Source organism: Orrella sp. JC864, assembly GCF_037026685.1.
In the GTDB taxonomy this organism is placed as follows: Bacteria; Pseudomonadota; Gammaproteobacteria; order Burkholderiales; family Burkholderiaceae_B; genus Orrella.
This window is the reverse complement of the sequence record NZ_JBANET010000019.1, coordinates 1-55,924: the sequence shown is the minus strand read 5'-3', so window position 1 is coordinate 55,924 and position 55,924 is coordinate 1. Positions and strand designations below refer to the sequence as shown.

Here is a 55,924-nt window from a genome sequence, read left to right as displayed (position 1 = left end):
AGTCCCAGCGCGCGCGCCTTCAGGCGCATGTTGATGTCCTTGGACACCAGCACGACGTCGCGGGTTTTTTCCAGGTCCTGCAGGGCGCGCACCACTCCCAGGATCTGGTTGTCGGCCTTGCCCATGGGCAGGTCGGCGGGCAGGTTGCCATGCAGCGCCGTGGTCTGGAAATGCAGCCGGCCGCTGGCGTCCTTGTTGCCCAGCGCCGCCAGCGACAGCCCTTCGTCGATGCCCGAGGGCGAGGCGCTCATGAGCTGGTCCAGCGAGCGGCTGACCTGGCGCGCGTTGCGGGCGACCTCGGACATGCCCTTCTTGTGCAGGTCCAGCTCTTCGAGCGTGACCATGGGCAGGTAGACGTCGTGCTCCTCGAAGCGAAACAGCGAGGTCGGATCGTGCATGAGCACGTTGGTGTCCAGCACGAAGAGCTTCTTGGCGGTGTTCTTGCCGGCATTGTGGGCGCGGCTGCGCGGCTTGCGCGCCGCGGCGGGGGCCGGGGCGGGCGCCGGGGTGGCCGGCGCCTTGGCGCGCGCTGTACGGGCGGCCGGGGTGGCGATGCCTTCGAGCTGGGGCTGCACGGCCGCCTGGCTTTCCTGGGCGGGCTGCGTGGCCGCCGGGCTTTCCAGCAGCGCCGCCTGTGCCGGTGCGCGGCCGGCCGCAGCGCGTGCCGGCGTGGTCTTGGCTGGCGCGCGGGGGCGCGCTGCGGCGACCGGGGGCGTCTCGGGCGGCACGGAAATCAGCGTGGCGGGGCGGGTGGGCAGCTTGGGCAGCGGCATGGGCATCACTCTCCGAGAGGGCCGGCTAACAAGGGAAGGAAGAGGTCGTCAACAAGAGCGGAAAAAGGGACGGGTTGGCCGGCAAGGCAGGGGAGCGCGGGCCCGGCTCGCATGCGCGCTAGCCGATGCTGCGCGCGGCCTGCAGGACCTCGCGCGCATGGTTGGGAACCTTGACCCCGCGCCATTCCTGCACGAGCTTGCCTTGCGCGTCGATCAGGAAGGTGCTGCGCTCGATGCCGCGCACCTGCTTGCCATACATGTTCTTCTGCTTGATGACCCCATAGAGATTGCAGACCGTTTCGTCGGGATCGGCAATCAGGGGGAATTTCAGCGCGTGCTTGTTACAGAAGTTCTCGTGCGACTTGAGGCTGTCGCGCGAGACGCCGATCACCAGGCAGCCGGCGTCCAGGAATTCCTGGTACAGGTCGCGGAAGTCCTGGCTTTCGGTGGTGCAGCCCGGCGTGTTGTCCTTGGGGTAGAAGTACAGCACGACCGCGCGGCCCTGGCACTGCGCCAGGCTGAGCGGGCCGATGGTGCTCTGGGCGGTGAAGCCGGGGGCGGGTTTGCCGATGCAGGCGGTGGTCATGGTTGTGTCTCTTCGGGGATGAGGGCCGTGCGCACGCGCCGGCCCTCGGCCATCAGGATGTTGTAGGTGCGGGCGGCAGCCTGCGTATCCATGGTTTCGATGCCCAGGCCGGCCGAGAGCAGCGGCTGCAGCACGGCGTGGGCCAGGAACACCTGGCGCGAGCCCGTCCCCACCAGCAGCACCTCGGGGGCGTCGGGCGGCAGCCGGGGCGCTGCGGCCTCCGGCGCGTCCAGGAAAGCCAGCGGATCGAGGGACGGTTCGGGGATGCCCGCGGCCTGGCGCAGCAGGGTGGTGGTGATGTCGGCGGCGCTGGCGACCGGCCAAGGGTCGATGGCGCCCTGCGGGCCGAACGCGATGGCGTGGGTGTGGGACACCCGGTTGACCTCGATGTAGCCGTTGCCATAGGCGGTAACGGTATTGAGCGCCGAAGTCGTGTCGTTATGCAGCTTCAATAAAAATGCTCCGACTGGATGTGATCGATCATAGCGCACTCGTCCGGCGCCGGCGCGTCATGTCGCATCGCGGCAAACCCGCAGGCGCCGATTTGCCGCCCCGGTCCGCTTGCGCTAGATTATTGGGTTTTCCTTGCGGCGCCAGCCGCCTTCGCCTTCGAAGGATTTTCCCATGAGGAAGTTCTCCCGCATCGAGCGCCTGCCGCCCTATGTCTTTAATATCACCGGCGAGCTCAAGATGGCGGCGCGCCGGCGCGGCGAGGACATCATCGACATGTCCATGGGCAATCCGGACGGCCCCACTCCCGCGCACATCGTGCAAAAGCTGGTCGAGGCCGCCAGCCGGCCCGACACCCACGGCTATTCGGTCTCCAAGGGCATCCCGCGCCTGCGCCGCGCCATCTGCGGCTGGTACGAGCGGCGCTACGGGGTCGGGCTCGATCCCGATTCCGAGGCCATCGTCACCATCGGCTCGAAGGAGGGCCTGGCACACCTGATGCTGGCCACGCTGGACCAGGGCGACACGGTGCTGGTGCCCAACCCCAGCTATCCCATCCACATCTACGGCGCGGTCATCGCCGGGGCCAACATCCGTTCGGTGCGCATGACGCCGGGCGTGGACTTCTTCGAGGAGCTCGAGCGCGCGGTGCGCGAGTCCATCCCCAAGCCCAAGATGATGATCCTGGGCTTTCCCAGCAACCCCACCGCCCAGTGCGTCGAGCTGCCCTTCTTCGAGCGCGTGGTGGCGCTGGCGCGCGAGCACGACATCCTGGTGGTGCACGACCTGGCCTATGCCGACATCTGCTTCGACGGCTACCGCGCGCCCTCGATCATGCAGGTGCCCGGCGCGCGGGACGTGGCGGTCGAGTTCTTCACCCTGAGCAAGAGCTACAACATGGCCGGCTGGCGCATCGGCTTCATGGTGGGCAACCGCGAGCTGGTGGGCGCGCTGGCGCGCATCAAGAGCTATCACGACTACGGCACCTTCACGCCCATCCAGGTCGCCTCCATCGCCGCCCTGGAAGGGCCGCAGGACTGCGTGGACGAGGTGGTGCAGATGTACCGCAGCCGGCGCGACGTGCTGGCGCGCGGCCTGCACGAGGCCGGCTGGATGGTCGAGGTGCCGCGCGCCTCGATGTACATCTGGGCGCGCATTCCCGAGCCCTATCGCGCGCAGGGTTCGCTGGAGTTCGCCAAGCGCCTGCTGGCCGAGGCCAAGGTGGCGGTCTCGCCCGGGGTCGGGTTCGGCGAGTATGGCGACGACTACGTGCGTTTCGCGCTGATCGAGAACGAGCAGCGCACCCGCCAGGCGGTGCGCGGCATCAAGGAAATGTTCCGCAAGGACGGTTTGTTGAATATGAGCGGGGAGCGTAAATGAATCCCATCAAGGTGGGCCTGCTGGGCCTGGGCGTGGTCGGCGGCGGCACCTGGAAGGTGCTGGCGCGCAATGCGGAAGAAATCGCCCGGCGCGCGGGACGGCGCATCGAGGTCAGCCGGATCGCGGTGCGCGACGTGGCCAAGGCGCGGCTGCGCGTGGGCAACGACGTGGCCTTGTCCAACGATCCCTACGAGGTGGTGCGCGACCCGGCCATCGACATCGTGGTCGAGCTGATCGGCGGCACGGACACGGCGCGCGAGCTGGTGCTCGAGGCCATCGCGCAAGGCAAGCACGTGGTCACGGCCAACAAGGCGCTGCTGGCCAAGCACGGCAACGAGATCTTCGCCGCGGCCTCGGCGCGCGGCGTGATGGTGGCCTTCGAGGCCGCCGTGGCCGGTGGGGTGCCCATCATCAAGGCCATCCGCGAAGGCCTGACCGCCAACCGCATCGAATGGGTGGCCGGCATCATCAACGGCACCACCAACTTCATCCTGTCCGAGATGCGCAGCCGCGGCCTGCCGTTCGACCAGGTGCTGGCCGAGGCGCAGCGCCTGGGCTATGCCGAGGCGGACCCGACCTTCGACATCGAAGGCGTGGACGCCGCGCACAAGCTCACCTTGCTGGCCTCGCTGGCCTTCGGCGTGCCGGTGCAGTTCGACAAGGCCCACATCGAAGGCATCTCCACGCTGGCGCAGGAAGACATCGCCCACGCCGAGCGGCTGGGCTACCGCATCAAGCTGCTGGGCATCACGCGCCGGCGCAGCGACGGCATCGAGCTGCGCGTGCATCCGGCGCTGGTGCCGGCGCAGGTGCTGCTGGCCAACGTCGAGGGCGCCATGAACGCCGTGCTGGTGCGCGGCGACGCGGTCGGGCCCACGCTGTACTACGGCCAGGGCGCCGGCGAGGAGCCGACCGCCTCGGCCGTGGTGGCCGACCTGGTCGACGTCACCCGCCTGCACACCGCCGATCCGGGCCACCGCGTGCCGCACCTGGCGTTCCAGCCCGACGCCATGTCCGATACGCCCATCCTGCCCATCGAGGACACGCATACCTCGTTCTACCTGCGCCTGCGGGTCGAGGACCGCCCCGGCGTGCTGGCCGACATCGCCCGCATCCTGGCCGATGCCGGCATCTCGATCGGCTCGATGATCCAGCAGCCCAGCGCCGACGAGGACGGCGCGGACATCATCTTCCTGACCCACCTGGCCATCGAGCGCAACGTCGCGCGCGCCATCGCCAGCATCGAGGCGCTGCCCTTCGTGCGCTCCTCGGTCACCCGCCTGCGCATGGAAACCCTGGTATGAAATACGTCTCGACCCGCGGCCGGATGGCGCCGCAGCCCTTTTGCGACATCCTGCTCGAAGGCCTGGCGCCCGATGGCGGGCTGGCCGTTCCCGAACAGATCCCGCAGGTCTCGGCCCAGACCCTGGAATCCTGGCGCGGCCTGCCGTATCCCGAGCTGGCGCATCGCGTGCTGTCGCTGTTCATCACCGACATCCCCGGCGAGGACCTGCGCGCCTTGACGCATGCGGCCTACCGTACCGATGTCTTCGGCAGCGAGGACATCGTGCCCTTGCGCCCGCTGCACGACGGCATGTCGCTGCTGGGCCTGTCCGAGGGGCCGACGCTGGCCTTCAAGGACATCGCCATGCAGTTCCTCGGGCAGGTGTTCGAATACGTGCTCACCCGGCGCGGCACCACGCTGAACATCCTGGGCGCGACCTCCGGCGACACCGGCTCGGCCGCCGAATACGCGCTGCGCGGCAAGCGCGGCGTGCAGGTCTTCATGCTCTCGCCGCATGGCCGCATGAGCGCCTTCCAGCGCGCGCAGATGTATTCGCTGCAGGACGCCAACATCCACAACATCGCCGTGCGCGGGGTCTTCGACGATTGCCAGGACATCGTCAAGGCGCTGGCCGGCGACCTGGACTTCAAGAGCCGCTACCGCCTGGGCGCGGTCAATTCGATCAACTGGGCGCGCATCGCGGCCCAGGTCGTCTACTACTTCCACGGCTGGCTGCGCGCCACCACCGCGCCCGGCCAGCAGGTGTCCTTCGCCGTGCCTTCGGGCAACTTCGGCAACATCCTGTCGGGCCACATCGCGCGCCAGATGGGACTGCCGGTGCGCCGGCTGGTGCTGGCCACCAACGAGAACAACGTGCTGGAGGAGTTCTTCCGCACCGGCATCTACCGGCCGCGCCCGGCCGCGCAGACCTACGCGACCTCCAGCCCGTCCATGGACATCTCGCGCGCCTCGAATTTCGAGCGCTTCGTCTACGACCTGCTCTCGCGCGACGGGCAGCAGGTCGATGCGCTGTGGAAATCCCTGGCCGGGCAGGGGCAGTTCGACCTGTCGGCGCACCTGCCGCATTTTGCCCAGCGCTACGGCTTTGCCGCGGGCGCCAGCTCGCATGCCGACCGGGTGGCCACCATCCGCGCGGTCTGGGACCAGTGCGGCATGCTGATCGACCCGCATACGGCCGACGGCGTGAAGGTGGCGCGCGGCTTCGTCGAGCCCGGCGTGCCCATGCTGGTGCTCGAGACGGCGCTGCCGGCCAAGTTCTCCGACACCATCGAAGAGGCGCTGGGCAGGCCCGCCCCCTTGCCGCCGGGCCTGGAAGACCTGCTTACGCGCGAGCAGAAGGTGGACGTGCTCGATAACGACGCCGCCCAGGTGCGCGCCTACATCGCCGAGCGGGCGCAGCTGGGCGCCTGAGCCCGGGCCTGCCCGGCGCGCGCCGCCGGGCAGGCGCTAGAATCGCGGCATGTCCGATTCCGCATCCTTTTCGCCGGCCGCCACGGCCCTGAGGGCCGAAGGCCTGGTCAAGCGCTATGGCCAGCGCAGCGTGGTCGACGGCCTGTCCTTTTCCATCGGGCGCGGCGAGTGCTATGGCCTGCTCGGACCCAACGGCGCGGGCAAGACCACCACCTTGCGCGCCTTGATCGGCCTGTCGCCGCTGCAGGCCGGGCGCGTGGACATCCTGGGCTTTTCGCTGCCGGCGCAGGCGCGCCAGGCGCGGGCGCGCATCGGCATCGTGCCGCAGTCGGACAATCTCGATCCGGATTTCACGGTGGCCGAGAACCTGCTGGTGTTCGGCCGCTACTTCGGCCTGCGCGATGCGCAGATCCGCCAGCGCATTCCCGAACTGCTCGATTTCGCGGCCCTGGCGCCCAAGGCCCATGCCCGCATCACCGAGCTCTCGGGTGGCATGAAGCGCCGCCTGACGCTGGCGCGCGCCCTGGTGAACGATCCGGACCTGATCATCATGGACGAGCCGACCACCGGCCTGGACCCGCAGGCGCGGCATCTGATCTGGGAGCGCCTGAAGGCGCTGCTGGCGCGCGGCAAGACCATCCTGCTGACCACGCATTTCATGGACGAGGCCGAGCGCCTGTGCCACCGCCTGGGCGTGCTGGACCACGGCCGGCTGATCGCGCAGGGCACGCCGCGCGCGCTGATCGCCGAGCACGTCGAGCCGCAGGTGCTGGAGGTCTACGGCGAGGGCCTGCAGGACTGGCTCGATGCCCAGGCCGGGCAACTGCCCGGCCGGCTGGAGGTCAGCGGCGAGACGGCCTTTTGCTATACCGACGCGCCCGAACCCATCCTGGCGTCGCTGCGCGGGCGCGACGGCCTGCGCTACCTGCACCGGCCGGCCAATCTCGAGGACCTGTTCCTGCGGCTGACCGGCCGCGGCATGCGGGAGGAAACCTGATGGCGCAGGACCGCAGCTTCCCGCGTCCCGGCTCGCGCAGCCTGGCGATCTTTCGCCGCAACCTGCTGGTCTGGCGCAAGACCGCATGGACGACCATCATGGGCGACGTGCTCGAGCCCATGATCGTGCTGCTGGCCCTGGGCTACGGCCTGGGCGCGCTGGTCCCGGACATAGGCGGGGTGCCCTACATCCTGTTCCTGTCGGCCGGTTCGATCTGCATGGGCGCGCTGTACGGCGCCACCTTCGAGGCCACCTACAGCGCGTTCTCGCGCCTGCAGATCCAGCGCACCTGGGACGCCATGCTCAATACGCCCGTCTCGCTGGACGACGTGGTGTGGGCCGAGGTGCTGTGGGCCGGGGCCAAGGCGCTCAAGAGCGGGCTGGCCATCCTGCTGGTGGTGGCGGCGCTGGACATATCGCGCGCGCCCACGCTGCTGTGGGTGCCGCCGGTGCTGGCGGTGGCCGGCTTCACCTTCGCGGCCATGGGGCTGGCGGTCAGCGCGCTGGCGCGCAGCTACGATTTCTTCATGTACTACTTCACGCTGTTCATCACGCCCACGGTGTTCCTGTCCGGCGTGTTCTTCCCGGTGGAGACGCTGCCGCGGGCGCTGGTGGCCGTGATGCAGGCCCTGCCCATGGCCGCGGCCATCGAACTGGTGCGCCCCCTGGTGCTGGGCGGCGTGCCCGAGCAGGCCGGCTGGCGGCTGGCGCAGCTGGCCGCCACCGGCCTGGCCGCCCTGTGGCTGACGGCGCTGCTGATGCGCCGGCGCTTTCTCAAGTAGCGCCGGGCCTGTGCCCGCGCCGTAAGCAACAAGGAGATGGCCATGTCCCCGCTCAGTCCCATCCATTTCCTGGCCGTCGGGCTGGGCGCGGCGGCCGGCGCCTGGCTGCGCTGGCTGCTGGGGCTGTGGCTGAACGTCTCGGCCCGGCATTTCCCCTGGGGCACGCTGGCGGCCAACCTGGCCGGCGGGTATGCGGTCGGCGTGGCGCTGGCGCTGGTGGCCGCGCATCCGCAGTGGCCGGCATGGGTGCGGCTGGCGGCGGTCACCGGGTTCCTGGGCGGCTTGACGACCTTCTCGACCTTCTCGGCCGAGACGGTGGCCTTCGTCGAGCAGGGGCGCTGGGGCACGGCCCTGGCCTATGTCGCCTTGAGCCTGGGCGGCTCGCTGGCGATGACCGCCCTGGGCCTGTTGACGGTGCGCGCCCTGTAGGCGATCAAGCCGCGCGCAGCTTGAGCACCGCCGCGCAGGCCTGCCGGCCGCTGCGTACCGCCCCTTCGAGCACGCCGGGGTAGCCGGTGTCGGTCCAGTCGCCGGCCAGCACGATCCGGCGCCAGGGGCTTTGCACGCGCGGCCGCTGCAGGCCTGGCACGGCCGAGAAGGTGGCGCGCTTTTCGGTCACCATGGCCCGGGCCGCGACCGGCGGCAGCGGCGTGGCGCGGCGGCGGCGGGCAAGCTGGGTGCGCAGCTGTTCCAGCACGGCATCGCCCAGCGCCTCGCGGTCCTGCTGCAGCGCGGCCGAGGCGGCGCTGGCCACCACGGCCAGCTCTCCATGCGCGGCCCCGGCCAGGGCGCCGCGGTCCACCACCCATTGGCCGATGTGCCCGTGCCGGGGATCTTCCTCCAGCATCATGATGGGATGGGGCAGGCGCCACGGTTCGGCCAGCCTGAAGCTGACCGTCACGATGGGCTGGTATGCGAAGGCGCTCAAGGTGTGCTGCAGCCGTGGCGAGCCCGGCGCGGCCGGCAAGGGCGCGAGCAGGCGGCCGGCCGAGACCGGCGGCACGGCCAGCACCAGCGCGTCGTAGCGTTCGCCGTCGACCTGCACGCCGGACTTGTCGTGCGACAGGTGGCGCACCGCATGGCCGGGGCGCCAGTCCACCAGTTCGATGGCCGCATCGGGCCACAGGGCGGAGAGGTCGGTGCGAGGCAGCAGCATGTCGCTGGCCTGCCGCTGGCCGGCCAGGCTGTCCTGCAGCACGCGCACGAAGAGCCGGGCGCAGGCCTGCGAGGGCGGCGTGTTCAGCGCGGCCAGGCACAGCGGCTCCCAGAGTCTGTCGCGCAGCCGGCGGGTCTGGCCGTGGCGCGCCAGCAGGTCCGCGACCGTGTAGCCAGGCGGGCACTGCCAGCCGGGCCTGCGCAGGCGGGCGGCCATGCGCAGCGCCGCCAGCCGCGAGCCGGCGCCCAGGCCGCGGGCCAGCGCCAGGGCGGCCGCGCCGTGCAGGGGCGCGGGCAGGGCGGGCACGCGCAGCCGGAAGCGTCCGTCCAGGCTTTCGATGCGCAGGGGCAGGCGCAGCATGCCGTCCAGGTGGCCGTGCAGCCGCTCGATCAAGGCCAGCGTCTGGTCGTAGGCGCCCAGCAGGATGTGCTGGCCGTTGTCCAGCCCTTGCGGAAAACCGTCGTGCTCGATGCGCCGCGCCCGGCCGCCCGGCGTATGCGCGGCATCGAACACCGTGACCGCGCAGCCCGCGTCGTGCAGGCCCACCGCCGCCGCCAGGCCGGCCCAGCCGGCGCCCACCACGGCCACCTTCATTGCGAGAGCCGCCGTACCAGCCCGCGGCCGCCGCCCACCCAGACCCTCCAGGCCAGCATCAGCTTGCGCAGCGGAGTCAGCGAGATGCGCTGCTCCAGCACTTGCCAGTTCTCGCGCTCGATCTCCTGGAGCAGCGCGTGATAGATCGCGGCCATCATCAGGCCGGGCCGCTGGGCGCGCCGGTCGCGCTCGGGCAGGTGGCGCATGGCCTGGCGATACAGGTCGCGCGCGCGTTCGGCCTGAAAGCGCATCAGCGCCTCGAAGCGCTCGGAGTGGCGGCTGTTCAGGATGTCGGCCGCCTTGACGTCGAAGCGCTGCAGGTCTTCGATGGGCAGGTAGATGCGGCCGCGCCGCGCATCGTCGCCCACGTCGCGGATGATGTTGGTCATCTGGAAGGCCAGCCCCAGGCGCTCGGCATAGACCAGCGTCTGCGGGTCTTCGTAGCCGAAGATGCCCGCCGAGAGCTCGCCCACCACGCCCGCGGCATGCCAGCAATACTTGCGCAGCCCGGCCCAGTCCAGGTAGCGGCTCTGGTCCAGGTCCATCTCCATGCCGTCGATGACGGCCAGCAGGCGCTCGGCGGTGATGCCGCAGGATTGCAGATGCGGCGCCAGGGCCAGCGCGACCGGATGCTCGGGCTTGCCGGCATACATGTCCTGGACCTGCTTGCGCCACCAGGCGAGCTTGATGCGCGCCACCGAGGGGTCGGACACCTCGTCCACCACGTCGTCGACCTCGCGGCAGAACGCATAAAGCGCCGTGATGGCCCGCCGGCGCTGCGGCGGCAGGAAGAGAAAGGCGTAGTAGAAGCTCGAGCCGCTGCGCGCGGCCTTGTCCTGGCAGTATTCGTCGGGTGTCATGGTTGTTTCCGCGCGCGCCACAGCATCAGGATCCAGTCGCGGGGGCGCAGCACGGGGCGATGCACAAAGACATCGCCCCGGACCGCGTCGATGCGTTCCAGGATACGCAGCCCGCCCTGGATCACCAGGCGCAGCTCCAGGCCGATGCGGCCCGGCAGGCGGTGCGCCAGCGGCGCGCCGAAGTGTAGCAGCGTCCGGGTGCGCTGGGTCTGCTGGCGCATCATTTCGGTCCAGGCCGGATCGACGCGCTGCAGGGCGATGGCGTTCTCGTCCAGTTCGAAGCGCTGCAGCTCCTGCTGCGGGATGTAGACGCGGCCCTTGTGCCAGTCCAGGCGCACGTCCTGCCAGAAGTTGGCCAGCTGCAGCCCGGTACAGATGGCGTCCGATTCGCGCAGGTCCTGCTCGCCCGTGTGTCCGTACAGGTGCAGCAGGATGCGCCCGACCGGATTGGCCGAGCGGCTGCAGTAGTCCAGCAGGCCGTCGTAATCGACATAGCGGTGCACCGACACGTCCTGCTCGAAGGCCGAGAGCAGGTCGTAGAAAGGGGCGATGGGCAGCTGGTGGCGCGCGATGGTCTCGGCCAGCGGCGCGAACACCGGCGCCAGCGTCTCGCTGTACGAGGCCGGGCCGTGGGTGGGTTCCAGGCCGATCTGGTGCAGCGCCGCGCGGTATTCGGCCAGCTGGGCCAGGCGGGTGTGCGGATGGGCGTTGCCCTCGTCGGCGATGTCGTCGGCGCTGCGCGCATAACGATAAATATCGGTGACGGCGCGCCGCAGCCGGGCTGGCAGCAGCAGCGAGGCGACCGGAAAATTTTCGTAGTGGTTAACGCCCATGCGCTGGCAGAGTCCGCAATCTTCGTTCTGGAGTAGGGCCATTTTATTAGCACTGCGCCGCGCCGCGCGCCGCTGGCGCGGCGGCGCGCTTGCGCGTGCGCCGGCGGGGCGGTTGCGGGGCGCTGGGGTAGACTAGCGGGCTCCAGGACCGCTGCCATGCCACGCCCCATTTCCGCCGCCATTTCCGCCGCCGCGCTCGCGCACAACCTGCAGGCCGTGCAGGCCCTGCTGGCCGCGGCCGCCGCCCAGACCGGCGCGCCGGCCCCGCCCAACGTCTGGGCCGTGATCAAGGCCAATGCCTACGGGCATGGGGTGCGCACGGCGGTGCGCGGTTTTTCGGCCGCGCAAGGCCTGGCCATGCTGGACCTGGACGAAGCGGTGCGCTGCCGCGAGGCGGGCTGGGTCGGCCCCATCCTGCTGCTCGAAGGCATTTTCGAGCCGGCCGACATCGAGCTGCTGGACCGCTATCACCTGACCAGTTGCATCCATCACGACGAACAGCTGGCCATGCTCGGCCATGCGCGCCCGCGGCGGCGCCTGGACGCCTATGTCAAGCTCAATGCCGGCATGAACCGCCTGGGCTTCTCGCCCATGCATTACCGGCAGGCGCACGCCCGCGCCCGGGCGCTGCGCGAGCAGGGGGTGCTGGGCACGGTCGGCAAGATGGCCCATTTCTCCTTTGCCGACGGGCCCGAGGGCATCGCCGAGCAGCACGAGCTTTTCCTGCGCACCACCGCCGGGCTGAGCGGGCCGGTCAGCGTGTGCAACTCGGCGGCGCTGCTGCGCTTTGCGCAGGTGGCCGCGCGCGCCGACGGCCAATCGCACTGGGTCCGTCCGGGCATCTGCCTGTACGGGGCTTCGCCTTTCGCCGGCACGCCCGCTTCGGTGTATAACCTCAAGCCAGCCATGACGCTGCGCTCGCGCCTGATCGCCGTGCAGCGGCTGCAGGCGGGCGACCGGGTCGGCTATGCCGGCCTGTTCACGGCGTCCGGGCCCATGCGGGTCGGCGTGGTGGCATGCGGCTATGCCGACGGCTATCCGCGCCACGCCTGCACCGGCACGCCCGTGACGGTCGGCGGGGTGCGCACCCGCGTGCTGGGCAGGGTCTCGATGGACATGCTGGTGGTCGACCTGGAGCCCGTGCCCACCGCCGGCGTGGGCACCCAGGTGGTGCTGTGGGGCGAAGGCGGCCCCACGGTCGACGAGGTCGCCGAGTCCGCCGGCACCATCGGCTACGAATTGCTTTGCGCGCTGGCGCCCCGCGTGCCGCTCGTGTTTCCCGATTGACGCCTCCTCGCAAGGAAAGTCCCGCCATGAAAGACATGTGCATACTGGTGACCGGCGCAACCAAGGGCATAGGCTGGGCCATCTCGCGCCGGCTGGCCGACCTGGGCTGCCATGTCGTGGGCATCGCGCGCGAGACCGACGACGTCGACTTTCCCGGCTACCTGTACGGCTGCGACCTGGCCGACGCGGGCCGCACCGAGGACGTGCTGCGCGCGATCCGCGATCGCTTTCCCGTGGACGGCATCGTCAACAACGTCGGCCTGGACGGGCCGCAGCCCCTGGGCCAGATCGACCTGGCTACGCTTTACAACGTCTACGACCTGAACGTGCGCACCGCCGTGCAGGTCACCCAGGCCTTCGTCGAATCCATGAAGGTGCGCCGCGCCGGGCGCATCGTCAACCTGTGCAGCCGCGCCATGTGGGGCGCGGCCGAGCGCACCAGCTACGCGGCCGCCAAGAGCGCGCTGGCCAGCTGCACCCGCACCTGGGCGCTGGAGCTGGCCGAGTACGGCATCACCGTCAACGCGGTGGCGCCCGGGCCGGTCGAGACCGAGCTGTTCCGGCAAGCCCATCCGGTGGGCAGCGAGGCCGAAAGGCAGGCCCTGGGCGCGGTGCCCATGAACCGGCTGGGCACGGCCGACGAAGTGGCCGCGCTGATCGTTTTCCTGCTGGGCGAGCAGGCGGGCTTCATCACCGGCCAGATCATCGGCATCGATGGCGGCAGCGCGCTGGGCAGTCCTTTCTAGCCCGGCGGCTGCCGCGCCGTACAATGGCGGCAATCATGGTCAAGACCAAAACGCAGTATGTCTGCGCCGAGTGCGGCGGCGCCACGCCCAAGTGGCAAGGCAAGTGTCCCCATTGCGGGGCCTGGAATTCCCTCAGTGAAACCGTGCAGGCGCCGGCCGGCGCGCATCGCTATGCGCCGCTGGCTGCGTCCACGCCGGTGCGCAGCCTGGCCGAGATCGAGGCCAGGGAGCTGCCGCGCCTGCCCACCGGGCTGGACGAGTTCGACCGCGTGCTGGGCGGCGGGCTGGTGGCCGGCGGCGTGGTGCTGATCGGCGGCGATCCGGGCATCGGCAAATCCACCTTGCTGCTGCAGGCGCTGGCCAGCATGTCGGCCCGCGCGCGGGTGCTCTACGTTACCGGCGAAGAGTCGGCCGAGCAGGTCGCCTTGCGCGCCCGCCGCCTGGGCGTGGCGGGCGAAGGCGTGGACCTGCTGGCCGAAATCCGCCTGGAGGCCATCCAGGCCGCGCTGGCCGAACAGCAGCCGGCCGTGGCCGTGGTCGATTCCATCCAGACCGTCTATTCCAGCGAGCTGACGGCCGCGCCGGGCTCGGTCTCGCAGGTGCGCGAATGCGCCGCCCAGCTCACGCGCCTGGCCAAGCAGACGGGCGTGCCCATCGTCATGATCGGCCACGTCACCAAGGACGGCGCGCTGGCCGGCCCGCGCGTGCTCGAGCACATCGTCGACACGGTGCTGTACTTCGAAGGCGATACGCACTCCTCGTTCCGGCTGGTGCGCGCCTTCAAGAACCGTTATGGCGCGGTCAACGAACTGGGCGTGTTCGCCATGACCGACCGCGGGCTGCGGGGCGTGGCCAATCCCTCCGCGCTGTTTCTCTCGCAGCACAGCGAGCAGGTGGCCGGCTCCTGCGTGATGGCCACGCAGGAGGGCACGCGGCCGCTGCTGGTCGAGATCCAGGCCTTGGTCGATACCGCGCACGTGCCCAATCCCCGCCGCCTGACCGTGGGCCTGGAGGGCAACCGCCTGGCCATGCTGCTGGCGGTGCTGCACCGGCATGCCGGCGTATCCACCTTCGACCAGGACGTGTTCGTCAACGCGGTCGGCGGCGTGCGCATCGGCGAGCCGGCGGCCGATTTGCCGGTGCTGCTGGCCATCATGTCCTCGCTGCGCGACCGGCCCTTGCCGCGCGGGCTGGTCGCCTTCGGCGAAGTGGGGCTGGCCGGCGAGATCCGGCCCGCGCCGCGCGGCCAGGAGCGCCTGCGCGAAGCGGCCAAGCTGGGCTTCGGCACGGCCATCATCCCCAAGGCCAACGCCCCGCGCCAGGCCATCGAGGGGCTGGAGATCTGGGCGGTCGACCGGCTCGAGGACGCGTTGGAGAAACTGCGTTGATGCGCGCCATCCCGGCCTGGCAGGTCTTGCGATGAGCCTGGTCCTGCTTGTCGCCGCCTGCCTGTTGAGCGGCGCGGCCATCGGATTGCTGGGCGGCATCCTGGGCATAGGCGGAGGGCTGATCGCCATTCCCGCGCTGGGGCTGGTGCTGGGCATGGACCAGCAGATGGCGCAGGGCACGGCGCTGGTCATGGTGCTGCCGACCATCCTGATGGCGGTGCGCAAATACAACCAGCATGCGCGCATCGACCTGCGCGTGGCCGCCTGCGGCGCGCTGGGCGCGGTGGTGTGCACCTGGTTCGGCGCGCACCTGGCCCTGGGGCTGGATCCGGCCGTGCTGCGCCGCGGCTTCGCGCTGTTCCTGCTGGGCATCGCGGTGTTCTACGTGTGGCAGACCTGGTCCCGGCCCCGCCCGCGGGCCGGCGCCCAGCCGCCCCCGCGCGGCGGCATCGGCCGCGCGCAGGCCGGCGGCATCGGGGCGCTGGCGGGCCTGCTGGGCGGATTTTTCGGCGTGGGCGGGGCGGTATTGGCCGTGCCCATCATGACGGCGGTGTTTCGCCTGAGCCAGACGGCCGCCCAGGCCTTGGCGCTGGCCATGATCATCCCGGGCTCCTGCGTGGCCCTGCTCGCCTATGCCCTGGGCGGCCAGACCGACTGGGTCGTGGGCCTGTCGCTGGCGGCCGGCAGCCTGGCCTTGGTGCCCGTGGGCGTGCGGATCGCCTATGGCCTGCCCGAACGCGCCTTGCGCGGGGCGTTTGCGGCCATGCTGGCGGTGACAGTGGTATTGCTGTTCGTGGAAAGCTAGGGCGGCGGGCCCGGCCGCACGGGGCGTGCCGACGCGTTCGGTTACGCAATAGCCGGCCGCGGCGCAGGAACCTTTTGCAGGTCCGGACTGCCTGTAGGCAGGGGCGCGGCATGCATGCCGCGCCGCCTTCCTGCCCCGGCCCCGCGGCCGGCGGCCCAGTCCTTCCAGCCGTACAGGAGTTCCTTCATGACCACGCCCGAGCGTATCGCCGCCTTCCTCAGCACTTCGGCCCTGTGCCTGGGCTTGTCCGCCGGCGCCGTCTACGCCACGCCGCTTGTCCAGGCGTGGCAGGCGCAGGCCTTAGCGATAGACGAGGTCGCGCAGCCAGAGCGAAAGCCCGGGCAGGTAGGTGATCAGCATCAGGCAGGCGACGATCACGCCGACAAAGGGCAATAGCGGGCGCACCAGCCGCTCCAGCGGCACCTTGGCGATGGCGCAGGCCGCAAACAGGTTCACGCCGAAGGGCGGGGTGATCATGCCCAGCGCCAGGTTCACGATCATGATCATGCCGAAGTGCACCGGATCCAGGCCGAACTGCATGGCCACCGGCAGCAGCAGCGGGGCCAGCACCACGATCGAGGCCGAGGTCTCGATGAACATGCCGATCAGGAACAGCGCCAGGTTCATGGCCAGCAGGAACGTGTACTTTTCGGTGAAAACGGTGGCCAGCCAGTTGCCCAGCGCCGCCGGCACGCCCGCGCGGTTCAGCAGGAAGCTGAACACGCCGGCGTTGGCGATGATGAACATGATGACGGCGGTCGAGAGCACCGAGCGGTGCAGCACCCTGGACAGCGAGGCCAGCCGGATGCGCCGGTACACGAAGACGCCGATGACGGCGGCGTAGACCACCGCCACCACCGAGGCTTCGGTGGGCGTGAAGACGCCGCCGTAGATGCCGCCCAGGATGATCACCGGCATCATCAGCGCCAGCCAGGCGCGCTTGAAGGCGGGCCACAGCGCCAGCCGGTCCTGGCCGTCCTGCAGGCCCAGGCCGTTGCGCCTGGCGTACAGCCATACGTACAGCATCAGCGCGCCGCAGATGAGCAGGCCCGGCACCACGCCCGCGATGAACAGCTCGCCGGTGGAGGTGTCGGTCGAGACCGCATACAGGATCATCGGAATGGACGGCGGGATGATCACGCCCAGTTCGGCGGCCGAGGCCTGCAGCGATGCGGCGAAGGGCGCCGGATAGCCGTGCCGCACCATGGCCGGGATCAGGATGGCGCCCACTGCGAAGGTGGTCGCCACGCTGGAGCCGGCCACCGCGGCGAAGATCATGCAGGTCAGCACGCAGCTGCAGGCCAGTGCGCCCTGCATGCCGCCGACCAGGCTCTTGGCGAACTCGACCATGCGCTCGGAGATGCCGCCCGCTTCCATCAGGTTGCCCGCCAGGATGAAGAAGGGCACCGCCACCAGCGGATACTTGTCCATGGCGGCAAACAGCTGCTGCGCCACCACCAGCCAGGTCAGGTTGCCCGCGGCCACGCCGGCCATGCTGGCGATGCCGATGGAGATGGCCACCGGCACCGTCAGGCCGAAGAACACCAGCATGGTGACGATCATCAATTGGGACATGCTGCGCTCCTTGGCTAGCCCTGGGCGTCGTTGCGCACCGGCGCCGGCTGGTCCGGGCCGGCCAGCCAGCGGGCCAGCACCGCGATCGCGCCCAGCGCGGCGCCGATGGGGATGGCCACGTAGATCCAGGAGATGGGGATGTCCAGGCTGGGCACGTTCTGAAAGCGCACGCGCCAGGTCATCTGCCCGCCGATCCAGGCCAGAAAGCCCAGAAAGCCCGCGCACACCAGCGCGACCAGCAGTTCGAGCACGCGCTGGCCCCGCGCGCGCAGCACGCTGCGCAGCACGTCCACGGCGATCATCGCCCCTTCGCGCAGGGCCAGCGAGATGCCCAGCATCACCGTCCAGATCAGCAGCGCCCGGGTCAGCACCTCGGTCCAGTCGGCGGGCGATTGCAGGACGAAGCGCGCCAGCACCTGGAAAAAGCCGGCGGCCACGGCGGCCACCAGCAGCAGCTGGGCCAGGATGGAGACGCCGCGGAACAGGCCGCGGTCCAGCAGGCGAAGGACGGACATGGCTACTCTGCCTGGATGGCCTCGATCAGCTTGCGGTCGTAGCGCTTGTAGTATTGCGGATACACCGGCGCGACCGCTTCCTGGAAGGCCTTGCGGTCGACTTCGGTGACCTGCATGCCTTCGGCCTTGAGCTGTTCCACGCCGGTCTTCTCGATGTCGTCCACGAAGGCGCGCATGGCCTGGGCCGCCTGCTCGCCGGCTTGCCGGAAGGCCGCCTTGTCGGCATCGGACAGGCGCTCGTAGACCGAGGCCGACACCAGCACCAGCGCGGGCGCGTAGACGTGGGCCGACAGCGACAGGTGTTTCTGCACCTGCGAGAGCTTGGCCGAGGTGATGACCGACAGGGGGTTTTCCTGGCCGTCGATGGTGCCTTGCTGCAAGGCCGTGGCCACTTCCGGCCAGGCCATGGGGGTGGGCAGGATGCCGATCTGGCGGAACGCGGTGATGTGCACCGGATTCTCGGTGGTGCGGATCTTCAGGCCCTTGGCGTCGGCCGGGGTGGCCACCGGGCGCACGTTGTTGGTCAGGTGGCGAAAGCCCTGCTCGCCCCAGGCCAGCGCGACCAGCCCGCGGCCGTCGAACTTGGCCAGCATGTCCTGGCCGATCCGGCTGTCCAGCACCTTGCGGGCGTGATCCAGGTCGCGCAGCAGGAACGGGATGTCGAACACGCCGGTCTCGGGCACGAAATTGAGGGTCGCGCCGGTCGAGACGATGGCCAGGTCGATGGTGCCGATCTGCAGGCCCTCGATCACCTCGCGCTCGCCGCCCAGGGCGCTGTTGGGAAATTGCTCTACCTTGTACTTGCCCTGGCTGGCCTGCTCCAGCGATTGGGCAAACGCATTGCCGCCGGCGCCGTAGTGCGAGTTGGCCGACAGCGCATAGGCCATCTTGTAGGTCTGGGCCGAGGCGGCCGGGGCGGCGAGCGCCGCGGTAGCGACCGCCGCGGCGGTCAACAGAGGGGCGAACCAGCGCTTACGCATTGTCTTCTCCGGATTCGTGGTGTTTTCGGAAACCTGTGGGCGGCAGCCGGGTCAGACCCTGTTACCCCCCGGGGCAGCCCGCAATGATATAACGGGCGCGCCCCTTGCCTGGACCGCAGCCGCCGACCGACATGCCTGACTCCCGAGATTTCCGCCCCGGCCCGCCTGCCGCCCCCCGCCTGCCGGCCAGCCTGGCCATGGCCTGGCGCGCCGCCTTGCGCGACTTGCGCGCCGGCGAGCTGACGTTGCTGATCCTGTCGCTGGTGGTGGCCGTGGCCGCCGTCACCGGCGTGAGCTTCCTGGCCGACCGCGTGGGCAAGGCCCTGGCGCGCGATGCCGCCCAGATGCTGGGCGGCGACCTGGTGCTGGAGGCCGACGCCGCGCCCGCGCCCGAGCTCTTGCAGCAGGCGCAGCGCCTGGGCCTGGAAACGACCCGGACCTGGCAGTTCCCCTCCATGGTGGGCAACGAACAGTCCATGCAGCTGGCTGCGGTCAAGGTGGTCCAAGGCAACTACCCGCTGCGCGGCCAGCTGCGCATCGCCCCGGATGCCGTCGATCCGGGCCGTCCGGTGCAGGGCGCGCCCGAGCCCGGCACGGTCTGGATAGATCCCCAGCTGCTGGGCATGCTGGGCATGGCCGTGGGCCAGGACCTTGCGGTGGGCGATACCTTCCTGCGCATCGCCGGGGTGATCCGCTACGAGCCCGACCGCGGCATGCAGTTCGTCAACGTCGCACCCCGGGTGCTCATGCGCGCCGAGGACCTGCCGGCCACGGGGCTGGACGGCCCATACAGCCGCATCGGCCACGCCTTGCTGCTGGCCGGCGAGGCGTCCGCCGTACAGGCCTACCAGCAGTGGCTGGCCCCGCGCATGCAGCGCGGCCAGCGGCTGGCCACGCTCGAATCCGGCCGCCCCGAAGTCGGCCGCACGCTGGGCCGCGCCCAGCATTTCCTGTCGCTGGTGGCGCTGCTGGCCGTGATGGTCTCGGCGGTGGCCGTGGCGCTGGCGGCGCGCCGCTATACCCTGCGGCACCGCGACGGCGTGGCCGTGATGCGCTGCCTGGGCGCCGGGCAAGGCCTGCTCATGCGCATGCTCGGGCTGGAGTTCTTCTTCGTGGCCGCCTTGGCGGCCGCGGCCGGCTCGGCGTTGGGCTATGCCGTGCATACCGTGCTGGTGGCGGCGCTGGCCGGCATGATCGACACGGCCTTGCCCGCGCCGGGCTGGCAGCCCGCCGCGCAGGGCCTGCTGGTGGGGTGCTGGCTGCTGCTGGGCTTTGCGCTGCCGCCCGTGGCCGAGCTGTGCCGCGTGCCGCCGGCCCGCGCCCTGCGGCGCGAATCGGCGGTGCTGGCTCCGCGCGCCTGGCTGGGATGGGTGCTGGGCCTGGCCGGTTTTGCCGGCCTGGTGCTGTGGTTCGCGGGCGATGTGCGCTTGGCCGCGGTGGTTGCCGGGGGCTTTCTGGCCGCCTTCGGGGTCTTCGGGCTGGTGGCCTGGCTGGTGCTGCGGACGGCCGACTGGGCCCGGCGCGGCTTGCGCGGCCAACCCGCGCTGCGTTTCGCGCTGGCCGGCATGGCGCGGCGCAAGGGCGCCTCGGCCGCGCAGATCTGCGCCCTGGGGCTGGGCCTGATGGCGCTGCTGCTGCTGGCCATCACCCGCACCGACCTGATCGCCGGCTGGCGCCAGACCCTGCCGCCCGATGCGCCCAACCGCTTCGTCATCAACATCCAGCCCGAGCAGCGCGAGGCCGTGCGCCAGCGCCTGGCGCAGGCCGGCACGCAGGTGGAGCTCTCGCCCATGATCCGCGGGCGGCTGCTGAGCATCAACGAGCGCGCCGTCTCGCCCGATAGCTACGAGGAACCGCGCGCCAAGCGCATGGTCGACCGCGAGTTCAACCTGTCCTACGCCGATCGCGTGCCGTCCTACAGCCCCATCGTGGCCGGCCGCGAGCTCGACCCGCAGGCCGCCGAGGTATCGATGGAAACCGGGATCGCCCAGACGCTGGGCATCGGGCTGGGCGATACCTTGTCCTTCGACGTGGCAGGGCAGACGGTCGCCGTCACGGTCACCAGCCTGCGCGAGGTCGACTGGGACTCCATGCGCGTGAACTTCTTCGCGCTGATGAGCCCGGCCGCGCTGGCGCAGGCCCCGCAAAGCTGGATCACCTCCTTTCACCTGCCGGCCGACCAGGCGCCGGCCATGCAGGCCCTGGTGCGCGACTATCCCAATCTCACCGTGTTCGACGTGGGCGCCATCCTGGCGCAGCTGCAGGGCGTCATCGACCAGGTGGTGGCCGCCGTGCAGTGGCTCTTCCTGTTCACGCTGGCCGCGGGTATCCTGGTGCTGGCCGCGGCGCTCTCGTCCACCCGCGACGAGCGCACCCGCGAGGCCGCGCTGATGCGTGCGCTGGGCGCCACCCGCGCGCAGCTGGCGCAGGCCCAGCGGCTCGAGCTGCTGGGCCTGGGCGCGCTGGCCGGGCTGCTGGCGGCGGCCGGCGCCACGGCGGTGTCGGCCGCGCTGGCCCACCATGTGTTCAACTTCGCCCTGGCCCTGCATGGCTGGCCTTGGCTGGCCGGCGCCGGGGCCGGCGCCCTGGCGGCCTGGGCCGGCGGCTCGCTGGCCTTGCGCGGCGTGCTGCGCGCCCCGCCGCTGGTTACTTTGAGAGAGGCATGATGGCGACCATACCCGCCGTCTTCGAACCCTTCGATACGACGCGCACCATTTTCGAGCAGCTGGGCGGCGAGCCCGGCGTGCAGGCGCTGGTGGACCGCTTCTACGACCTGATGGACATCGAGCCCGACCTGGCCGAGCTGCGCGCGCTGCACGGGCCTACGCTGGACAATGCCCGCCAGCGGCTGTTCCGGTTCCTGTGCGGCTATTTCGGCGGCCCCGACCATTATGTGCAGCGCTTCGGCCATCCGCGCCTGCGGGCGCGCCACCTGCCTTTTTCCATCGGCACGCAGGCGCGCGACCAGTGGGTGGTGTGCATGGGCCGCGCCCTGCGCGACCAGCAGGTGCCCGAGCCGCTGGCCGAGCGCCTGCTGCACAGCTTCTACAGCACCGCGGACTGGATGCGCAACCGTGAGGGCTGAACCGCCCCAGGGCGCGCGGCGCCTGTCCTTCGCCGGCGGCGCCATGCTGCTGGGGCCGCGGCTGGCCGGCGTGGCGGCCACGCCCGCGCTGTTCGACCCGCTGGCCGGCGGCGCGCAGGCCAGCGCGGTGGGCGAGGGCGGGCGGCAGGCGGCCTGGTTCGTGCAGGCCGGCGGGGTGCCGGCGGTCCTGCGCCACTATCGACGGGGCGGGCTGGTCGGCAAGCTGGTGCGCCAGTCCTACCTGTGGCAGGGCGAGGCCCGCACCCGGCCTTTTGCCGAGTTCTGCGTGATGGCCCGGCTGCACGCGGCCGGCCTGCCGGTGCCCGCGCCCCTGGCGGCGGCCTATTGGCGCGGCGGCCTGTCCTATCGGGGCGCCTTGCTGACCGAGCGCATCCCCGGCGCGCGCGCGCTGGCCCGGCGCCTGGACGAGCCGCTCTGGGAGCCGGCCGCCCGCGTCATCGCCGCGCTGCACGCCCAGGGGGTCTGGCACGCCGATCTCAATGCGTACAACCTGCTTTTTGACGCGCAGGACCGGCCCTGGCTGATCGATTTCGACCGGGCCCGCGAAGGGCCGCTGAGCGCGGCGCAGCGCCTGGGGAACCTGCGGCGCCTGGCGCGATCCCTGGAAAAGGTGGCCGGGCCGCAAGGCGTGGCGTATGGACAACGCATCATGCAGGCTTACGAGCAGTGCTGGGCGGCCTTGCGGCACGCAGGGTAAAGGTCCGCACGCCGCCCCCTGCTTTTGCCCGGGCTGCCAGGGGCTTTTTTTCGCCCGGGCGCGGCCCGGCAGGTAGCAAAAAGGCTTTATCATTTTGCGTTTTCGCTTTTTGCGGTCTTGGCAAGGGGGAATCCATATGGCAATGGAACGAAAGGCACGGCGCGTCGGCAAGACCGGGACGGCGGTCCGCGCGGGCTGCGCGCTGGCGCTGGCCGCCGCGTGCGGCGCGGGCTGGGCGCAAAGCGGCACGGTCAACGTCTACAACTGGGCCGAATACACGGCGCCCGACACCCTGAGCGGCTTCGAGAAGGCCACGGGCCTGAAGGTGCGCTACGACGTCTACGACAGCAACGATACCCTGCAGGCCAGGCTGCTGACGGGCAAGTCCGGCTACGACGTGGTCGTGCCCTCGACGCACTATGCGGCGCGCCAGCTCGAAGGCGGCCTGTTCCAGAAGCTCGACCGCAGCAAGATTCCCAACTGGCAGCACCTGGATCCGGACATCATGGCCCTGGTGGCCGAGGTGGACCCGGGCAACCAGTACCTCGTGCCCTGGGGCTACGGCACCAACGGCCTGGGCTACAACGTCACCCGGGCGCGCCAGGCGCTGGGCGAGGATGCCGACCTGGGCAGCTGGGACACGCTCTTTGATCCCGAGAAGGCCGCCAGGCTGCAGTCTTGCGGCATCTCCGTGCTGGACGAGGCGGCCCAGGTGTTCCCGGCCGCCCTGCATTACCTGGGCAAGGACCCCAACAGCAGCGATCCGGCCGACCTGAAGGCCGCGCTCGAACTGCTCAAGAAGATCCGTCCCTACATCCGCCAGTTCAGTTCCTCGGGCTATATCGACGAGCTGGCCGCCGGCGACCTGTGCATGGTCTACGGCTACTCGGGCGACGTGATGATCGCCAAGCGCCGCGCCCAGGAGGCCAAGCGCAGCTACGAAATCGACTACTACATTCCGCACGGCGGCGCGCCGGCCTGGTTCGACACCATGGCCATCCCCAAGGATGCGGGCAATGTCGATGGCGCGCATGCGTTCATCAACTACATCGAGACGCCCGAGGTGCACGCGGCCATCACCAACCACATGTTCTATCCCAACGCGAACAAGTCCGCGCGCGAGTTCGTCGATCCGGACGTGGCCAACAACCCGATGATCTATCCGCCGCCCGAGGTCTCCAAGACCCTGTTCGTCATCAAGCCGCAACCGCTTAACGTGCAGCGCCTGCAGACGCGCATGTGGGCCGAACTGAAGTCGGGGCGCTAGGCATCATGACCGACAGCCGCCAGCAGTCCGTCGATCCGGACGAGTTCGTGCGGGTCGAGGACCTCGTCAAGGTCTTCGGCGATACCATCGCGGTGCGCGGCGTCAACGTGGCGGTCCGCCGCAACGAGCTGTTCGCGCTGCTGGGCAGCTCGGGCTGCGGCAAGTCCACGCTGCTGCGCATGCTGGCCGGCTTCGAGACGGCCAGCTCCGGGCGCATCCTGCTCGACGGGCAGGACATCACGGCCATCCCGCCGTACCGCCGGCCCGTGAACATGATGTTCCAGTCCTACGCGCTGTTCCCGCACATGAGCGTGGAATCGAACGTTGCCTTCGGCCTGAAGCAGGAGGGCGTGGCCGCCAACGAGATCGGCGAGCGCGTGCGCGAGGTCCTGGAGCTGGTGCAGATGGGCCAGTACGCGCGCCGCAAGCCGCACCAGCTCTCGGGCGGCCAGCAGCAGCGCGTGGCCCTGGCGCGCAGCCTGGTCAAGCGGCCCAAGCTGCTGCTGCTGGACGAGCCCATGTCGGCGCTGGACAAGCAGATCCGCCAGAAGACGCAGATCGAGCTGGTGCGCATCCTCAAGCAGGTGGGCGTGACCTGCATCATGGTCACGCACGACCAGGACGAGGCCATGAGCATCTCCGACCGCCTGGCGGTCATGACCGAGGGACAGATCGTGCAGGTGGGCTCGCCGCAAGAGGTCTACTCCTTTCCGGCCAGCCGCTTCGTGGCGGGGTTCATCGGCTCGACCAACCTCTTTACCGGCACCATCGTGGTGGACGAGCCCGACCACATCGCCATCGAGACGCCCGACCTGCCGCGGCCCCTGTACGTCAGCCACGGCGTGAGCGAGCCGCAAGGCATGGAAGTGCACGTCTCCATCCGTCCCGAGAACATGGTGCTGGACCGCAACCGGCCCCAGGGCGAGAACAACTGGGGCCACGGCGTGGTCAGCCACATGGCCTGGCTGGGCAGCCACGCGCTCTACCAGGTGCGGCTGGTCTCGGGCAAAGTGGTCGAGGCCACCGTCCCGGCGCCGCAGCTGGCCCGCATGGACGCGCCCGGCGTCAACGACGAGGTCTACGTGAGCTGGGACAACGACAGCGCCACGGTGCTGACGTCATGACGGGCCTGCTTGCGCGCCGGGCCGGCTTGGGGCGCCTGCTGGCCATCGCGCCGCCCTACGCGTGGCTGTCGCTGTTCCTGCTCGTGCCGTTCTTCCTGGTCTTCAAGATCAGCTTCTCGGACCTGCAGTTCGGCGTGCCGCCCTATACGCCGCTGTACCAGTACGAGAACGAGGCCTTCCACATCACGTTGCACCTGCGCGGCTACGTGATGCTGTTCACCGACTCGCTGTATTTCGACACCTACGTCAATTCGCTGAAGATGGCGGCGGTCACCACGCTGTGGTGCGTGCTGATCGGCTATCCCATCGCCTATTACATCGCGCGCTCGCGCCCGGGGCTGCGCAACCTGCTGCTGCTGGCGGTGATCCTGCCGTTCTGGACGTCGCTGCTGCTGCGCGTCTACGCCTGGGTGGGCATCCTGCGCAACGACGGCCTGCTCAACAATTTCCTGATGTGGCTGGGCGTGATCTCCAGCCCGCTCGAAATCTACCGCACCGACCTGGCCGTGTACATCGGCATGATCTACGCCTACCTGCCGTTTTTCATCCTGCCGCTGTACGCCAACCTGGTCAAGCTGGACGTGCGCCTGCTCGAGGCCGCCTACGACCTGGGCGCGCGGCCCTGGCAAGCCTTCGTGCGCGTGACGCTGCCGCTTTCGCGCCCGGGCATCATCGCCGGGGCGATGCTGGTCTTCATTCCCTGCGTGGGCGAATACGTGATTCCCGAGATGCTGGGCGGGGCCAACACGCTGATGATGGGACGCGTCATGTGGAACGAATTCTTCACCAACACCGACTGGCCGATGGCCGCGTCCATCACGGTGGTCATGGTCGCCGCGCTGCTGGTGCCGCTGGCCCTGTTCCAGTACAGCCAGGTGCGCCAGATGGAACTGCAGCGCGAGGGCTCCCGATGACCGCGCCCAATCCCTGGCTGCGCGCGCTGGCCCTGGGGCTGGGCTTTGCCTTCCTGTACCTGCCCATCGCCTCGCTGATCGTCTTCTCGTTCAACGCTTCGTCGATGGTCAATACCTGGAGCGGCTTTTCGCTGCGCTGGTACGAGTCGCTGTTCAACGACCAGGTGCTGCTCTCGGCGGCCTGGCTGTCGTTTCGCATCGGCGCGCTCAGCGCAACCGCCGCTGTCATCCTGGGCACCTGGGCCGGCTACGTGCTGGCCCGCATGGGGCGATTCCGGGGCTTTTCGCTCTACGTCGGCATGGTCAGCGCGCCGCTGGTCATTCCCGAGGTCGTGCTGGGCATTTCGCTGCTGCTCATGTTCGTCGAAATGGACAAGCTGTTCGGCTGGCCCGGCCAGCGCGGCGTATTCACCATCTGGGTCGGCCACGTGATGCTGTGCATGGCCTATGTGGCGGTCATCATCCAGTCGCGCATCCGCGACCTGGACCGCTCGCTCGAAGAGGCCGCGCTCGACCTGGGCGCCCCGCCGCTCAAGGTATTCTTCGTCATCACCCTGCCGCTGATCGCCCCCTCGCTGGCCGCGGCGTGGCTGCTGTCCTTCACCTTGTCGCTGGACGACGTGGTGATCGCTTCCTTTCTCTCGGGGCCGGGATTCACGCCGCTCTCGCCCGAGATATTCTCGCGGGTGCGGCTGGGCCTCAAGCCCGAGGTCAACGCGCTGGCGACCTTGTTCATCCTGGCGGTGGGCATCTGCGTGATCCTGGCCTATCGCCTGCAACGACGCAAAGAGAAATGACTGCCGACCTGACCCTGTACGGCCTGAAGGCTTGCAGCACCTGCGTCAAGGCCCGCGATTGGCTGGCCGCGCAGGGCGTGGACCACGTCTTTGTCGACTACCGCGACCAGCCCGTGCCGGCCGCCACGCTGACCGAGTGGGCGCGCCAGCTGGGCGGCTGGGAAAAGCTCGTCAACCGCGCCTCCATGACCTGGCGCGGCCTGTCCGAGGACGAGAAATCCGCCGCCACCGACGCGCAATGGACCGCGCTGATCGCCCGCTATCCGGCGCTGGTGCGCCGTCCCGTGGCCGTCGATGCGCAGGGCCAGGTGGGCGTGGGCTTTAACGAAAAACGCTACGCGCAGCGTTTCGGCGGCTGAATGCCCGTGTCGGTGCCGCACGGCCATGGCGCGATGCCGGGCATGCTGCCCGACGCCTTCTTCGACCGCGACGCCCTGACGCTGGCGCGCGAGCTGCCCGGCATGGTGCTGCGCCACAAGGTGCAGGGCGTGTGGCTGTCGGCCCGGATCATCGAGACCGAGGCCTATCTGCTGGACGAGCGCGGCAGCCATGCTTCGCTGGGCTACACCCCCAAGCGGCGGGCGCTGTTCATGGACGGCGGCGCCATCTACATGTATTACGCACGCGGCGGCGACTCGCTGAACTTCAGCGCCCGCGGTCCCGGCAATGCCGTGCTGATCAAGTCGGGCTACCCCTGGCTGGACGAGATGGCCGGTCCCCAGGCCCTGGCCCTGATGCAGCGGCTCAATCCGGACGGGCAGGGGGCGCCGCGCCCGCCGGGCAGGCTGTGCGCGGGCCAGACCCTGCTGTGCCGGGCCCTGGGCCTGAAAGTCCCCGATTGGGACGCGCGCGGCTTCGACCCGCAGCGATTCTTTGTCCAGGACGTCGGCGAGCGGCCGCCTTTGCTGGTGCAGACCACGCGCCTGGGCATTCCCGCCGGACGCGACGAGCACCTGCCTTACCGTTACGTGGATGCCGCCTATGCCCGCTTTTGCACCCGCAATCCCCTGCGGCGCGGCCAGCTTGCCGATACGCACTACCGCTTGCTGCGGCGCCAGGGGCGGCAGTGGGCGCCCGAACCGGGCCGGCCGGGCTGAACGCCGGCGCCGGCGGCCGTGCCGCGCGCCAGGCTCAGTGCACGGCGGTGCCGGGCGCCTCGATCTCTTCTTCCAGGATGTCGGCCAGCCTGGGCGCGTTTCGCGCAATGGCCGCGGCAGGGGGGCAGGCGCTTTGCCGCACGGCGGCGATGCGTTCGAGCTTGCCCAGCATCTGCCCGAAGTGCTCGCGCAGATGGCGCGCATTCAGGCTCTTGCTCAGGGCGTACAGCGGCACTTTCTGCTTGACGCCAAAGCCGTCGATCAGGAACAGGCCCTGCTTGCCCTGGGCGTTGGTGCCCATCACGATATTGGAGGCCGACATATCGTTGATGACGATATGGGCGGCGATGAAGGCCTGCAGCAGGGCGTCCAGCGCCTGGCGCAGTTCCGGGCCCAGCCCATGCTGGCGCACCACCGCCTCCAGCGTGGGCGCCAGGTCCTGGTCCAGGCCGCGGATCTTCTCGACCAGCAATCCCGGCCCTTGCGAAGTGTCGACCACGCCGGCCACCCGCGCCATGGGCAGCCTGTCCCAGTGGGCGTTGCGGGCGGCGACGATGACCGACTCGGAAAACTCGCCGATGAAGCCGCGATAGGCGCTGGCGCGGTGCAGCCGCTTGTACCAGCGCTTGAAGCGATGCCGCATCATGTACTGGGCGCGCGCCTGCGGGTCAATGACCTTGATCAGCAGGTTCTTGTCGCAGGGATGCGCGTAGATCCGGCGTCCGCCGCCCACGGCGATGGGCCTGGCCTGGTCCAGGTCTATGGCATCGAGCATGGAGGGACAGGACAAGGCCGCCGCCATGAGGGCTCCGTTTATTGTTCACGGCCGCACGGCTGCCGCGTTCAGTTTTGTTGACAATATTATGACGATGGCGATGTTCTACGCATATTTGTGTTGTTTTTTATCCACGAGCAAGAGGGAGTCCAGGCCGTGAACGCATTGCTGAGCGACCCGGGCCTTGGCGGGGCGCTGCCCTGGATCGCCGCCCTGGCGGCCCTTGCCGCCGCCTTGTTGTCCTTATGGAACCTGCTGCGCCGGCCTGCGTCCGATCCGGCCCTGGAGCAGCTGCTCCAGGGACAGGAGCGCCTGCTGGACGAGCAGGAGAAGATCGAGCGCGCCTTGCGCAGCGAGCTGGCCGAAAGCCAGAGAGGCCTGCGCGGCGAGTTCGCCGAGTCGGTACGGGGGTTGCGGCTGGAGCTGGCGCGCAGCCACGAAGAGTTGCGCACGCTGCTGGCCCGCGATGCCGCGGCGGCCCGCGCCGAGCAGGCGCAGGGCCAGGCCGGCTTTGCCGCGCAGCTGGGCCGGCAGGTGCAGGGGCTGATCGAGATCAACGAGCGCCGGCTGGCCGACATGCGCCAGACCGTCGAGCAGCGCCTGCAAAGCCTGCAGGCCGATAACGCCGCGCGGCTGGAGGAGATGCGCCGCACGGTGGACGACAAGCTGCACGCCACGCTGGAGCAGCGCCTGGGCGAGTCGTTCAAGCTGGTGTCGGACAGGCTCGAGGCCGTGCACAAGGGGCTGGGGGAGATGCAGGCGCTGGCCGCCGGCGTGGGCGACCTCAAGCGCGTGCTGACCAACGTCAAGAGCCGTGGCACCTGGGGCGAGGTGCAATTGGCGCGGCTGGTCGAGGACATCATGACGCCCGAGCAGTACGGGCGCAACGTCAAGCCCGTGCCCGGCAGCGACGCGATGGTCGAGTTCGCCATCCGCCTGCCCGGGCGCGGGCGCGACCAGCCGGTCTGGCTGCCCATAGACGCCAAGTTTCCCAAGGAGGAATACGAGCGCCTGCTGCAGGCGCAGGAGCAGGCCGATGCCCAGGCCGCCCAGGCCGCGGGCAACGCGCTGGCCCGCGCCCTGGAAGTGCAGGCCAGGCAGATCGCCGACAAGTATGTCGCGCCGCCGCACACTACCGACTTCGCCGTGCTGTTCCTGCCCACCGAAGGCCTGTATGCCGAAGTGCTGCGCCGGCCCGGGCTGGTGGACCGGCTGCAGGCCCTGCGGGTGAACGTGGCCGGGCCGGGCAACCTGGCTGCCTTGCTCAACAGCTTGCAGATGGGCTTTCGCACGCTGGCCATCGAACAGCGTTCCTCCGAGGTCTGGCAGGTGCTGCGCGCCGTCAAGACCGAATTCGGCAAGTTCGGCGAGGCCCTGGCCAGCGTGAAGCGGTCGCTGGACTCGGCCAGCAACCGGATCGTGGACACCGAGCGGCGCACGCGGGTCATGCTCAGCAGCCTGAAATCGGTGGAGGCGCTGCCCGATGAGCAGGCCCGCGGCCTGCTGGACAGCCAGGAGCCGGCCGGCGAGCCTTGATCCGGCCGGGGCTGCCCCTACAATGGCCGGACCGGGCCGGGGCCCGGCCAGGGCAGGGAGGGCGGCGCATGGATGCTTGCAGCACGCACGAAGTCTTCAACCAGTCCGAGCCGCTGGCGGACTACAACCTCTACGAGACCGACGCGGCCCTGCGCGAGGCCGTGGCCCGCGAGGGCGCCGGCGCCTGGGACGGCGCGCTGCATGCGCGCGGCGCGCATCTGGGCCGGCGCCGCATGTTCGAGCTGGGGGCGCTGGCCAATGCCCAGCCGCCGATGCTGGCCACCCACGATCCCCAGGGCCGGCGCATCGACCAGGTGCGGCTGTGCCCGGCCTGGCACGAACTGCTGGCCGACATGGCCGGCTACGGCCTGCACAGCGGCGCCTGGGCGCAGCCTTCGCCGGGGGCGCAGGTCGCGCGCGCGGCGGCGTTCCTGATGCAAGGCCAGGTCGAGGCCGGCAGCCTGTGCCCGGTGACCATGACTTTCGGCGCGCTGGCCGTGCTGCGGCAAGAGCCGGCCGGCGTCATCGACTATGCCGGGCTGTGGCTGCCCCGGCTGATGGCGCCGCGCTACGATCGGCGCGACCTGCCCGTGGCGGCCAAGCACGGCGCCTTGCTGGGCATGGGGCTGACCGAAAAGCAGGGCGGCTCCGACGTGCGCGCCAACACCACCCGGGCCGAACCCGTCGCGGGCGCCGGCCAGGGCCAGGCCTACCTGCTGCGCGGCCATAAATGGTTCTATTCGGTGCCCCAGTCCGATGCGCACCTGGTGTTGGCCCAGGCGGCCGAAGGGCCGTCCTGTTTTTTCGTGCCGCGCCGCCTGCCCGATGGCCGGCGCAATGCGCAGCGCCTGATGCGCCTGAAGGACAAGCTGGGCAATCGCAGCAATGCCAGCGCCGAGGTCGAGTTCCAGGACGCCTGGGGCGCCATGGTGGGCGAGCCCGGCCGCGGCATCGCCACGCTGATCAAGGTCGCCAGCTACACCCGCCTGGACTGCGCGCTGGGCAGCGCGGCGCTGCTGCGCCAGGCGCTGGTGCGGGCGCTGCATCATGCCTGCGGCCGGCGCGCCTTCGGCAAGCCGCTCATCGAGCATCCCCTGATGCGCAACGTGCTGTGCGACCTGACGCTCGAGAGCGAGGCCGCCACCGCGCTGGCCCTGCGCCTGGCGCGGGCCTTCGACCGCGCGCAGGACCCGGCCGAGCAGGCCCTGGCGCGCCTGGGCACGCCCGCCGCCAAGCTGTGGATATGCAAGCGGACCATCGCCGCGCTGGCCGAATGCATGGAGGTGCTGGGCGGCAACGGCTATGTCGAGGAATCCATGCTGGCGCGGCTATACCGCGAGGCGCCGGTCAACTCCATCTGGGAAGGGGCGGGCAACATCATGGCCCTGGACGTGCTGCGGGCGCTGCAGCGCCATCCGCAGGCCTTGCCGGCGCTGCGCGACGAGCTGCTGCCGGCGCGCGGCCAGTTCGCCCTTTATGATGAGGCCTTGCGCGATTTCGAGGCCCTGGCCGCCAGCGCCGGGCAGGCCCAGGGCCTGGCGCGCCGCCTGGCCGCGCGGCTCGCCTGCCTGTGGCAGGCGGCGCTGCTGATCCGCCACGCGCCTGCGCCGGTGGCCCAGGCTTTCGTGCTGGCGCGGCTGGGCGAGCCGGCAGGCCTGTGCGGCGGCCTGCCGGCCCAGGCCTGCGACGAGCGCCTGCTGCGCCGGGCCTGGCCGCCAATCTGCTAAATTGCCCCGCCAATTGCCCACAGGTGACCCCATGCTTACGCAACAGCAACTCAAGCAGCAAGCGGCCGATGCCGCGCTCGACTACATCGAACCGTTCCTGGGCCCGCAGACCGTGATCGGCGTGGGCACCGGCTCGACAGCCGATCTGTTCATCGACGGACTGTCCCGCTACAAGACGCGGCTGCTCGGCACCGTGGCCAGCTCCGAGCGCAGCGCCGCGCGCCTGGCGCGCCACGGGCTGCCCGTGCTGGACCTGAACGAGGTGCGCAGCATGCCGGTGTACGTGGACGGCGCCGACGAAATCGACACCGGCCTGCACATGATCAAGGGCGGGGGCGGTGCGCTCACGCGCGAGAAGATCGTCGCCTCGGTCGCCGAGCGCTTCGTCTGCATCGCCGACGAGTCCAAGCTGGTGCGGCGCCTGGGGGCCTTCCCGCTGCCGGTCGAGGTCATCGGCATGGCGCGCGAGGCAGTCAGCCGCCGGCTGGCCGAATTGGGCGGGCGGGCGGCGCTGCGCACCGGTTTCGTGACGGACAACGGCAACGTCATCCTGGACGTGGCGGGCCTGCGCATCGACGATCCCAAGCGGCTGGAGGCCACCATCAACAACATCCCGGGCGTGGTTACCTGCGGGCTGTTCGCACTGTCCGGCGCCACGCTGGCCCTGCTCGCCACCCAGTCGGGCGTGCGCAGGCTTCCTGGTTCATAATGGTGTCATATGTGAGTCATATGCTTGCCGCTTCTCGCGCCGTCCATGTTGGGCCGGCAGGACGGCAAGCCCGTAACAGGAGCGGCGGACCATGGCGCAATCCATCACACAGGTATCTGGGATGACCGAGCACACCAACAAGCAATTCGATCTGGACATCGAGCGGATCCGTTCGCAGTTCCTGCAAATGGGCGGTCTGGTCGAAGCCATGATCCAGGACGGCATCGACGCCCTGGCCAGCGGCGACATGGCGCTGGTCGAGCGGGTGCGCGAGCGCGAAAAGGAAGTCAACCGCCTGGAGGTCGAGATCGACGAGCGCATCGGCCTGATTCTTGCGCGCCACCAGCCCACCGCCATCGACCTGCGCATGATGCTGGCGGTCAGCAAGATGCTCACCGACATGGAGCGCTCGGGCGACGAGGCCGAGAAAGTGGCCACCGTGGCCCGCCGCATCCATGAAGGCGACCTGCGCTACCAGCCCATCGTCGAACTGCGTCACATGGCCAACAACGTGCTGGTCATGCTGCGCCAGGCGCTGGACGCCTTCGCCCGGCTGGACGCCATCCAGGCCGCGCAGGTGGTGCGCAGCGACAAGGAGGTCGACAAGGAATGGAAGGGCGCGCTGCGCCACCTCATCACCTACATGATCGAGGACCCGCGCACCATCTCGCGCTCCATCGACCTGATCTTCGTGGCGCGCGCGCTCGAGCGCGTGGGCGATCACTGCAAGAACATGGCCGAGCGCGTCATCTACCTGGTGCATGGCGCCGACGTGCGCCACACCGGGGTCAAGAACGCCGAGCGCCAGGCGCGCGGCGAAACCGAGGACCAACCCCAGGCCTGAGCCGCCACGCGCCCGGGGGGGCCGGCAGGCCCGGCCCCGCCGCGCCGGGCGGGCGGCAAGCCTGGCTTTATTGCGAGGGCGGCACGTAGCCCTGGGCTTCCACGTCCGAGTCTTCGAACAGGAATTTTTCCATTTGCTGGGCCAGGTACTTGCGCGCGCGCGTATCGGCCAGGTTCAGCCGGTTCTCGTTGACCAGGCGGGTTTGCACCTGCTGCCATTCGGCCCAGGCCTGCTTGGAAATGTTCTGCCAGATGCGCTGGCCCATTTCACCCGGGTACGGCGGGAAGTCCAGCCCCTCGGCCTCGCGCTTGAGTTTTGCACAGTGGATGGTTCGAGCCATGGTTTTCAGCCTGATAAGGATGCAAAGCCCGATTTTAACGCCCGGGGCCGGCCTCTACGGCCATTCCCCTACAGGCGCTTGATGAATACCAGGCTGTTGCGCGAGCGGTTGTAGCTGGCCTGCTTTTCGCGCGGCAGGTCGGCGATGCCGCCTTGCACGAAGCCGCGCTTGATGAACCAGTGCGAGGTGCGGGTCGTCAGCACGAACAGCCGGCGCAGCCCCTGGGCGCGTGCGCGCGACTCGATGTGGCGCAGCAGCATTTCGCCTTCTCCCGCGCCCTGCCACTCGGGATGCACGATCAGGCAGGCCATCTCGGCCATCTGCTCTGCCGGATAGGCGTGCAGCGCCGCGCAGCCGTAGATCACGCCGTCGTGCTCGAGCACGGTAAAACTCTCCACGTCCTGCTCGATCACGCTGCGTCCGCGCGGCACCAGCGTGCCGTCGGCCTCCAGCGGTTCGATCAGCTTGAGGATCGCGCCCACGTCATCGACCGTGGCCGCACGCAGGTCGTCCAGGGTGTCCTCGACCACCATGGTGCCCACGCCGTCGTGGGTGAAGATCTCCAGCAGCACGCCGCCGTCCAGGCTGTAGGGCACCAGGTGCGCGCGGGCGACGCCGCGCTTGACCGCGCGCGAGGCATAGTGCAGGAAGAAGGCCGTGTCCGGGTCCAGCTTGCCGCTGGCCAGCAGCGCATCGGCGTCGTCGCGCGCCAGCTCGGTGTCCACGCTGCCGTCCTCGTTCAGCACGCCGGGGGTCTCGGTCAGGAAGATCAGTTTCTCGGCCCGCAGCGCCACGGCCACGTTGGTGGCCAGCTCTTCCATGGCCAGGTTGAAGGCCTCGCCCGTGGGCGAGAAGCCCAGCGGCGAGAGCAGCAGGATGGAGCCGCGCTCGATGGCAAAGCGCATGGCCTCGACATCGACCTTGCGCACCTGGCCGGTGTGCAGGTAGTGCACGCCGTCGATCACCCCGGCCGGGCGCGCCGTCACGAAGTTGCCCGAGATCACGCGGATCTGCGCATGCGACATGGGCGTATTGGGCAGGCCCTGGCTGAAGGCCGCCTCGATGTCCAGGCGGATCTCGCCGGCCGCCTCCTTGGCGCATTCGAGCGCGGCGTCGTCGGTCGGCGACATGCCCCGGCCGAACTGCTGGTCCAGGCCCTTGAGCCGCAGCTGTTCGTTGACCTGCGGGCGCGAGCCGTGCACCAGCACCAGCTTGATCCCCAGGGCCGAGAGCAGCGACAGGTCCTGCACCAGGGCGTTGAGCGCGCCGGCCTGCACCAGCTCGCCGCCGAAGGCCACCACGAAGGTCTTGCCGCGAAAGGCGTGCACGTAGGGCGCGACTTCCCGGAACCATCGGACGAATTGCGCGGGGGCGAATTCGGGGGCCTCTTGGGCGGAGACGGTTTCGGTTTCGTGCTCTTGCATGGTCTGGGCTGGGACAAGGAAAGGCGGCGCGCCGAGGGGGACAAGCGCCGGCCGGATCGCAAAATTATAATGATCGGTCCAAAGCAGCAATTCAGCCAATGTCCGAATCTTCCGGCTCCGCCCCTCGCGAGGCCCGGCGCGCTCCGCCCGTTTCCTACCCCGAAGACCTGCCCGTCAGCGCGCGACGGCAGGAGATCGCGCGCGCCATCGCCGCGCACCAGGTCACCATCGTCAGCGGCGAGACCGGCTCGGGCAAGACCACGCAGCTGCCCAAGATATGCCTGGAGATGGGGCGGGGGCTCGCGCGCATGATCGGCCACACCCAGCCGCGCCGGCTGGCGGCCACCTCGGTGGCCAAGCGCGTGGCCGAGGAGCTCAATACCCCCCTGGGCGAGTGGGTCGGCTACCAGGTGCGCTTTCACGACCGCACCGGCCCGCAGGCGGCCATCAAGCTGATGACCGACGGCATCCTGCTGTCCGAGTCGCAGCGCGACCCCTTGCTGCGCCGCTACGACACCCTGATCATCGACGAGGCCCACGAGCGCAGCCTGAACATCGACTTCCTGCTGGGCTACCTCAAGCAGTTGCTGCCGCGCCGGCCCGATCTGAAGCTCATCATCACCTCGGCCACCATCGACGCCGAGCGGTTCGCGCGGCACTTCGCCGACGCGCAGGGCAGGCCCGCGCCGGTGATTGCCGTCTCGGGGCGGCTGTATCCGGTGGAAATCCGCTACCGGCCCGTGCACCCGCAAGCGCAGCAGGACGAGGGCGCGCGGCGCGATGCGCAGCGCCTGTCCGGCGACGAGGAGCGCGACCTGATCGATGCCATCGTCGAGGGCGTGGACGAATGCGCCCGCAGCGGCCCGGGAGACGTGCTGGTTTTCCTGCCCGGCGAGCGCGAGATCCGCGAAGCCGCCGAAGCCCTGCGCAAGCGCCATCCGCCGGCCACCGAGGTGTTGCCGCTGTTCGCGCGGCTGACCCAGGCCGAGCAGGAGCGGATTTTCCATCCGCGCGGCAACGCGCGCCGCATCGTGCTGGCCACCAACGTGGCGGAAACCTCGCTGACCGTGCCCGGCATCCGTTTTGTCATCGACAGCGGGCTGGCGCGCATCAAGCGCTATTCGTGGCGCAACAAGGTCGAGCAGCTGCGCATCGAGCCCATCAGCCGCGCCTCGGCCAACCAGCGGGCCGGGCGCTGCGGCCGCGTGGGGCCGGGCATCTGCCTGAGGCTGTACGACGAGGCCGACTTCAACGCCCGCCCGCCTTTCACCGACCCCGAGGTGCTGCGCTCCTCGCTGGCCTCGGTGATCCTGCGCATGAAGGCGCTCAAGCTCGACGATATCGAGCAGTTCCCCTTCGTCGAGGCGCCGCCGGGCAGGGCGGTGGCCGACGGCTACCACCTGCTGCAGGAGCTGGGCGCCATCGACGAGGCCAACGCCCTGACCGAAACCGGCAGGGCGCTGGCCAAGCTGCCGGTCGATCCGCGCATCGGCCGCATGATCCTGGCTGCCCGCCAGCACGACTGCCTGGCCGAGATGCTGGTGATCGCCTCGGCGCTGTCGGTGCAGGACCCGCGCGACCGTCCCCTGGCCGAGCGCGAGGCCGCCGAGGCCGCGCACGCCCGCTTTGCCGACGAGAAATCCGAGTTCCTTTCCTATCTCAAGCTGTGGCAATGGTATGGCGAGCAGGTCGCGCACAAGGGGTCGCAGCGCAAGCTGGTGGCCTTGCTGCGCCAGCACTTCCTCTCGCCGGTGCGCCTGCGCGAGTGGCACGACGTCCATACCCAGCTGGCCGCCCTGGTGGGCGAGCAGGGCTGGCGGCTGAACCAGAGCCCGGCCACCTACGAGCAGATCCACCTGGCGCTGCTGACCGGCCTGCTGGGCAACGTGGGCCTCAAGAGCGAAGAGGCCGGCCACTACCAGGGCGCGCGCGAGATCCGCTTTCACATCCACCCGGGCTCGCGCCTGGCGCGCAAGGCCGGCAAATGGGTGGTCGCGGCCGAGCTGGTCGAGACCACGCGGCTGTATGCCCGCTGCGTCGCGCGCATCGAGCCGACCTGGCTCGAACGCGCGGCGCCGCACCTGATCCGCCGGGTGCACTCGGATCCGCGCTGGGACCGCAAGGCCGGACAGGTGGTGGCCAACGAGCGCGGCACGCTCTATGGCCTGCCCGTCTACACCGGCCGGCGCGTGCACTACGGCCGCATCAACCCGGCCCACGCCCGCGAACTGTTCATCCGCCAGGCGCTGGTCGAGGGCGACATCGATACGCGCCTGCCCTTCGTGGCGCACAACCGCAAGCTGGTGGCCCAGATCGAGAAGCTCGAACACCAGAGCCGCCGGCCCGACATCCTGGTCGATGACGAGCTGATCTTCGTGTTCTACGACCGGCAGCTGCCGGCCGAGATGAGCCAGCAGGCCACGCTCGAAGCGTGGTATGCCAAGCTGGACAAGCCCGCGGCGCAGGCCCTGCTGCTCACGCGCGAGGAACTGATGCGGCACGAGGCGGCCGGCATCACCACCGACGTCTTTCCCAAGAAGGTCCAGTGGCATGGGGTGGCCATGCCGCTGGATTACCACTTCGAGCCGGGTTCGCCGCGCGACGGCGTGACCCTGACCGTGCCGCTGTTCGCCCTGAACCAGATCGACGCGCAGCGCTGCGAATGGCTGGTGCCGGGCATGCTCAAGGAAAAGGTCCAGCTGCTGCTCAAGTCGCTGCCGCAGAAGCTGCGCCGCCATTGCGTGCCCTTGCCCGACTACGCTGCCGGCTTCTACGAGCGCTGGTACGAGCGCCTGGACGATCCCCAGCAGGGCCTGCTCGATGCGCTCATCGCCGACATGTGGGAGCAGGTCAAGGTCCGCCCGCAGCCGGGCGACTTCAAGCTCGAGACGCTGCCTGCCCACCTGTTCATGAACTTCAAGGTGGTGGACGAGCATGGCCGCATGCTGGGCGCGGGCCGCAACCTTGCCCAGCTCAAGGCCGAACTGGGCAAGCAGGCGCAGGCCACCTTCCAGCAGGTCGCCGCGCGCGATGCCGGCGTGGCGCAGGCCCTCTCGCACGAGAACCTGAGCGACTGGACATTCGGCACCTTGCCCGAGCTGATGGAGATCCAGCGCAAGGGGCAGTCCTTCGTGGGCTATCCGGCGCTGGTCGATCGCGGCGGCCATTGCGACCTGGACGTGTTCGACGACCCGGAAGAGGCCCGCCGCCATCACAGGGCCGGGCTGCTGCGCCTGTTCAAGCTGGGCCTGCGCGAGCAGGTGCGCTTCCTGGAGAAGAACCTGCACGAGCTGACCCGCATCAGCATGCTCTACATGCCGCTGGGTACCCAGGAAGAGCTGCGCGACCAGATCATCGACTGCGCGATCGGACAGGCCTGCCTGGCCGAACCCTGGCCTGCCGATGCCGCGCAGTTCGCGGCGCGCAAGGCCGAGGGCAAGGGCCGGATCGGCCTGCTGGCCCAGGAGGTCGCGCGGCTGGCCGGCACGGTGCTGGCCGAATGGACCGCGGTGCAGCGCAAGCTGCCGCAGGCCAAGTCCCATGCGGCGGCGTACGCCGACATGCAGCAGCAGCTGGGCGCGCTGGTCTGCAAATGGTTCGTGCGCGATACCGCGCAAGCGCAGCTGGCCCATTTCCCTCGGTATCTGAAGGCCGTGTCCGCCCGCATCGACAAGCTGCGTGCCGACCCGGCGCGCGATGCGCGGCTGATGCAGGAGATGGCGCCCTTGCTCACGCTCTATCAGCGGGCCAGGGCGGCGCGCAAGGGAGCGCCCGATGCCGGCCTGGACGAATTCCGCTGGCTGCTCGAGGAATTGCGCGTGGCCCTGTTCGCCCAGGAGCTGCGCACGCCCATGCCGGTGTCGGTCAAGCGCCTGCAAAAGGCCTGGGACGCGATGCAGCGCTGAAAGGGGCGGGCGCGCGGCCAGGCATGGGCTGCCTGCGGCCAGCGCCTGCAAGACCCCACTGGCGGCCGGCCTTTCATGTGTTATTCAACTGGCAGTCTGCACAATGCACGGTGCGCGCCAGCCGCGGCCATTCGATATCACGCACACCGAGTCCACTGACAATGCAGCATGCCAGTCCTGGCGCCGAGCAGCTTGCCGGCGCCGCTTCGTCTTTCCTTTCCGAATCGGCCCGCGTCCATCCCGTGCGTCCCGCCATGGTGGCGATGGGTGTGGGCGGCTTTGCCATCGGCACCGGCGAATTCGTCATCATGGGGCTGCTGCCCGAGGTGGCCGCCGACCTGGCCATCTCCATCCCGGCCGCCGGCCACGTCATCAGCGCCTATGCGCTGGGCGTGGTGGTGGGCGCGCCGCTGCTGGCCATCCTGGCCGCCGGCTGGCCGCGCCGGCGGCTGCTGGTGGCGCTCATGACGCTGTTCGCCCTGGGCAACTTCGCCAGCGCCCTGGCGCCGGGCTACCTGTCGCTGAACCTGCTGCGTTTCGTGGCCGGATTGCCGCACGGCACCTATTTCGGCGTGGCCGCCCTGGTGGCCGCCTCGCTGGTGCAGCCTTGGCAGCGCGCCCAGGCGGTCGGCTGGGTCATGCTGGGCCTGACCTCGGCCACGCTCGTGGGCGTGCCCATCGCGGCCTGGCTGGGCCAGGCGCTGGGCTGGCGCGCGGCCTTCGCCTTCGTTGGCCTGATCGCCGTGCTGGCCGCCATCATGGTGCGCCGCTCGGTGCCCGAGCAAGCCGCCCAGGCGGGCGCCAGCCCCTTGCGCGAGCTGGGCGCCTTGCGGCGCAAGCAGGTCTGGCTGACCCTGGGCATCGGCGCCATCGGACTGGGCGGCCTGTTCTCCGTCTTCAGCTACGTCAAGCCCACGCTGGTCGAGGTGGCGGGCATGGGCACGGGCGCGGTGCCTTTCGTGCTGGCGCTGTTCGGCCTGGGCATGATCGTGGGCAACCTGGTGGGCTCGCGGCTGGCCGACAAGGCGCTCATGCCCACCATCGGCGGCCTGCTGGTCTGGGCCTTCCTGGTGCTGGGCGCCTTCGTGTTCACCGCCCACAACGTGTGGGCGGCCTCGCTGAACATCCTGCTGGTGGGCACCATCGTGGCCATGGGCCCGACCTTGCAGATCCGCCTGATGGACGTGGCGGGCGACGCCCAGATGCTGGCCGCGGCGCTGAACCACTCGGCCTTCAACCTGGCCAACGCCATGGGGGCATGGCTGGGCGGGCTGGCCATCGCCGCCGGCTTCGGCTATCCGTCCACCGGGTGGGTGGGCGCCTTGCTGGCGGTGGCCGGCATGGCGGTGTTCGGCTGGTCGCTGGCGGCCGAGCGCGCCGCCCGGCGCTAGATGGCGATGAACGCGGCCACGATCAGCACGATCAGGCCCCACTTGACGGCCTTGTAGGCCGTCTTGTTCCATTTCTTGAACGCCCGGCGCTTCTGGTCGATCCGGTAATGCAGGTGGGTCAGCCGGTTGATGGCGCCGGTCTGGTCGCCGCCGTCGTTGGGCGAGCTGGCCGCCGACATCGCCACCTTGCCAAACCAGCGGTTCAGCGCGCCGGCCCAGCGCCAGCGCATCGGCCGCTCGACGTCGCAGAACAGGATGATGCGGTTCGAATCGGTGTCGTTGCGGGCCGAATGGATGTAGGTTTCGTCGAACACCACGCTCTGGCCGTCGCGCCAGCTATAGGGTTCGCCGTCCACCACGATCTGGCAGCGGTCGTCGTTGGGGGTGATCAGGCCCAGGTGATAGCGCAGCGAACCGGCGTAGGGGTCGCGGTGCGGGTTCAGCTTGCCGCCCGGGGGCAGCTCGGCGAACATGGCCGCCTTGACCGAAGGCAGTTCGCGCAGCAGCGCCACCGTCTTGGGGCACAGGGCCTCGGCCGAGGGGTGCCGCGCGTCGTACCACTTCAGGTAAAAACGTTTCCAGCCGTACTTGAAGAACGAATTGAAGCCGATGTCGTCGTGCTTTTCGGCCGCCTTGATGCGCTGGGCGGCGGCCAGCGCCAGGGCCTCCTCGCGGATCATCTCCCAGTTGCGGTCCAGCACCTGCAGGTCGGGAAACTGGTCGGGCGAGACGTAGGGCGTGGTGGGCACCCTGGAATTGAGCACCATCAGGGCGTTGATGGGCGCCAGCAGCGCCGAATGATCGAGCAGCTGCCGCACGAAGGGCAGCCGCACGCGCCCGCGCAGATGGCCGAACAGGATGGCGGCCAGCCAGATGCCGGGAATCAGCCATTTCATGGTTACGTCGTTCTCCTAGAGGGGGCCGGGCGGGCGCCCGGGCCCATGCCGGCTGGGTACAATCCGGTGCATGTCTGAAGCCGTCGCCACCCCGCCTTTCGTTCACCTGCGCGTCCACTCCGAATTCTCGGTGGTGGACGGCATCGTGCGTATTCCCGACCTGGTCAAGCAGGCCGCGCGCCTGGGCCAGCCGGCCGTTGCCCTGACGGACCTGTGCAACCTCTTTGGCCTGATCAAGTTCTACAAGGCGGCGCGCGGCAAGGGCGTCAAGCCCATCGCCGGCTGCGACGTCTGGCTGACCAACGACGAAGACCGCGAAAAACCGTTCCGGCTGCTGCTGCTGGTGGCTGACTGGCACGGATATCTTAACCTGTGCGAGCTGCTCTCCCAGGCCTGGCTGAGCAACCAGCACCGCGGCCGTGCCGAGCTGCGGCGCGAGTGGCTGGCCGGCACCACCGGCCTGATCGCGCTCTCGGGCGGGCGCGCCGGCGACGTGGGCCAGGCGCTGGAGGCCGGCAACCTGGCCGCCGCCCAGGCCCTGGCCGCCGGCTGGGCGCGCGATTTCCCGCAGCGCTACTACATCGAATTGCAGCGCGCCGGCTTCGACGGCGACGAGGCCTATGTGCAGGCGGCGATGCGGCTGGCGGCCGCGCAGGGCCTGCCGGTGGTGGCCACCCATCCGGTGCAGTTCCTGCAGCGCGAGGAGTTCCGGGCCCACGAGGCGCGCGTGTGCATCGCCGAAGGCGAAATCCTGGCCAATCCGCGCCGGGTGCGCCGCTATACCGAAGAGCAGTACATGCTCGACTCGGCCGAGATGCACCGGCGCTTTGCCGACGTGCCTTCGGCGCTGGCCAACAGCGTGGAGATCGCGCGCCGCTGCAATCTCACGCTGACGCTGGGCAAGCCGCGCCTGCCCGACTTTCCCACGCCCGACGGCGTCACGCTGGACGACTACCTGGTGCAGCTGTCGCAGGAAGGGCTGGCCGTGCGCCTGGCGCAGCTCTATCCGGACGAGCAGGAGCGCGAACAGCGCCGCCCGCAGTACGAGGAACGCCTGCAGCGGGAATGCAAGACCATCATCCAGATGGGCTTTCCCGGCTACTTCCTCATCGTGGCCGACTTCATCAACTGGGGCAAGAACAACGGCGTGCCGGTGGGCCCGGGCCGCGGCTCGGGGGCGGGCTCGCTGGTGGCCTACGCGCTGGGCATCACCGACCTGGACCCGATCCGCTACGACCTGCTGTTCGAACGCTTCCTGAACCCCGAGCGGGTCTCGATGCCCGACTTCGACATCGACTTCTGCCAGGACAACCGCGAACGCGTCATCGAGTACGTCAAGGAAAAATACGGCCGCGCCGCCGTCAGCCAGATCGCCACCTTCGGCACCCTGGGCGCCAAGGCCGTGGTGCGCGACGCCGGACGGGTACTGGACCTGCCCTACACGATGTGCGACCAGCTTTCCAAGCTGATCCCCTTCAACCCGGCCGACCCCTGGACGCTGGAGCGCACCCTGGCCAACGAACCGGCCTTCCGGGAGCGTTACGAGCAGGAAGAAGAAGTCAGGGCGCTGGTCGACCTGGCCCGCCCGCTCGAAGGCCTGACCCGCAACATCGGCATGCACGCCGGCGGCGTGCTGATCGCTCCGGGCAAGCTTACCGACTTCTGCCCGCTGTACTGCCAGCAAGGCCAGGAGAACAGCGCGGTCTCGCAATACGACAAGGACGATGTCGAGGCCGCGGGCCTGGTCAAGTTCGACTTCCTGGGGCTGCGCAACCTGACCATCCTGGACTGGGCGGTGCGCTTCGTGCGGCGCTTTAACGAGAGCAAGCGCGACTTCGACGTCATGGCGCTGCCGCTGGACGATCCGGCGGCCTACAAGGTGCTGTGCGACGCCAACACCACCGCGGTGTTCCAGCTCGAATCGCGCGGCATGAAAGAGCTGCTCAAAAAGCTCAAGCCCAACACCTTCGAAGACATCATCGCCATGCTGGCCCTGTACCGCCCGGGGCCGCTCGAATCGGGCATGGTGGACGACTTCGTCAACCGCAAGCATGGCCGCGCCGCCGTCGACTACTTCCATCCGGACCTGGAGCCCACGCTCAAGAGCACCTACGGCGTCATCGTCTACCAGGAACAGGTGATGCTGATCTCGCAGATCATCGGCGGCTACTCGCTGGGCGGCGCCGACCTGCTGCGCCGGGCCATGGGCAAGAAAAAGCCCGAGGAAATGGCCAAGCACCGCGAGCTGTTCCAGAAGGGGGCGGTCGAAAAGGGCTACGACGCCGACCTGGCGGTCAAGCTGTTCGACCTGATGGAGAAGTTTGCCGGCTACGGCTTTAACAAGTCGCACTCGGCCGCCTATGCGCTGATCGCCTACCACACGGCCTGGCTCAAGGCCTATCATCCCACCGAATTCCTGGCCGCGACGCTGTCCTCGGACATGGACGACACCGACAAGGTCCAGATCTTCTGGAAGGACGCGCTGGCCAACGGCGTGACGGTGCTGCCGCCGGACATCAACCACAGCAACTACCGTTTCGAGCCGGTCGAGGACGAACACACCGCGCGCGGACAGCCGCCGCGCACCATGCGCTACGGCCTGGGCGCGGTCAAGGGCACCGGCCAGAGCGCCGTCGAGGACATCCTGCGCGCCCGCCAGGCCGGCGGACCCTTTGCCGACCTGTTCGACTTCTGCCGCCGCATCGACCGCCACACCGTCAACCGCCGCACCATCGAGGCGCTGATCCGCGCCGGCGCGTTCGACGGCATCTCGCCCAACCGCGCGGCCCTGCTGGCCTCGGTGCCCACGGCCATGGAGGCCGCCGAGCAGTCGGCGCGCAGCGCCAACCAGGTCTCGCTGTTCGGCGACGACGACGGCAGCCAGGTCATCGCCGGACAGATGGCCAGCGTGCCGCCCTGGGACCTGCGCACGCAACTGTCCGAGGAAAAGTCCGCGCTGGGCTTTTTCTTCAGCGGCCATCTGTTCGACGCCTGGCGCGAGGAAGTGCGCCGCTTCGCCCCCACGCCCCTGGCCCGCCTGGAGCCGGCCCGCGAGCCGCAATGGATGGCCGGCGTGCTGGCCGGCGTGCGCACCATGATGACCCGCCGCGGCAAGATGCTCTTCGCCGTGCTGGACGACGGTACGGCCCAGGTCGAGATCTCGGTCTTCAACGAGCTGTACGAGCAGAACCGCAACCGCCTGCGCGAGGACCAGCTGCTGATCGTGCAGGGCAAGGTCAGCAACGACGAGTATTCGGGCGGCATGCGCATCGTGGCCGAGGCGCTTTACGACCTGCAGCTGGCCCGCGAGGCCCGCGCCCAGTCGCTGCGCATCACCGTCAACGGCAATGCCGACGCCCAGACCCTCAAGCGCCTGCTCAACCCTTTCCGGGCCGAGCCCGAGAACGGTTTTCCCGGCACGCCGGTGGATGTGTTCTACGCGCGCGACGATGCCTGCGGCACGATCCGGCTGGGAGAGCAGTGGCGGGTGCGCATGTCCGATACGCTGATCGAGCAGCTCAACGCCTGGACCCAGCCGTATCCGGTCGAGATCAACTACTAGGAAAATGAGCCAGCCCCTCCGTATCCTGCATACCGAGGCCGCCACCAGTTTCGGCGGCCAGGAGCATCGCATCTTCAAGGAGATGCATGCCATGCGCGCGCGCGGCCACGTGGTCGAGGCCTTGTGCCAGCCGCAGGCCCAGCTGGTGGGCAGGCTGCGCGAGGCGGGCTTTACCGTGCATACGCTGCCCATGGGCGGGGCGCTGAACTACCTGAAGGGCGTGCCCCGCGTCGTGCGGCTGCTGCGGCAGGGCCGCTACGACGTGGTCAATACCCACAGCCGCATCGACACGCTGATCGGCGGCACGGCCGCCCGGCTGGCGGGCACCCCGTTGATCGTGCGCACCCGGCACCTGTCCAACAAGGTCGGCTCGATGCTGTCCTATACCTGGCTGCCGCACCGGGTCACCACGGTCAGCGACCATGTGCGCGGCTACCTCATCTCGCGCGGCGTACCGGCCGGCCGGGTGGCCACGGTCTACTCGCCCATCGCGCTGCCGGCCTTGCCGGAGCATTCCACCCTGCGCCAGGAACTGAACCTGCCGGCCGATGCGGTCGTGGTCGGCTGCGTGGCGGTCATGCGCGTGCCCAAGGGCCACCGCGAACTCATCGAGGCCATCGAGCCGCTGATGCGCACGCGGCCCGGCCTGCACCTGGTGCTGGTCGGCTCGGGCTCGCCCGTGTTCGAGCAGGTGCAGGCACAGGTGGCCGAGCTGGGCCTGCACGAACGCATCCACCTGCTCGGCACGCGCCGCGACGTGCCGCAGCTGCTGGTCGGCTGCGACCTGTTCGCCCTGGCGACCTGGCAAGAGGCATCGGGTACGGTGTTTGTCGAGGCCGCCTGGGCCGGTCTGCCGGTGGTGGGCTACGACGTGGGCGGGGTGGCCGAGATGATGCAGCCCGGCGTCAACGGCCTGCTCGTGCCGGCCCGCGACGTGGCCGCGTTCAGGCAGGCGCTGCGCAGCCTGATCGACGATCCCGCGCGCCGCCGCGAAATGGGCCAGCGCGGCCGCCAGTGGCTGCTGCAGGAAGGGCGCTTTACCCTGGAGCGTCTGGCCGAGCGCACCGAATCCCTTTACCGGCAGTGGCTGGACGAGCGCAGGACATGAGCGCGCCCGGCCGCCCCCAGCATCGCCGGCATGCCGTGCCGGTGCTCATGTATCACCACGTCAGCCCTTCGCCGGGCATGATCAACATCACGCCCGGCAACTTCGAGCGGCAGATCGCCTGGCTGGCTGCCGATGGCTGGACGGCCCTGTCCACCGCGCAGTTCGCCGGCCACCTGCGCGGCGAGCCCGTGCCCGACAAGTCGGTGCTGATCACCTTCGACGACGGCTACCTGAACAACTGGCTGTACGCGCATCCCATCCTGCTGCGCTACGGCATGCGGGCGGCGCTGTTCGTGGTGACCGGGTGGGTGCACGACGGCCCGGTGCGGCAGTGCGGGCAGGCGCAGGCCGACCAGGCTGGCCGGCTCACCCACCGGGAGTGCGGCCAGCGCATCCAGGCGGGCGCCTGCGACGAGGTGATCGCCCGCTGGAGCGAGCTGCAGGCCATGCGGCAGGCCGGCAGCTTCGAGATCCACAGCCACACTCACACACATACCCGCTGGGACAGGCAGTGCGCCGGGCGCCAGGAAAAGGCCGCCGCCATTGCCGCCGACCTGCAGGCCTCGCGCCAGGCGCTGGTGCGCCATCTGGGCGGGGTCTCCGAGCACCTGTGCTGGCCGCAGGGCTATTTCGACGACGACTACCGGCAGGCCGCGCAGGCCGCCGGGTTTCGTTATCTCTATACCACGCACGCCTTCGGCCGTAACCTGCCCGGCGGCGATCCCGGCCACATCTACCGTTTCGCCGTGCGCGACCGCGACGAACGCTGGCTGGCCCAGCGTCTGCGCCTGGCGCGGCATCCGCTCTGGGCGCCTCTCTACAACAGGTTCAAGGCATGGAAAAAGGGCTTGAAGCCGGGCGCCTAACGCTCTCGGTCATCGTCATCACCAAGAACGAGGCCGCGCACATCCGTGCCTGCCTGGACAGCGTGGCTTTTGCCGATGAAGTGATCGTGCTCGATTCGGGCAGCGCCGACGACACGGTGGCGCTGGCCGGCCAGTGGGGCGCGCGCGTGGTCCAGACGCCGGACTGGCCCGGTTTCGGGCCGCAGAAGAACCGCGCGCTCGAGCTGGCCCGCTGCGACTGGGTGCTGTCGCTCGATGCCGACGAGCGCGTCACGCCCGAGCTGGCCGCCGAAATCCAGGCCTTGCTGCGCCATCCCGGGCACGACGCCTATCGCGTGGCGCGCCTGTCCGAGCTGTGCGGGCGCCAGATCCGCCACAGCGGCTGGTGGCCCGATCACGTGCTGCGGCTGTTCCGGCGCGGCACCGCGCGCTTTACCGAGGCGGCCGTGCACGAGAAGGTGGTGACGCAAGGCAGCGTGGGCACCTTGCGCCATCATTTGCTGCATTTTCCCTACCCGGACCTCGAGTCGCTCATCGCCAAGGCCAACCGCTATTCCACCGACGCGGCCGCCATGATGTACGCGCGCGGCAAGCGTTGCGGGCCGCTGGGCATGCTGGGCCACGGCATCTGGACTTTCATCCGCATCTATTTCCTGCGCCGCGGCTTCCTGGACGGGCGCCAGGGGCTGGTGCTGGCGCTGTTCGCCGCTTCGGGCAGCATCTTCCGCTATGCCAAGCTGATGTTATTCGAGCAAACCCGCAAGGGCGGCACATGAAAATCCTGTACACCAACTTCCACGGCGCGGCCGGCATCGGCGGCCACACTTCCTATATCCTGCGCCTGGCCCGCGCCCTGGCCCCGCAGCACGAGATCGTCGTGGCGGCCCCGCCGGGCAGCGCCCTGGACCGGCTGGCGCGCGAGATTCCGGGCGTGCGTTTCGTGCCCCAGCGCTTTCCCAATGCGCCGGGCCGCGCCGTCGGCGCGCTGGCGCCGCTGCGGGCCCTGCTGCGCCGCGAGGCCTTCGATGTGGCGCACGTCAACGGTTCGGCCGACCATCGGCTCGTCATCCTGGCGTGCCTGGGCATGGGCGGGCGCCGGCCGGCCATCGTCTTTACCAAGCACAACGACCTGCCCATCGGCGCGCTGGGCGCGGCAGTGCGCGCACGGGCGGGCACCGATCGCGTGATCGGCGTCTGCGATTTCGTGACCCGCGCCTTGCAGCAAACCGCCTACCGCCGCTGCGGCATCGCCACCATTGCCAATGGCATCGACATCGCGCATTTCGCGCCGGAGCAGGGCGATGCGGCCCTGGCACAGGCGTGGCGCAGCCAATGGCTGGGCGCCCGGCCGCAGGGCAAGCTGCTGCTGGGCAGCAATGCGGGCACGGACGATTACAAGGGCTGGATCGACCTGGTGCGCGGGCTTGCCCAACTGCCCGCGTCCTTGCGCGAGCGGGTGCACATCGCCCTGGCCGGCAGCGAACCGGCGCAGCCGCTGCGCGAGGAGGTCGGGCGGCTCGGGCTGCAGGCCCAGGTGCACTATGCCGGCCGCCTGGACGACGTGCGTCCTTTCATTGCCGCGCTCGATGCCGGATTCGTGCTTTCCTTCCGGGTGGAAACCATTTCCTTCGCCTGCCGCGAAATGATGGCCATGGGCAAGCCCGTGCTGGTCAGCCGGCATGCCGGCCTGCCCGAGAACATCGATCCGGGCCGCGACGGCTGGATCGTGCCGGTGCGCGATGCGCAGGCCCTGGCCGCCTGGCTGCGGCAGGCCTTGCAAGGCGATTTCGACCTGGCCGCCATGGGCCGGGCCGCGCGCGCCAAGGCCGAGCGAGACTTCGGCCTGGCTCCCTTCGTCTCCCGCACCTTGAGGGTCTACCAGGATGCCTCGGCCGCCCGCCCGGCCTGACCGGCCCATTGCCCCGGGGCCGCGCTTGGTATACTCCGCCGCCTTGCCCGGCTCGGGTTCTTGCGCTTTCTGGCCGGATGCCCGCGTCTTACGCGCCCGTATGCACGTGCACGCCTTTTGTCGATGACATTTCTTCCCAATCCGTATTCCAGCTTGCTGGTTGCGCTGGTCGCCGTCTCTCCGGTGGCCTCGCTCTGGCGCAATGGCTTGTCCAGCGTGGTCTTCTACCTGCTGGTGCTGTTCGGCGTGCTGGCCTGGTGCCGGCGCGGCGGCGCGATCATGCGCGCCATCCCGGCCGGTGCGCCGGGCCTGCGTCCCCTGGCCATAGGCGGGGCGGTGTTCGTGGCGGTGACCGTGCTCCTGCTGTACGTGCAGGACGGCAGCCTGGGAGCCGAGTTCGAAAAAAGCGTGCGCTTCTCGCTGACGGCCTTGCTCACCCTGCTGTTTCTGGGCGTGCCGTCCTATCGGCTGCAAGCCGTGCAATGGGGCATGATGCTGACGGTGCTGTTCATGACCGGGCAGCTGCTGTTCCTGGCCGGCATGTTCGACGGCAGGCCGGATACCACCATGCTGTCGCGCTACAACGCGGTGGGCTACGGCAACCTGCTGTTGCTGTTTTCCGTGCTGCTCGCTTATTCCTGTGGCTGGCGGGTTACGCGGTGGGCCCGCGCCGAGCGCGGGCTCAAGATCCTGGTCGCCAGCGTGGGCTTCGTCGGTTTCCTGATGTCGGAAACGCGCACGGGATGGCTGGCCATGCCCGCCTTCGCGCTGATCGGCCTGTACCTGTTGCGGGGCCAGTCCTGGCGGGTGCCGGCCCTGCTGCTGGGCGGGTTCGTCGGTGTCACCGCGCTGGGCTTCACCGTCAACCCCGTCCTGCAGGAGCGTGCCAGCCTGGCCGTTACCGAATTGCGCGAATGCAATGGCCACGCCGATACTTCCGTCTGTATACGAGTGCAGCTGCTGCACGCCTCCTGGCTGATGTTCCGGGAAAATCCCCTGACAGGCGTAGGCGGGCGCGACGCCTTCCAGCAGCAGCTCCAGGAACTCAGCCGCAAAGGGCTGGTCACCGAACGGGTGGCCAGCGATTTCGGCGAGCCGCACAACGACCTGCTCTACTACCTGGCCACCTACGGCTTGCTGGTTTTCCTGGCGGCCCTGGGCTTTATCTACCTGCTGCCGATCTGGTATTTTGCGCGCCTGCTCGGGCGCAACAGCGGGCCGGCGCAGGTGGCGGCCGCGATGGGGTTGGCCTGGTGCGTGGGCTTTGCGGCTTTCGGGATGACCGAGATGATGTTCCGCGGCATGCGCACCGCCTCGCTCTATGCCATCTGGGTGGCGGTGCTGCTGGCGCTAGCCTTGCAGCCAGGCCGCCAGGGGCCGCCGCCAGGCGGATCCGGCCAGGCCTAGCGGGCGGGCGCCGTTTGCGCTTCCAGGCGTGCCAGCCAGGCCAGCGCCTGGGCACGATCCTGGCCGCACATCTCGGACGCCGGCGCCAGCGATCGGCAGACCTCGGGCCGTTCGGGCTTGCCGAACAGCTTGCAGCGCAAGGCCTCATCCAGCTGTATGCACGGCTGGCCGGCCGGCTTGCCCTGCGGCATGCCCGGTATGGGGCTGGAGATCGAGGGGGCGATGCAGCATGCGGCGCAGCCCATGCGGCACGACAGCCCGGCGTTCGATGGCGCAGCGTTCGATGGCGCAGCGTTCGACAGCCCGGCGCTCAATGCGCTTTCCTTCGCGCGGCCAGGCTCATACCCAGCCCCGCAGCCGGTAGACCATCAGGCCGACGTACTCCTTGATGATCGAGCGGCTGGCGTCCATGGTGCGCATGTCGGGCCACCATCTGGGCAGGGGAGGATTCTGCGGCGGGACGATCTGCGGCACGTTCGGGGCGGCCACCACCGCGATGCCCTGCTTGCGGAAGGCTGCCATGGCGCGCGGCATGTGCAGGGCCGAGGTCACCAGCAGCACCGTGCGGATATCATGGTCCTGCAAGGTCTGCAGGGTGAGCGCCGCGTTCTCGTAGGTGGTGCGGCTGCTGTTCTCCAGGATCAGTGCCGAGTCGGGCACGCCCAGCTGGCGCAAGCCATGCGCCATGCCCTGCGCTTCGCTGACCTGGCCTTCCAGCGCGCCGCCCGAGAGCACGACCTTCCCCGCCCGCCCCGCCTTGTACAGCTCGGCGGCCCGGTCGATGCGAGGGCGCGCCGTCTTGGGGTCGTAGGCCTCGAACCAGTTGGCGCGGCTGTTGGCCGTGTGCCCGCCCAGCACCACGATGGCGTCGGCCACAGGCATCTGCTGGGCCGGCAGGTACGGGTAGTTGCGCTCCAGCGCCCCGCCCAGCCACAGCGAGGTGCCGGGCAGCGACCAGGCCAGCGACCAGCCTATCGCTCCCACGAAAAGCAGCGCCGCGGCGCGCCGGCAGCGCAGCAGGCCCAGGACCACGGCGATCACCAGCACGGTGATGCTCAGGTTCAGCGGCACGACCAGGGAAGTGAGCAGGCTGGACATCGAGGGCATTGCGGTCTTCGAGGCGCTAGGACGGTCAGTGGTGCGGACGGTCAGGTGCGGTCCGCTAATGCGGACGGTCAGGTAATGCGGACGGTCAGGTAATGCGGACGGTCAGGCGGGGCCGGATGCAGGCCCGGCTTGCAGCAGTGCAGACTGTACACGTTCCAGGACTTCGGCACACGCCGGCCATGCGCCTTCGCTGCCCAGGCAGGCCGCGCTGGCCGACCAGGGGCCGGTGCGGGCCGGGCTGGTCACGCCGAACAGGGTCAATTGCGGCGCGCCCACGGCAGCGGCCAGGTGCGATACCCCCGAATCGTTGCACACCGACAACGCGGCGCGTTCGAGCAGGGCGGCGAAGGCCGCCAGGGGCAGGGCTGGCAGGCACAGGGCGGTCGGCGCATTGCGCCTGGCTTCGTCCACCTCCGCCGGGGGCGGGCACATCGCCACGGTGACGCCTTGCTGCTGCAAGCTTCGCGTCAGCGTGTCGAAATGGGGCCAGACCTTGACCCGGCCCTTGTGCAAGCCTGTGGCCGTGGGCGCGATCAGCACGAACGGCTGGTCGAGCAGCCCTGCCTCGGACAAGGCTTGCGCGGCCTGCCTGCGATGGGCGGGCAGCAGGCGCAGGCCCAGCTGCGCCGGCGGCTCGGCCGGGCCGTTGTCCAGGCGCCATTGCGCCAGCACGGCCCGCGTCAGGGCATACCAGGACTGCACCGCGTGCATCGGCACGCCAGGCTTGGGCTGCGGCCAGGCCAGCAGCGGCGAGCGGCCGTCGTCCCGGTAGCCGCCGCAGCGCAGTCCGGCCAGGCGAAACACCGCCGCGCTCGAGAGCGAATCAGGCAGCAGCAGGCCGCCCGCCCGGCGGGCCGGCACGCCGCCTTGCCGCAAGGCCTGCGCCACCGCACGCCTGTCCTGGGCGAAGCGGCCGGTCATCGGCACGAAGCCGGCCAGCGGCAGCCCCTGAAGCAGGCCCTGGGCCCACGGGCGCGCGCATACCGTCACCGGCCTGCCGGCCCGCAGCAGCAGCGCCAGGCTGGGCAGGCTCATGCACACGTCGCCTACCCAGTTGGGCAGGCGCACGAAGATATGTTCGGGAACAAAAGCGGCTCGATTCACTGGATGGGGCTGCTGGGCTGGACTGGGCTGGACTGGGCTGGACTGGGCTGGACTGGGCTGGGCTGGACTGGACTGGACTGGGCTGGACTGGGCTGGGCGGACTGGGCTGGGCGGACTGGGCTGGGCGGACTGGGCGGACTGGGCGGACTGGGCTGGACGGGGCGATTGGCTGATTGGCCCCCGGCCGGTTATTGGGTTGGCTACTGGCTGGCTACTGGCAGATTGGCCCCGCCGCGCGGCGGGCGGTGGCCGCCGCCTGCGGTTTGCGGCGCTCAATGATAAACCGTGCCGCGCCCGGCCGGCCGCGGGTCGCTGGGGCTTGACAGGCCCCAGTGGGTACAATCGCCCACACCCTTCTTGCAACAAAGCGAGCCCCTGACCGATGTCTGTAGCTTCCCCCCGTTATCCGGCCGGCTCCCACCCCGTGAAATTCGACCTCTGGCAGCGAATCTATTCCCGGGTCGGCAGCTACTGGAAGGGCCTGGTGCTGGCCATCGTGCTGATGGCGGGCGCCGCCGCCACCCAGCCCACGCTGGCCGTCATCATGAAACCCCTGCTCGACCAGGGTTTTTCGGGCGCCAAGCCGCATTACGTCTGGGCCATCCCCTTGTCGGTGGTGGGCCTGATCTTCCTGCGCGGCCTGTGCAACTTCTTCAGCGACTACCTGCTTGCCTGGGTGGCGAACAACGTCCTGCTCGGCATGCGGGCCGATATGTTCAACCGCCTGCTGGGCCTGCCCGACGCCGAGTTCAAGCGCGGCGACACCGGCCGGCTGCTCAATCGCTTCACCATCGATGCGGGCAACGTGACCGGCTATGCCACCGACGTCATCACCGTGCTCGTGCGTGAAACCCTGGTGGTCATAGCGCTGATTGCCGTCCTGCTCTACATGTCGTGGATGCTCACGCTGATCATTCTTGTCATGCTACCCATGTCGGTGCTGATCGCGCGTTCCTTCATCAAGCGCCTGCGGCGCATCAACCGCGAAACGGTCAACATGAACGCCGAGCTCACGCGGGTGGTCGGCGAAGGCATCGAAGGCCAGCGCGTCATCAAGCTGTTCGACGGCTACGAATACGAAACCCAGCGCTTTGGCTATGTCAGCGCCAGGCTGCGCCGTTTCGCCATGCGTTCGGCCACCGCCGATGCGGCCATGACGCCGCTGACGCAGTTCTGCATTTCGCTGTCCGTGGCCGCGGTCATCGCCGTGGCGCTGGGCCAGGCCAACAGCGGTACGCTGACGGTCGGCAGTTTCGCCGCCTTCATGGCGGCACTGGCGCAGATATTCGACCCCATTAAGCGGCTGACCAACATCGCCGGAAAGATGCAAAAGATGCTGGTGGCCGCCGAAAGCGTATTTACGCTCATCGACGAGAAGCCAGAGGTGGACCAGGGCACCAAGACGCTGGCCTCGCCGGTGCGCGGCCGTATCGAGTTCCGTTCGGTCAGCCACCGTTTCGAGGATGCCTCGCGCGACACCCTGGATTCGGTCTCGCTGACCGTCGAGCCCGGCCAGACCGTCGCACTGGTGGGCCGCTCGGGCAGCGGCAAGACCACGCTGGTCAACATGCTGCCGCGTTTTGTCACGCCCACCGGCGGCGAGATCCTGATTGACGGGCAGGACATCCGCGAGGTCAGCCTGCGCAGCCTGCGAGCCAATCTTTCGCTGGTGAGCCAGGACGTCGTGCTGTTCGACGACACCATCTTCGCCAACGTGGGCTATGGTTCCCTGCACCAGGCCAGCGAGCAGGAGGTGCGCGATGCGCTGGCGGCGGCCAATCTGCTCGAGTTCGTGGAATCCCTGCCGCTGGGCCTGCAGACTCCCGTGGGCGAGAACGCCGCCCGGCTCTCCGGAGGGCAGCGCCAACGCCTGGCGATCGCCCGCGCCCTCATCAAGAACGCGCCCATCCTCATCCTGGACGAGGCGACCTCCGCGCTGGACAACGAGTCCGAGCGGCAAGTGCAGGCTTCGCTGGAGCGGCTCATGCAAGGCCGCACCACGGTGGTCATCGCCCACCGGCTGTCCACCGTGCAGAAGGCCGATGTCATCGTCGTGCTGGACGGCGGCAAGGTGGTCGAGCAGGGGCGCCACGCCGAGCTGCTCGAGGCCGGCGGCCTGTACGCCACGCTCTACAACATGCAGTTTCGCGAAGAGTAGGCCGCCGGCGGGCACGGCCGCCAGCCGGCCCCGGGCAGCAGCGGCCGCTGTCGCCCGCACGGGCAGTTCACATCAGGATGATGTCGTACTTCTCCTGGGTGTAGGCCGCCTCGACTTCCAGGGATATGGGCTTGCCCACGAAGTCGCCCAGCATGGCCAGGTGCTGGCTTTCTTCCTCCAGGAACAGATCGACGACTTCCTGCGAGGCCAGGATGCGGAACTCGCGCGGATTGAACTGGCGCGCCTCGCGCAGGACCTCGCGCAGGATCTCGTAGCAGACCGTGCGCGCCGTGCGTACCGTGCCCCGCGCCTCGCAGGTGGGGCAGGGCTCGCACAACTGGTGGATAAGCGAGTCGCGCGTGCGTTTGCGGGTCATCTCGACCAGTCCCAGCTGCGTGAACCCATTGACGGTCACCCGGGTGCGGTCTTGGCTCAGCGCCTTGCGCAGTTCGCCCAGCACCGTCTCGCGATGGGTCGCGTCCTCCATGTCGATGAAGTCCAGGATGACGATCCCGCCCAGGTTGCGCAGGCGCAACTGGCGCGCGATGGCTTGTGCGGCCTCAAGGTTGGTCTTGAAGATGGTGTCGTCGAAATTGCGCCCGCCCACGAAGCCGCCGGTGTTCACGTCCACGGTGGTCAGCGCCTCGGTCTGGTCGATGATCAGGTAACCGCCCGATTTGAGATCGACGCGCCGCGACAGGGCGCGGGCGATCTCCTCGTCCACGCTGGCGGTATCGAACAGCGGGCGCTCGCCGCTGTAATGGCTGATCCGGTCCGCCACCGAGGGCGTGTACTGGCGGGCCCATTCGATCATGGAAGCGGCCGTCGTGCGCGAATCGACCCAGATCTGGCCGGTCTGCGGCCCGACCATGTCGCGCAGGACCCGCTGCGCCAGCGTCAGGTCGCGATGCAGCACGGACGGGGCCGGTTGGCTGCGGGCGCTGGCCTGCACGGCCGCCCACAGCTTGCGCAGGTACTCCAGGTCTGCCAGCAGCTCCTCGTCGCTGGCACCCTCGGCCTGGGTGCGGATGATGAACCCGCCTTTTTCGTCAGGCGGCAACAGGGCCTGCAGGCGCTCGCGCAAGCGGGTGCGTTCGGCTTCGCCGTCGATCTTCTGGGATACGCCGATGTGCGGATCGTGCGGCAGGTGCACCAGCATGCGCCCGGCCACGCTGATCTGGGTGGACAGGCGCGCGCCCTTGGTGCCCAGGGGGTCCTTGATGACCTGGACCATCAGCGTCTGTCCTTCGAACAGCAGCTTCTCTATCGGCGTGGTCGCGGCGCCCTGGGCCCGTTCGCTGCGGTTCTCGCGCAGGTCGGCGATGTGCATGAAGGCGGCGCGCTCCAGTCCGATGTCGATGAAGGCGCTTTGCATGCCGGGCAGCACCCGTACGACGCGGCCCAGGTGGATGTTGCCCACGTGCCCGCGCTGGATGCTGCGCTCGACGTGCAGTTCCTGCACGGAGCCTTGTTCGACCACGGCGACGCGGGTCTCGAAAGGAGTGACGTTGATGAGTATGTCTTCTGCCATGGGTGTTGCGTAGCGATGAAGGGGCCGCTCCCCGCGCGAGGCGGCCGGTGCGCTAATCATGACACCGATTGGCCGGCGGCTCCACGGCCTTGAGCAAGAGCGCGCGGTGGGGTGTTCTACTTATAAGGGAAGACCCGGCGGGGCCAGACCTGGCGCTCATAGGGAAATCCCGGCGGCCGACCCTGGCCGTCGCCTGCTTGCGGCCGGGTCGTTTGCAGCGT

General features: G+C 69.5%; 49 protein-coding genes (1 of these 49 cut by a window edge). 32 read left to right on the top strand and 17 right to left on the bottom strand.

From position 1 onward, the window contains the following. The 3 genes from V8Z80_RS16345 to V8Z80_RS16335 all read right to left on the bottom strand — a co-directional run. Positions 1-773, bottom strand: the beginning of a protein-coding gene (locus V8Z80_RS16345; RefSeq protein ID WP_336062748.1) for a PhoH family protein. Its footprint begins 961 nt before the window's first position; the window shows 773 of its 1,734 coding nt (coding positions 1-773); it begins with the start codon at positions 771-773; its stop codon lies beyond the left edge, outside the window. A 118-nt stretch (positions 774-891) separates the two neighbouring features. Further along, positions 892-1,359 carry a peroxiredoxin gene (locus V8Z80_RS16340; protein WP_155196206.1) on the bottom strand — a complete coding sequence of 156 codons (468 nt, stop codon included), beginning with the start codon at positions 1,357-1,359 and terminating at the stop codon, positions 892-894. Then, entirely contained in the window at positions 1,356-1,811 is a 456-nt protein-coding gene (locus tag V8Z80_RS16335) for an Mth938-like domain-containing protein (RefSeq protein WP_336062747.1), read from the bottom strand. Before V8Z80_RS16335 ends, V8Z80_RS16340 begins: the two co-directional genes overlap by 4 nt. Positions 1,812-1,983: 172 nt before the next feature. On the opposite strand from V8Z80_RS16335, the gene alaC reads away from it, so the two are divergent. From alaC to crcB, 6 genes are read left to right on the top strand one after another with little or no spacing between them, the layout of a single operon-like run. Then, positions 1,984-3,189, top strand: coding sequence for an alanine transaminase (alaC, locus tag V8Z80_RS16330; RefSeq protein ID WP_336062746.1), 1,206 nt, complete (start codon positions 1,984-1,986; stop codon positions 3,187-3,189). Next, positions 3,186-4,493 carry a homoserine dehydrogenase gene (locus V8Z80_RS16325; protein WP_155196203.1) on the top strand — a complete coding sequence of 436 codons (1,308 nt, stop codon included), beginning with the start codon at positions 3,186-3,188 and terminating at the stop codon, positions 4,491-4,493. Before alaC ends, V8Z80_RS16325 begins: the two co-directional genes overlap by 4 nt. After that, positions 4,490-5,905, top strand: a complete 1,416-nt coding sequence (gene thrC / locus V8Z80_RS16320) for a threonine synthase (RefSeq protein WP_155196202.1) — start codon at positions 4,490-4,492, stop codon at positions 5,903-5,905. Before V8Z80_RS16325 ends, thrC begins: the two co-directional genes overlap by 4 nt. A 49-nt stretch (positions 5,906-5,954) precedes the next feature. Next, the gene (locus V8Z80_RS16315; RefSeq protein WP_155196201.1) at positions 5,955-6,902 is read left to right on the top strand and encodes an ATP-binding cassette domain-containing protein; all 948 of its coding nucleotides are present in this window, start codon (positions 5,955-5,957) and stop codon (positions 6,900-6,902) included. Next, entirely contained in the window at positions 6,902-7,684 is a 783-nt protein-coding gene (locus tag V8Z80_RS16310; protein ID WP_155196200.1) for an ABC transporter permease, read from the top strand. The genes V8Z80_RS16315 and V8Z80_RS16310 overlap by 1 nt, the downstream gene beginning before the upstream one ends. 42 nt (positions 7,685-7,726) lie before the next feature. Continuing rightward, complete coding sequence (gene crcB / locus V8Z80_RS16305; RefSeq protein ID WP_336062745.1) at positions 7,727-8,113, top strand: fluoride efflux transporter CrcB; 387 nt, start codon at positions 7,727-7,729, stop codon at positions 8,111-8,113. Positions 8,114-8,117: 4 nt separating this feature from the next. Here the strand turns inward: crcB and hpnE are convergent, their stop codons facing one another. Genes hpnE through hpnC form a run of 3 tightly spaced genes read right to left on the bottom strand, consistent with a single transcriptional unit; the run spans position 8,118 to position 11,127 of the window. Further along, positions 8,118-9,434: a hydroxysqualene dehydroxylase HpnE gene (hpnE, locus tag V8Z80_RS16300; RefSeq protein ID WP_155196198.1), complete on the bottom strand. Its 1,317-nt coding sequence runs from the start codon at positions 9,432-9,434 to the stop codon at positions 8,118-8,120. Beyond that, positions 9,431-10,294, bottom strand: coding sequence for a presqualene diphosphate synthase HpnD (gene hpnD / locus V8Z80_RS16295; protein WP_155196197.1), 864 nt, complete (start codon positions 10,292-10,294; stop codon positions 9,431-9,433). The genes hpnE and hpnD overlap by 4 nt, the downstream gene beginning before the upstream one ends. Continuing rightward, positions 10,291-11,127, bottom strand: a complete 837-nt coding sequence (gene hpnC / locus V8Z80_RS16290; protein ID WP_155196196.1) for a squalene synthase HpnC — start codon at positions 11,125-11,127, stop codon at positions 10,291-10,293. The genes hpnD and hpnC overlap by 4 nt, the downstream gene beginning before the upstream one ends. A 156-nt stretch (positions 11,128-11,283) precedes the next feature. Between hpnC and alr the strand changes: the two genes are divergently transcribed. Genes alr through V8Z80_RS16270 form a run of 4 tightly spaced genes read left to right on the top strand, consistent with a single transcriptional unit; the run spans position 11,284 to position 15,353 of the window. Further along, on the top strand, positions 11,284-12,414 hold the full coding sequence (gene alr, locus V8Z80_RS16285) for an alanine racemase (protein WP_155196195.1): 1,131 nt from the start codon (positions 11,284-11,286) through the stop codon (positions 12,412-12,414). A 26-nt stretch (positions 12,415-12,440) separates the two neighbouring features. Then, positions 12,441-13,160 (top strand): SDR family oxidoreductase, encoded by a 720-nt coding sequence (locus V8Z80_RS16280; protein ID WP_155196194.1) that lies wholly within the window; start codon positions 12,441-12,443, stop codon positions 13,158-13,160. Between the two features lie 35 nt (positions 13,161-13,195). Further along, a complete protein-coding gene (gene radA, locus V8Z80_RS16275; protein ID WP_155196193.1) occupies positions 13,196-14,548 on the top strand; it encodes a DNA repair protein RadA in 1,353 nt (450 codons plus the stop codon). A gap of 31 nt (positions 14,549-14,579) precedes the next feature. After that, complete coding sequence (locus V8Z80_RS16270) at positions 14,580-15,353, top strand: sulfite exporter TauE/SafE family protein (RefSeq protein ID WP_155196192.1); 774 nt, start codon at positions 14,580-14,582, stop codon at positions 15,351-15,353. Between the two features lie 300 nt (positions 15,354-15,653). Here the strand turns inward: V8Z80_RS16270 and V8Z80_RS16265 are convergent, their stop codons facing one another. The 3 genes from V8Z80_RS16265 to V8Z80_RS16255 are packed head-to-tail and all read right to left on the bottom strand — an operon-like array spanning position 15,654 to position 18,423. Continuing rightward, positions 15,654-16,928: a TRAP transporter large permease gene (locus V8Z80_RS16265; protein WP_155196190.1), complete on the bottom strand. Its 1,275-nt coding sequence runs from the start codon at positions 16,926-16,928 to the stop codon at positions 15,654-15,656. 14 nt (positions 16,929-16,942) lie between these two features. Next, positions 16,943-17,443: a TRAP transporter small permease gene (locus V8Z80_RS16260; RefSeq protein WP_155196189.1), complete on the bottom strand. Its 501-nt coding sequence runs from the start codon at positions 17,441-17,443 to the stop codon at positions 16,943-16,945. Positions 17,444-17,445: 2 nt separating this feature from the next. Then, on the bottom strand, positions 17,446-18,423 hold the full coding sequence (locus V8Z80_RS16255) for a TRAP transporter substrate-binding protein (RefSeq protein WP_155196188.1): 978 nt from the start codon (positions 18,421-18,423) through the stop codon (positions 17,446-17,448). Positions 18,424-18,554: 131 nt separating this feature from the next. On the opposite strand from V8Z80_RS16255, the gene V8Z80_RS16250 reads away from it, so the two are divergent. The 9 genes from V8Z80_RS16250 to V8Z80_RS16210 all read left to right on the top strand — a co-directional run bounded on the left by V8Z80_RS16250 (position 18,555) and on the right by V8Z80_RS16210 (position 27,425). Next, positions 18,555-21,089, top strand: coding sequence for an ABC transporter permease (locus tag V8Z80_RS16250; protein ID WP_442951988.1), 2,535 nt, complete (start codon positions 18,555-18,557; stop codon positions 21,087-21,089). Beyond that, positions 21,086-21,508: a group II truncated hemoglobin gene (locus V8Z80_RS16245; RefSeq protein ID WP_336062740.1), complete on the top strand. Its 423-nt coding sequence runs from the start codon at positions 21,086-21,088 to the stop codon at positions 21,506-21,508. Before V8Z80_RS16250 ends, V8Z80_RS16245 begins: the two co-directional genes overlap by 4 nt. Before the next feature lie 43 nt (positions 21,509-21,551). Next, a complete protein-coding gene (locus V8Z80_RS16240; protein ID WP_155196211.1) occupies positions 21,552-22,226 on the top strand; it encodes a 3-deoxy-D-manno-octulosonic acid kinase in 675 nt (224 codons plus the stop codon). 142 nt (positions 22,227-22,368) lie between these two features. Further along, the gene (locus V8Z80_RS16235; protein WP_155196210.1) at positions 22,369-23,493 is read left to right on the top strand and encodes a polyamine ABC transporter substrate-binding protein; all 1,125 of its coding nucleotides are present in this window, start codon (positions 22,369-22,371) and stop codon (positions 23,491-23,493) included. 5 nt (positions 23,494-23,498) lie between these two features. After that, a complete protein-coding gene (locus tag V8Z80_RS16230; protein ID WP_336062737.1) occupies positions 23,499-24,617 on the top strand; it encodes an ABC transporter ATP-binding protein in 1,119 nt (372 codons plus the stop codon). Next, positions 24,614-25,531: an ABC transporter permease subunit gene (locus V8Z80_RS16225; RefSeq protein ID WP_155196185.1), complete on the top strand. Its 918-nt coding sequence runs from the start codon at positions 24,614-24,616 to the stop codon at positions 25,529-25,531. Before V8Z80_RS16230 ends, V8Z80_RS16225 begins: the two co-directional genes overlap by 4 nt. Further along, on the top strand, positions 25,528-26,328 hold the full coding sequence (locus V8Z80_RS16220) for an ABC transporter permease subunit (protein ID WP_155196184.1): 801 nt from the start codon (positions 25,528-25,530) through the stop codon (positions 26,326-26,328). The genes V8Z80_RS16225 and V8Z80_RS16220 overlap by 4 nt, the downstream gene beginning before the upstream one ends. Further along, the gene (locus V8Z80_RS16215; protein ID WP_155196183.1) at positions 26,325-26,687 is read left to right on the top strand and encodes a Spx/MgsR family RNA polymerase-binding regulatory protein; all 363 of its coding nucleotides are present in this window, start codon (positions 26,325-26,327) and stop codon (positions 26,685-26,687) included. Before V8Z80_RS16220 ends, V8Z80_RS16215 begins: the two co-directional genes overlap by 4 nt. After that, a complete protein-coding gene (locus V8Z80_RS16210; RefSeq protein WP_155196182.1) occupies positions 26,688-27,425 on the top strand; it encodes a DNA-3-methyladenine glycosylase in 738 nt (245 codons plus the stop codon). 34 nt (positions 27,426-27,459) lie between these two features. Here the strand turns inward: V8Z80_RS16210 and V8Z80_RS16205 are convergent, their stop codons facing one another. Next, complete coding sequence (locus V8Z80_RS16205; RefSeq protein WP_155196181.1) at positions 27,460-28,227, bottom strand: YrbL family protein; 768 nt, start codon at positions 28,225-28,227, stop codon at positions 27,460-27,462. Between the two features lie 129 nt (positions 28,228-28,356). Between V8Z80_RS16205 and V8Z80_RS16200 the strand changes: the two genes are divergently transcribed. From V8Z80_RS16200 to phoU, 4 genes are all read left to right on the top strand, one after another. Next, positions 28,357-29,736 (top strand): DNA recombination protein RmuC, encoded by a 1,380-nt coding sequence (locus V8Z80_RS16200; RefSeq protein ID WP_336062733.1) that lies wholly within the window; start codon positions 28,357-28,359, stop codon positions 29,734-29,736. 68 nt (positions 29,737-29,804) lie between these two features. Further along, positions 29,805-31,463 carry an isovaleryl-CoA dehydrogenase gene (locus V8Z80_RS16195; RefSeq protein ID WP_336062731.1) on the top strand — a complete coding sequence of 553 codons (1,659 nt, stop codon included), beginning with the start codon at positions 29,805-29,807 and terminating at the stop codon, positions 31,461-31,463. Positions 31,464-31,494: 31 nt separating this feature from the next. Beyond that, positions 31,495-32,172 (top strand): ribose-5-phosphate isomerase RpiA, encoded by a 678-nt coding sequence (rpiA, locus tag V8Z80_RS16190; protein WP_155196178.1) that lies wholly within the window; start codon positions 31,495-31,497, stop codon positions 32,170-32,172. A gap of 121 nt (positions 32,173-32,293) precedes the next feature. Further along, positions 32,294-33,016, top strand: coding sequence for a phosphate signaling complex protein PhoU (gene phoU / locus V8Z80_RS16185; protein ID WP_155196208.1), 723 nt, complete (start codon positions 32,294-32,296; stop codon positions 33,014-33,016). A 67-nt stretch (positions 33,017-33,083) separates the two neighbouring features. On the opposite strand, the gene V8Z80_RS16180 is transcribed toward phoU, so the two are convergent. Both V8Z80_RS16180 and argA read right to left on the bottom strand, forming a co-directional pair. Then, positions 33,084-33,356 (bottom strand): oxidative damage protection protein, encoded by a 273-nt coding sequence (locus V8Z80_RS16180; RefSeq protein WP_155196176.1) that lies wholly within the window; start codon positions 33,354-33,356, stop codon positions 33,084-33,086. A gap of 68 nt (positions 33,357-33,424) precedes the next feature. After that, positions 33,425-34,780: an amino-acid N-acetyltransferase gene (argA, locus tag V8Z80_RS16175; protein ID WP_155196174.1), complete on the bottom strand. Its 1,356-nt coding sequence runs from the start codon at positions 34,778-34,780 to the stop codon at positions 33,425-33,427. A gap of 98 nt (positions 34,781-34,878) precedes the next feature. Here argA and hrpA point away from each other — a divergent pair, with 98 nt between their 5' ends. Both hrpA and V8Z80_RS16165 read left to right on the top strand, forming a co-directional pair. Then, positions 34,879-38,685, top strand: a complete 3,807-nt coding sequence (gene hrpA / locus V8Z80_RS16170) for an ATP-dependent RNA helicase HrpA (RefSeq protein WP_336062729.1) — start codon at positions 34,879-34,881, stop codon at positions 38,683-38,685. A gap of 161 nt (positions 38,686-38,846) precedes the next feature. Further along, positions 38,847-40,076, top strand: a complete 1,230-nt coding sequence (locus V8Z80_RS16165) for an MFS transporter (protein ID WP_336062727.1) — start codon at positions 38,847-38,849, stop codon at positions 40,074-40,076. Here the strand turns inward: V8Z80_RS16165 and lpxO are convergent. Further along, on the bottom strand, positions 40,073-40,972 hold the full coding sequence (gene lpxO, locus V8Z80_RS16160) for a lipid A hydroxylase LpxO (protein ID WP_155197039.1): 900 nt from the start codon (positions 40,970-40,972) through the stop codon (positions 40,073-40,075). The genes V8Z80_RS16165 and lpxO overlap by 4 nt on opposite strands. A 70-nt stretch (positions 40,973-41,042) precedes the next feature. Between lpxO and dnaE the strand changes: the two genes are divergently transcribed. The 6 genes from dnaE to V8Z80_RS16130 all read left to right on the top strand — a co-directional run bounded on the left by dnaE (position 41,043) and on the right by V8Z80_RS16130 (position 49,803). Continuing rightward, on the top strand, positions 41,043-44,534 hold the full coding sequence (gene dnaE / locus V8Z80_RS16155; protein WP_336062725.1) for a DNA polymerase III subunit alpha: 3,492 nt from the start codon (positions 41,043-41,045) through the stop codon (positions 44,532-44,534). Between the two features lie 4 nt (positions 44,535-44,538). Continuing rightward, positions 44,539-45,642, top strand: a complete 1,104-nt coding sequence (locus V8Z80_RS16150) for a glycosyltransferase family 4 protein (protein WP_155197037.1) — start codon at positions 44,539-44,541, stop codon at positions 45,640-45,642. Further along, entirely contained in the window at positions 45,639-46,508 is an 870-nt protein-coding gene (locus V8Z80_RS16145; protein WP_155197036.1) for a polysaccharide deacetylase family protein, read from the top strand. The genes V8Z80_RS16150 and V8Z80_RS16145 overlap by 4 nt, the downstream gene beginning before the upstream one ends. Then, complete coding sequence (locus tag V8Z80_RS16140) at positions 46,478-47,263, top strand: glycosyltransferase family 2 protein (RefSeq protein WP_155197035.1); 786 nt, start codon at positions 46,478-46,480, stop codon at positions 47,261-47,263. Before V8Z80_RS16145 ends, V8Z80_RS16140 begins: the two co-directional genes overlap by 31 nt. Then, positions 47,260-48,396 (top strand): glycosyltransferase, encoded by a 1,137-nt coding sequence (locus tag V8Z80_RS16135; RefSeq protein WP_336062722.1) that lies wholly within the window; start codon positions 47,260-47,262, stop codon positions 48,394-48,396. The genes V8Z80_RS16140 and V8Z80_RS16135 overlap by 4 nt, the downstream gene beginning before the upstream one ends. Positions 48,397-48,519: 123 nt before the next feature. Beyond that, on the top strand, positions 48,520-49,803 hold the full coding sequence (locus tag V8Z80_RS16130; protein WP_155197033.1) for an O-antigen ligase family protein: 1,284 nt from the start codon (positions 48,520-48,522) through the stop codon (positions 49,801-49,803). Here V8Z80_RS16130 and V8Z80_RS16125 read toward each other — a convergent pair. The 3 genes from V8Z80_RS16125 to V8Z80_RS16115 all read right to left on the bottom strand — a co-directional run bounded on the left by V8Z80_RS16125 (position 49,800) and on the right by V8Z80_RS16115 (position 51,945). Beyond that, on the bottom strand, positions 49,800-50,048 hold the full coding sequence (locus V8Z80_RS16125; protein WP_155197040.1) for a YkgJ family cysteine cluster protein: 249 nt from the start codon (positions 50,046-50,048) through the stop codon (positions 49,800-49,802). The genes V8Z80_RS16130 and V8Z80_RS16125 overlap by 4 nt on opposite strands. Positions 50,049-50,142: 94 nt before the next feature. After that, positions 50,143-50,910, bottom strand: coding sequence for a YdcF family protein (locus V8Z80_RS16120; protein WP_155197032.1), 768 nt, complete (start codon positions 50,908-50,910; stop codon positions 50,143-50,145). 102 nt (positions 50,911-51,012) lie between these two features. Further along, positions 51,013-51,945 (bottom strand): glycosyltransferase family 9 protein, encoded by a 933-nt coding sequence (locus V8Z80_RS16115; protein ID WP_336062765.1) that lies wholly within the window; start codon positions 51,943-51,945, stop codon positions 51,013-51,015. Positions 51,946-52,396: 451 nt separating this feature from the next. On the opposite strand from V8Z80_RS16115, the gene msbA reads away from it, so the two are divergent. After that, a complete protein-coding gene (msbA, locus tag V8Z80_RS16110; RefSeq protein ID WP_155197029.1) occupies positions 52,397-54,172 on the top strand; it encodes a lipid A export permease/ATP-binding protein MsbA in 1,776 nt (591 codons plus the stop codon). Between the two features lie 67 nt (positions 54,173-54,239). Here the strand turns inward: msbA and rng are convergent, their stop codons facing one another. Then, positions 54,240-55,703: a ribonuclease G gene (gene rng / locus V8Z80_RS16105; RefSeq protein WP_155197028.1), complete on the bottom strand. Its 1,464-nt coding sequence runs from the start codon at positions 55,701-55,703 to the stop codon at positions 54,240-54,242. Between the last annotated feature and the right edge of the window lie 221 nt (positions 55,704-55,924).

What these genes read in the sequence shown, in the direction of transcription:
- V8Z80_RS16220 (WP_155196184.1), top strand. Translation starts at nt 25,528, where the DNA reads ATGACCGCGCCCAATCCCTGGCTGCGCGCGCTGGCCCTGGGGCTGGGC.
- lpxO (WP_155197039.1), bottom strand. Translation starts at nt 40,972, where the DNA reads ATGAAATGGCTGATTCCCGGCATCTGGCTGGCCGCCATCCTGTTCGGC.
- radA (WP_155196193.1), top strand. Translation starts at nt 13,196, where the DNA reads ATGGTCAAGACCAAAACGCAGTATGTCTGCGCCGAGTGCGGCGGCGCC.
- V8Z80_RS16235 (WP_155196210.1), top strand. Translation starts at nt 22,369, where the DNA reads ATGGAACGAAAGGCACGGCGCGTCGGCAAGACCGGGACGGCGGTCCGC.
- V8Z80_RS16120 (WP_155197032.1), bottom strand. Translation starts at nt 50,910, where the DNA reads ATGCCCTCGATGTCCAGCCTGCTCACTTCCCTGGTCGTGCCGCTGAAC.
- hpnC (WP_155196196.1), bottom strand. Translation starts at nt 11,127, where the DNA reads ATGGGCGTTAACCACTACGAAAATTTTCCGGTCGCCTCGCTGCTGCTG.
- V8Z80_RS16230 (WP_336062737.1), top strand. Translation starts at nt 23,499, where the DNA reads ATGACCGACAGCCGCCAGCAGTCCGTCGATCCGGACGAGTTCGTGCGG.
- V8Z80_RS16270 (WP_155196192.1), top strand. Translation starts at nt 14,580, where the DNA reads ATGAGCCTGGTCCTGCTTGTCGCCGCCTGCCTGTTGAGCGGCGCGGCC.
- V8Z80_RS16135 (WP_336062722.1), top strand. Translation starts at nt 47,260, where the DNA reads ATGAAAATCCTGTACACCAACTTCCACGGCGCGGCCGGCATCGGCGGC.
- V8Z80_RS16280 (WP_155196194.1), top strand. Translation starts at nt 12,441, where the DNA reads ATGAAAGACATGTGCATACTGGTGACCGGCGCAACCAAGGGCATAGGC.
- V8Z80_RS16145 (WP_155197036.1), top strand. Translation starts at nt 45,639, where the DNA reads ATGAGCGCGCCCGGCCGCCCCCAGCATCGCCGGCATGCCGTGCCGGTG.
- V8Z80_RS16130 (WP_155197033.1), top strand. Translation starts at nt 48,520, where the DNA reads ATGACATTTCTTCCCAATCCGTATTCCAGCTTGCTGGTTGCGCTGGTC.
- V8Z80_RS16210 (WP_155196182.1), top strand. Translation starts at nt 26,688, where the DNA reads ATGCCCGTGTCGGTGCCGCACGGCCATGGCGCGATGCCGGGCATGCTG.
- hpnE (WP_155196198.1), bottom strand. Translation starts at nt 9,434, where the DNA reads ATGAAGGTGGCCGTGGTGGGCGCCGGCTGGGCCGGCCTGGCGGCGGCG.
- V8Z80_RS16340 (WP_155196206.1), bottom strand. Translation starts at nt 1,359, where the DNA reads ATGACCACCGCCTGCATCGGCAAACCCGCCCCCGGCTTCACCGCCCAG.
- argA (WP_155196174.1), bottom strand. Translation starts at nt 34,780, where the DNA reads ATGCAAGAGCACGAAACCGAAACCGTCTCCGCCCAAGAGGCCCCCGAA.
- rpiA (WP_155196178.1), top strand. Translation starts at nt 31,495, where the DNA reads ATGCTTACGCAACAGCAACTCAAGCAGCAAGCGGCCGATGCCGCGCTC.
- V8Z80_RS16240 (WP_155196211.1), top strand. Translation starts at nt 21,552, where the DNA reads ATGCTGCTGGGGCCGCGGCTGGCCGGCGTGGCGGCCACGCCCGCGCTG.
- V8Z80_RS16310 (WP_155196200.1), top strand. Translation starts at nt 6,902, where the DNA reads ATGGCGCAGGACCGCAGCTTCCCGCGTCCCGGCTCGCGCAGCCTGGCG.
- hrpA (WP_336062729.1), top strand. Translation starts at nt 34,879, where the DNA reads ATGTCCGAATCTTCCGGCTCCGCCCCTCGCGAGGCCCGGCGCGCTCCG.
- V8Z80_RS16215 (WP_155196183.1), top strand. Translation starts at nt 26,325, where the DNA reads ATGACTGCCGACCTGACCCTGTACGGCCTGAAGGCTTGCAGCACCTGC.
- alaC (WP_336062746.1), top strand. Translation starts at nt 1,984, where the DNA reads ATGAGGAAGTTCTCCCGCATCGAGCGCCTGCCGCCCTATGTCTTTAAT.
- phoU (WP_155196208.1), top strand. Translation starts at nt 32,294, where the DNA reads ATGACCGAGCACACCAACAAGCAATTCGATCTGGACATCGAGCGGATC.
- V8Z80_RS16195 (WP_336062731.1), top strand. Translation starts at nt 29,805, where the DNA reads ATGGATGCTTGCAGCACGCACGAAGTCTTCAACCAGTCCGAGCCGCTG.
- V8Z80_RS16225 (WP_155196185.1), top strand. Translation starts at nt 24,614, where the DNA reads ATGACGGGCCTGCTTGCGCGCCGGGCCGGCTTGGGGCGCCTGCTGGCC.
- V8Z80_RS16245 (WP_336062740.1), top strand. Translation starts at nt 21,086, where the DNA reads ATGATGGCGACCATACCCGCCGTCTTCGAACCCTTCGATACGACGCGC.
- V8Z80_RS16255 (WP_155196188.1), bottom strand. Translation starts at nt 18,423, where the DNA reads ATGCGTAAGCGCTGGTTCGCCCCTCTGTTGACCGCCGCGGCGGTCGCT.
- hpnD (WP_155196197.1), bottom strand. Translation starts at nt 10,294, where the DNA reads ATGACACCCGACGAATACTGCCAGGACAAGGCCGCGCGCAGCGGCTCG.
- V8Z80_RS16315 (WP_155196201.1), top strand. Translation starts at nt 5,955, where the DNA reads ATGTCCGATTCCGCATCCTTTTCGCCGGCCGCCACGGCCCTGAGGGCC.
- V8Z80_RS16125 (WP_155197040.1), bottom strand. Translation starts at nt 50,048, where the DNA reads ATGGGCTGCGCCGCATGCTGCATCGCCCCCTCGATCTCCAGCCCCATA.
- V8Z80_RS16140 (WP_155197035.1), top strand. Translation starts at nt 46,478, where the DNA reads ATGGAAAAAGGGCTTGAAGCCGGGCGCCTAACGCTCTCGGTCATCGTC.
- thrC (WP_155196202.1), top strand. Translation starts at nt 4,490, where the DNA reads ATGAAATACGTCTCGACCCGCGGCCGGATGGCGCCGCAGCCCTTTTGC.
- crcB (WP_336062745.1), top strand. Translation starts at nt 7,727, where the DNA reads ATGTCCCCGCTCAGTCCCATCCATTTCCTGGCCGTCGGGCTGGGCGCG.
- dnaE (WP_336062725.1), top strand. Translation starts at nt 41,043, where the DNA reads ATGTCTGAAGCCGTCGCCACCCCGCCTTTCGTTCACCTGCGCGTCCAC.
- V8Z80_RS16115 (WP_336062765.1), bottom strand. Translation starts at nt 51,945, where the DNA reads ATGAGCCTGCCCAGCCTGGCGCTGCTGCTGCGGGCCGGCAGGCCGGTG.
- V8Z80_RS16260 (WP_155196189.1), bottom strand. Translation starts at nt 17,443, where the DNA reads ATGTCCGTCCTTCGCCTGCTGGACCGCGGCCTGTTCCGCGGCGTCTCC.
- msbA (WP_155197029.1), top strand. Translation starts at nt 52,397, where the DNA reads ATGTCTGTAGCTTCCCCCCGTTATCCGGCCGGCTCCCACCCCGTGAAA.
- V8Z80_RS16165 (WP_336062727.1), top strand. Translation starts at nt 38,847, where the DNA reads ATGCAGCATGCCAGTCCTGGCGCCGAGCAGCTTGCCGGCGCCGCTTCG.
- V8Z80_RS16205 (WP_155196181.1), bottom strand. Translation starts at nt 28,227, where the DNA reads ATGGCGGCGGCCTTGTCCTGTCCCTCCATGCTCGATGCCATAGACCTG.
- V8Z80_RS16180 (WP_155196176.1), bottom strand. Translation starts at nt 33,356, where the DNA reads ATGGCTCGAACCATCCACTGTGCAAAACTCAAGCGCGAGGCCGAGGGG.
- V8Z80_RS16325 (WP_155196203.1), top strand. Translation starts at nt 3,186, where the DNA reads ATGAATCCCATCAAGGTGGGCCTGCTGGGCCTGGGCGTGGTCGGCGGC.
- V8Z80_RS16250 (WP_442951988.1), top strand. Translation starts at nt 18,555, where the DNA reads ATGCCTGACTCCCGAGATTTCCGCCCCGGCCCGCCTGCCGCCCCCCGC.
- alr (WP_155196195.1), top strand. Translation starts at nt 11,284, where the DNA reads ATGCCACGCCCCATTTCCGCCGCCATTTCCGCCGCCGCGCTCGCGCAC.
- V8Z80_RS16150 (WP_155197037.1), top strand. Translation starts at nt 44,539, where the DNA reads ATGAGCCAGCCCCTCCGTATCCTGCATACCGAGGCCGCCACCAGTTTC.
- V8Z80_RS16265 (WP_155196190.1), bottom strand. Translation starts at nt 16,928, where the DNA reads ATGTCCCAATTGATGATCGTCACCATGCTGGTGTTCTTCGGCCTGACG.
- rng (WP_155197028.1), bottom strand. Translation starts at nt 55,703, where the DNA reads ATGGCAGAAGACATACTCATCAACGTCACTCCTTTCGAGACCCGCGTC.